Below are 55,653 nucleotides of genomic sequence, written 5' to 3'. Positions count from 1 at the left end.
GCGGGCGAGGGCAAGTACCTCTTCCCGCTGGGACACGCCGGCGAAATCTTTCCCTGGACGCCGCCACAGCCCGTGCCCTACACGGCGCCGTGGTTCCTCGGCGTCGCCAATCTGCGCGGCGGCCTCTACGGCGTGGTCCAGTTGTCGGGCTTCGCCACGGGCGGGCCGGGCACGCAGGCCGCCACCGAGGCGGCGCGCATGCAATCGCGGCTCGTTGCATTCAACGAGCTGCTCGAAGTCAACTGCGCATTGCTGGTCGACCGACTGGCGGGGTTGCGGGGCGCGGAGGCCTTCACGGCCTCCGAACCTCCGGGCGCAGAAGCACCTGCGTGGCATGGGCATCTGTACACCGACGCAGCAGGGGAGCGCTGGCAGGAAGTCAACCTGCAAGCGCTTTCGCAGCAACCCCAGTTTTTGAGTATTGGTGCGTAGTGCCTTGGCACGCAGCACTGGCAACCACCTGAAGGACCGACCGTGAGCTCGATCGCCGACAAGTTCAAGAAATTACTGCCCGTGAGCAACGGGAACGACAAGGCCCGCGTCGACGGCTCCGGTTCGATATCGCTCGACGATGTCGATACGGTTCAGGTTCCGGACGAGAAAACCGTGCGCCTGGTGAGAAGGGGCGAAAGCTCCTCTCCCGTGGCGCCCGCGCCCGCCGGCTTCGCCGATGGCCTTGCCGGCGGCGAGACGCCCGACGCGCTCGACGCTGCGGCCCTCGAAGCCGTTCCGCCCGTCGGACGAACGGGTTCCAACCCCGCGCGGCAACAGCGGATCCTGGCGATCATGCTGGCGGTCGTGGTGCTGCTGCTGCTCCTGGTGGCCGGCTCCGCCATTCTTCGCGCGGAACGCCTCGCCCAGCAGGTGGCGGCCACCGGCCAGTCGCTGATGCAGTCGCAGCGTCTCGCGAAATCGATCTCCCAGGCCCTCGTCGGCAGCGCCTCGGCGTTCGTCGAAGTCAAGGACAGCGCCGACGACCTCTCGCGCCGCGTCTCCGGCCTGACCAACGGCGACGACGCCTTGCGTCTGGAGCGCGTGGGCAACCAGTACGACGAGGAGATGAACAAGATCAATCCTCTCGTCGCACGTGCCGACACCAGCGCCAAGGCCGTGCTGGCCCAGCGCCAGATCCTGACCCAGGTGGGTGCCGCCTTGCGCGACATCAACCAGCAGTCGTCCACGCTGCTCGAAATGACGGAAACCGTCGCGTCGCTGAAGATGCAGCAGAACGCCACGCTGCCCGAAATCTCGGCCGCCGGCCAACTGGTGATGCTGACGCAGCGCATCGGCAAGTCGACCAACGAATTCTTCACGGTCGAGGGCGTGAACCCCGACGCCGTGTTCCTGCTGGGCAAGGACCTGAACACCTTCCAGGAAACCACCCGCGGCCTCCTGGACGGCAATGCGCAACAGCGCTTCCCCGGCTCGAAAGACCCGCAGACGCGCCAGCAGCTCGAAGCCATCCTGAAGACCTACGAGCAGATGCGCACGCAGGCGTCCGCCATTCTGGGCAACCTGCAGGGCCTGGTGGCAGCGCGCGAAGCGCAGGCGTCCATCCTGACCGACAGCGAGCCGCTGCGTAAGTCGCTGGGCGACCTGCAGGACAAGCTCTCGGCCCGCACGGGCCTGGGCGCCGGAACGATCGTGTTGCTGTTCGTGCTGTCGCTGGCCGCCCTGGCGCTGGCCGGTGCCATCGGTTTCGTGCAGGTGCGCGAAGGCCGCGAACGCGCCGCCAACGCCGAACGCGAGCGTCTGGCTGCCGAGCAGACTTCGGAAGAAGCCGGCCGCATCAACAACGCCAACCAGGCCGCCATTCTTCGGCTGATGAACGAACTGCAGACAGTGGCCGAAGGCGACCTGACGCAGGAAGCAACCGTGACCGAGGACATCACCGGCGCCATTGCCGACTCGGTGAACTACACGGTGGAAGAACTGCGACTGCTGGTGGGCAACGTGCAGAACACGGCAACCCGCGTGGCGCAGACGACGTCGCAGGTGGAAAGCACCTCGACCGAACTGCTGGCCGCCTCGACCGAACAGCTGCGCGAGATTCGCGAAACCGGCCAGTCGGTGCTGACCATGGCCGAGCGAATCAACGGCGTGTCCTCGCAAGCGCAAGAGTCCGCCACGGTGGCGCGCCAGTCGCTGCAAGCCGCGTCATCGGGCCTGCAGGCCGTGCAGAACGCCATCGGCGGTATGAACTCCATCCGCGACCAGATCCAGGAAACCTCCAAGCGGATCAAGCGCCTGGGCGAGTCGTCGCAGGAAATTGGCGAAATCACCGAGCTGATCTCGGACATTACCGAACAGACGAACGTGCTGGCGCTGAACGCCGCCATTCAAGCGGCATCGGCCGGTGAAGCCGGCCGCGGCTTCTCGGTGGTGGCGGAAGAAGTTCAGCGACTGGCCGAACGCTCCGCAGATGCCACGCGCCAGATTTCGGCGCTGGTGAAGGCGATTCAGACCGACACCCAGGATGCAGTGGGCGCCATGGAGCGCTCCACGCAGGGTGTGGTCGAAGGGGCCAAGCTGTCCGACAACGCGGGTACCGCGCTGACCGAGATTGACCGCGTGTCCCGCCGCCTCGCCGAGCTGATCGAGCAGATTTCGCAGTCCGCCTCCCGCGAAGCCGATTCGGCCAACGTGGTGGCAGCGAACATCCAGCACATTTTTGCGGTGACCGAGCAGACCGGAGAAGGTACGCGTACCACGGCCCAGCAGGTGCGCGAACTGTCGCAGATGGCGGAAGAACTGCGCCGCTCGGTCGCCCGTTTCAAGATTGCCTGACAACCGATAGATAAGAACGGCGAGCAACCACGTGTCGATTCAAACCCCTGCCACGGCCCCCATCGCCGGCAACCTGCCGGCCACCGAAGACCTCGGGCCGCTGGCCTGGGTGCTGGGAGAAATCCAGAAATCCCTCGATGGTGTGGGCAAGTCGTTGCGGCGCTTCGTGCGCGACGTGGGCGGTGCAACGGAGCCCGAGAGCGGCCCGCTGCAGATGGCCCGCCAGCAACTGCACCAGGCCGTCGGCGCGCTGCAGATGGTGGGGCATTCCTCGCCCGCGCTCGTGCTCGGCGCCATCGAATTCGCGGTGCAGGGCTTCATTGCCGAACCGCAGCGCTGCACCGAAAGCGCCGTCCTGAAGATCGAGCGTGCCGGCTTCGCCGTCACCGATTTCCTGACCGCGCTGCTGGCCGGCAAGCCCGTCTCGTCGGTCGCGCTCTTCCCCCAATACCGCGACGTGCTGGAACTGGGCGGCAACGAACGCGTCCACCCGGCCGATCTCTGGAGCACCGCCTGGCGCTGGGTCGAGATCAAGCCCGCGCTCACGCAGGCCGCCGTCGCCTATGACCCGTCGGTGCGCTCGCGGCTGGACCGTGAAGTGCTGCAGCTGGTCAAGGCCGGCGACATGCAGGCCGCCAAGCGCCTGCAGGGCCTGTGCCTGGGGCTCGGACGCGGCGCGCTGCTGCCCCGCGTCGCCAGCTTCTGGACCCTGGCCGCGGGCTTCTTCGAAGCGCTGTCGCTGGGCCTCATTCCCGCCGATTCGTATGTGAAGCGCGCCGCCACCCGCGTGCTGCTGCAGTACGCCACGCTCGCGCGCGGCGACAGCCTGGTGTCCGACCGTCTGGGCCAGGACCTCCTGTTCTTCTGCGCGCAGGCCGTGCCCACCGCCCGCGACGAGGCCGCCACGCTGCGCACCGTGCGCAGCGCCTGGGGCGTGGCCCACGAGCAGCACATCGACTACACCGTCGAGCAGTTCGGCCGCTTCGATCCGCTGGTGCTCACGCAGGCCCGCAAGCGCATCGAGACCGCCAAGGAAATGTGGTCGGCGCTCTCGGGCGGCGACATCACCCGCACGCGCCAGGTGGCCGACACCTTCGCGCAGCTGGGCGAATCGCTGCAGAAGCTGCACCCGCCGAGCCTGCCGATGGTCGAGGCGCTGACGCATGCGGTCGACGCCTCCGTCAAATCGGGCCAGCCGCCCGACACCGAACTGGCGATGGAAGTCGCCACCTCGGTGCTGTACCTGGAAGCCGCGCTCGAAGACCTCGATCCGAGCGACCCGCAACTCACCTCCCGCACCCTGCAGCTGTCGGGCCGCATCGAGCGCGTGCGCGCCGGTGGCCATTCCGAGCCGCTCGAGCCGTGGATGGAAGACCTGTACCGCCGCGTGAGCGACCGCCAGACCATGGGCACCGTGGTCGACGAGCTGCGCAGCCACCTGAGCGAACTGGAGAAGTCGCTCGACCAGTATTTCCGCCGCCCCGCCGAAAAGGGGCTGCTGCGCACCGTGCCGACGCAACTGATGCAAATGCGCGGCGTGTTCTCGGTGCTCGGCCTGGATCAGGCCGCGCTCACCGTGCAGCGCATGCGCGAAGACGTCGAGGCCATGCTGGTGAGCACCTCGCCCGCCGAGGAAATGGCCGGCTTCGACGCGCTGGGCAACAACCTGGGCGCGCTGGGCTTCCTCATCGACATGCTGGGCTACCAGCCCGCGCTGGCCAAGCGCCTGTTCGTGTTCGACGCCGAGGCCGGCGAACTCAAGCCGCTGATGGGCCGCCAGGCCACCGACAGCACCGAAGGCGAAGCCGCGGCGCCCGTTGCCGAGCCCGTGCTCAGCATCGAGGAAGTCGATGCGCAGATCGCCTCCAAGCTCGCCGCACTCGCCACGCCCGCCCGGAAGACCAAGCCCACGCCGCTCGAGGAATTCAGCCGCAAGGCCGAGAGCTGGACCTCCAAGATCACCGGTCCGGGCGCGCTGCCCGACACCGAGGTCACCGAGCTCGAAGAAGACGACCTGCAGAACATCTTCCTGGACGAAGCGCGCGAGGTGGTGCACAACGGCCTGGCCGCCATCACCGAGCTGGGCAGCCATCCGGACGACACCGAAGAGCTCACCATCCTGCGCCGCGCGTTCCACACGCTCAAGGGCAGCTCGCGCATGGTCGGCCTCACCGACTTCGGCGATGCCGCCTGGTCGCTCGAGCAGGTGCTCAACACCTGGCTGGCCGACCAGCGTCCCGCCACGCCGGAGATGCTGTCGGCCACCGAGCGCACGCTGCGCGATTTCGGCCAGTGGGTCGAAGCCATCGCCTCGGGCGAATCCCATTCCTGGCAGGCCGGCCCGTTCAGCCGCGTGGCCGATGCGCTGATGGCCGGCGAGCCCGTGCCGCCGCCGGTGCGCGTGGCCGATGCCGAGCAGCTGGCCGTGGCCGCCCGCCACATCGCCGCCGAACCCGAGCTGCCGCCGCTGCCCGACTTGTCGTTCCTGCCGGACCCGCCGGCGCGCGCCGCGCCCGAGCCGGTCTTCGAACTGCCCGCGCTGGATGCGCTGGACGAGCCGCAAAAGCCCGCAGGCGCGGACGCCGACGACGACTTCACGTCCACCGACTTCATCGATTTCGACAAGCAGCCCACGTCGCCTGCGCCGCTCTCACCGCTCGCAGCACTGCCCGCGGGCGAGGAGTTCGATTTCCTGGCGCCCGCGAAGACCCAGGCGCCCGCTGTGCCCGCAGCCCCCATTGCCGCGCCCGTCGCTGCGCAACCGGAGCCCGAGGCAGGCATCGAGGCTACCGTGCCGACCGCCACCGCGCTGCCCGATTTCGCCTGGGACCCCGAGCCGCTGCCCGTGCCGGCGAACGAGCCCAAGGCCAACGACATGGCGCTGCCTCCGCTGGAGGCGCTGCCCGAACTGGAACTGACGCCCGAGCCCGAGGCGCAGCCGGCGCCCGAACCCGTGGCTGCGGTCGCTGCGCCGGTCGAAGTGCCCGCCGAACCGCCGGCCGTCGTGGCCGAAGAAGAGACGCCGGAGCCCGTCGCCGCACACGAGACTGTCGAGACGGTGGAAGCCATCGAAGTGACCGAGACCGTGGAAGCGGTGGAAGTCACGGAAGTGGCCGAAGTGGCGGAAGAACAACTCGCCACCGCCGCCAGCGCCGAAGACCAGGTCAAGGTGATCGGTCCGCTGCGCATCGGCATCGCGCTCTACAACGTCTACCTGAACGAAGCCGACGAATGGTCCAGGCAACTGGCCACCGACGTGGGCGAATGGGCGCTCGAATCGCACGAGCGCCTGCCCGACTCGACCGTTGCGCTCGCGCATTCGCTGGCCGGCAGTTCGGCCACCGTGGGCTTCCACAGCCTCTCGGGCATGGCGCGCCTGCTCGAATCGGCGCTGCAGCACCTGCAGATGCAGGGCAGCGGCACGCGTGAACAGGGCGTGGTGCTGGTCGCCGCGGCCGACGAGCTGCGCCGCCTGCTGCACCAGTTCGCCGTGGGGTTCCTGCGCGATCCGGCCGAAGGCACGCTGCAGGCGCTGCGCGACATCGCCGCATCGCCCATGCCGCTGGAAGCCGCCGTGCGCAGCGAAGTGCGGCCGTTCCAGCAGATCGTGTCCGCGAGCGACGGCATGGCCGACGTGGCGCTGGACGATTCCGAAGACGCCATCGACCTGGCCGACGCGGTCGACGTCGACCTGTTCCCGATCTTCGAGGAAGAGGCCGCCGACCTGCTGCCCCAGCTGGGCGAAGCGCTGCGCCAGTGGTCGCACCACCCCGACGACAGCGCGCCGCGCGCCTCGGTGCTGCGCACACTGCACACGCTCAAGGGCAGTGCGCGCCTGGCCGGCGCCATGCGCCTGGGCGAACGCGCGCACCGCATGGAGTCCGAGATCGAAGTCCTGGGCTCCCAGGGCGCCGAGCGGGCCGACATCGAAAAACTGCTGGCCCGCCTGGACGCCCTGCAGGCCACCTTCGACGCGCTGCGCGCGGCCGACGACGCCACGCAGGTCGAAATGGCCCAGCTCGTGGCCGCGGCCACCGCGCCATCGCCGGCCATCCAGCTGGTGCAGGTCGCGCCCGAAGCCGGCGTGCCGGCGAACGACGAAGAAGCCGCACCGGTCGCCGACGGAGAGGAAGAAGCCGTCAGCCCGGCCGTCACGATGCTGCAGCCGCGTCCGGCGCCCGCGTTGCTCGCGCCGCTGCGCGCCGCATCGGGCCAGGCCGTGCGCATCCGCACCCAGCTGCTCGACCGGCTGGTCGCGCAGACCGGCGAGGTCATCATCACGCGTTCGCGCCTGGAGGCCGAGCTCGGCCAGCTGCGCGGCTCGCTCTCCGACCTCACGGGCAACCTGGACCGCCTGCGCCAGCAGCTGCGCGACATCGAAGTGCAGGCCGAAAGCCAGATGCAGTCGCGTCTCGCGCAAGCCAAGGACTCGCAGCAGAGCTTCGACCCGCTCGAGTTCGACCGCTTCACCCGCGTGCAGGAACTCACGCGGATGATGGCCGAGTCGGTGAACGACGTGGCCACCGTGCAGCGCACGCTGCAAAAGACGGTGCAGGCGACGGAAGACGACCTGAGCGTGCAGGCACGCCAGACCCGCGAACTGCAGCGCGGCTTGCTGCGCACGCGCATGGTGGAGTTCGAAGGCATCTCCGACCGCCTCTACCGCGTGGTGCGCCAGGCGTCCAAGGACACCGGCAAGCAGGTGCGCCTGGACATCGTCGGCGGCTCCATCGAAATGGACCGCGGCGTGCTGGACCGCATGACGCCCGCCTTCGAGCACTTGCTGCGCAACTGCGTGGCGCACGGCATCGAGGATGCGGCGTCGCGCGAGAAGGCCGGCAAGGACGCCAGCGGCCTGATCGTCATCGACCTGCACCATGAAGGCAACGACGTTTCGGTGAGCTTCCGCGACGACGGCGCCGGTCTCGACCAGAAGCGCATCGCCGAGCGCGCCCGCGCCCTCGGCCTCCTGGCGGGCGACCAGGACCTCACGCCCGAAGAAGCCACCGAGCTGATCTTCAAGCCCGGCTTCTCGACCGCCGGACAGGTCTCCGAACTGGCAGGCCGCGGCATCGGCATGGACGTGGTGCGCGCGCAGATCGCGGCGCTCGGCGGCCGCATCGAAACGCAGAGCACCGCCGGCCAGGGCACCACCTTCAAGCTGGTGCTGCCGCTGACCACCGCCGTGACGCACGTGGTGATGCTGCGCGCGGGCGAGGTGTCGATCGGCGTGCCGTCGAATCTGGTGGAGCTGGTGCAGCGCGTGGGCGGCACCGACCTGGAAGCGGCCTACCTGCACAACAGCCATCCGTTCGGCAGCGAACAGGTGCCGTTCTACTGGGCCGGTGCGCTGCTGCAGGCCTCGACCCGCAGCGACCACGCCGCCTCCAAGAACAACACCCTCGTGATCGTGCGAAGCGCGGCACAGCGCGTCGCGCTGCACGTGGACGAAGTGCTGGGCAACCAGGAAGTCGTGGTGAAGAACCTCGGCCCGCAACTCGCGCGGCTGCCGGGTCTTGCCGGCATCTCGGTGCTGGCCTCGGGCGCGGTGGCGCTGATCTACAACCCGGTGGCGCTGGCGGCGGTGCACGGCGATCAGGCGCGCCTGCGCCAGGCGGCCGCGCTCGTGGTGCCGGCGCACACCGCCTCGGCCTCGGCCGACCAGGACGCCCCGCAGGTGCCGATGCCGGTGCTGGCCCCCGTGGCGCCGCAGGTGCCGCTGGTGCTGGTGGTGGACGACTCCATCACCGTGCGCCGCGTCACGCAGCGCCTGCTGCAGCGCGAAGGCTATCGCGTGTCGCTCGCGGCCGACGGCCTGCAGGCGCTCGAACGGCTGCAGCAGGAGCGCCCGTCGGTGGTGCTGTCGGACATCGAGATGCCACGCATGGACGGCTTCGACCTGGCCCGCAACATCCGCGCCGACGCCGCGCTGGCGGAGCTCCCGATCATCATGATCACCTCGCGCATCGCCGAGAAGCACCGCGACTACGCGCGCACGCTGGGCGTGAACCACTACCTGGGCAAGCCCTACTCGGAAGAGGAACTGCTGCGCCTGGTGCGTGCGTACACGACCGAGCCGACGCTCGCGGCTGCGGCCTGAACGCCGTTCGCCTGAAGCGCTCCGGCGCCGATAGAAGAAAAGGCCCCTCGGGGCCTTTTCTTATTTCTGCAGCGCCTTGGCCCGCGCCACGCCGTAGCGCTGCAGCGTCTTCTCGCGCGCCTCGGCATGGTCCACCACGGGCGCGGGATAGGTCTCGCCCAGCTGGATGCCCGCGGCCTCCAGCTCCACCGGCGAGGCCATCCACGGCGCGTGGATCGCCGCGTTCGACAGGCCCGCGAGCTGCGGCAGGTAGCGGCGGATGAACTTGCCCTCGGGATCGAACCGCTCGCTCTGCGTCACCGGGTTGAAGATGCGAAAGTAGGGCTGCGCATCGCAGCCGCTGGAGCTCGCCCACTGCCAGCCGCCGTTGTTGGAGGCCAGCTCGAAGTCGTTCAGGTGCAGCGCGAAGTAGCGCTCGCCCCGGCGCCAGTCCAGCCCCAGGTCCTTGCACAGAAAGCTCGCCACCACCATGCGCAGGCGGTTGTGCATGTAGCCGCTCTGGTTGATCTGCAGCATCGCGGCATCCACCAGCGGGTAGCCGGTGCGGCCCTCGCACCAGGCATCGAAGAGCTGGTCGGCGTGCTTGCCGTGGTGCCACTGGATCTTGTCGTACTCGGGGCGAAAGCTCTTCGATTCGCCGTTCTCGTACACATGCGGGAAGTGCGCGAGGATCTGGAAGTAGAAGTCGCGCCAGATCAGCTCGCTCAGCCACGTCGCGGCGCCCGCGTTGCCCTGCAGCGAGAGCTGGTGCGCCACGCTCGCCACCTGCCGGATCGATACCGTGCCGAAGCGCAGGTGCACGCCCATGTAGCTGGGGCCGCGCACGGCGGGGAAGTTGCGCGCTTCGTCGTAGCGGTCGATGCGCTCGAAGAAATCCTCGAACAGCACGCCGGCGCCGAGCGAGCCGGTCGGGATCTCCAGCGTCGACAGGTTGGTTTTCTCGAAGCCCAGCTCGCCCAGCGACAGCATCGGCTCGCGGTAGGCCTGCGGCGGCGGCACCAGCGCTTCGGCATGGCTGCGCACCGGGTACGACTTGAGGAAGAACGAATCCACCTTCGCGAGCCACGCGCGCTTGTAGGGCGTGAACACCGTGTAGGGCTGGCCGGTCTTGGTCATGACCTCGTCGCGGTCGAAGACGTTCGAGTCCTTGTAGGTGTGGAAGGCGATGCCCGCATTGGCCAGCGCGCCCAGCACCTTGGCATCGCGCTCCAGCGCATCGGGCTCGTCGTCGCGGTTGGCGAACACGGCCTGCACGTCCAGGTCGCTCGCGAGCGCGGGGATTTCCTGCACCGCGGTGGAGTGCCGCACGATCAGCCCGCCGCCCAGGGCGCCCAGCTCGGCCTGCAGCTCCAGCAGCGATTCGCGGATGAATTCGACCCGCCGGTCGGCACTGGGCAGCGCCTCCAGGATCGCCTTGTCGAACACGAAAACGCAGACCACCTGGCGGCAGGCACGCAGCGCGCGATAGAGGGCCGCGTTGTCGTCCACGCGAAGGTCTCGGCGGAACCACATGAGCCCCTTGGGGTAGGTCTTGTCGACGGCCAGTAAAATGGGTGGCATATGGCTGCCGATTCTGCCCCGATGAACCTCACGCATCACTTTTTGATAGCGATGCCCGGGATGGAAGACAAAACTTTCAACCGCAGCGTCGTGTACCTCTGCGAACACAGCGAGCGCGGCGCGCTCGGCCTGGTGATCAACAAACCCAGCGACATCAACCTGAAGGTGCTGTTCGAGAAGATCGAGCTGCACCTGACCCGCCCCGAGCTGGGCGACGCCCCCGTCTTCCAGGGCGGCCCGGTGCAGACCGAGCGCGGCTTCGTGCTACACGAGCCGGTCTTCACCCAGGCCGAGAAGCCCGAGGAATCGGTCTACGCCTCGACCATGACCATCCCCGGCGGGCTGGAGATGACCACCTCCAAGGACGTGCTGGAGGCCCTGGCCACCGGCGCGGGGCCCCGCAAGGTGCTGGTCTCGCTGGGCTATTCGGCCTGGGGCGAGGGCCAGCTGGAGTCCGAGCTGGCCGAGAACAGCTGGCTCACCGTGCTGGCCGATCCGGCCGTGATCTTCGATACGCCGATCGAGCAGCGCTACGACAAGGCGCTGATGCTGCTGGGCCTGGAAGCCTGGAAGCTCTCGCCGGACGCCGGACACGCATGAGCGCCGTCATGCCAGACGCTCCAGCCCCTGTTCCCGCCGCTCCTGTTTCCGTTCCCGTTCCCGTCCCGTCCCATTTCCAGACCTTCCTGGCCTTCGATTTCGGCCTGAAGCGCACGGGCGTGGCCAGCGGCAACCGCCTGCTCCAGACGGCCACGCCGCAGGCCACCATCAAGGCCGAGGGCGATGCCCGCTTCGCGCAGGTCGAGGCGCGCATCAAGGAATGGCAGCCCGACGCGCTGGTGATCGGCGTGCCCTATCACCCCGACGGCGCCCCGCACGAGAACACCCGCCGCGCGCAGAAGTTCGCGCGCCAGCTGCGCGGCCGTTTCAATCTGCAGGTGTTCGAGGTGGACGAGCGCTACAGCACCACCGAGGCGCTGTCGTCCGGCGCGCGCGATGCCGATGCCGCCTCGGCCTGCATCATCCTGGAGCAATTTTTGAGGAGTCTCCCGTGAGTTCAATACCTGATGCCGAAGGGCTCTACACAGGCCTCCTGGCCGGCGTGAAGGCGCTGCTGCGCCCCGAAACCAAGCTGGTCGGCATCACCTCCGGTGGCGCCTGGCTGGTCGAGCGGCTGCAGAAGGACCTGGGCCTGCCCGGCGCGCCCGGCGTCATCTCCTCGGCCATGCACCGCGACGACTTCGCGCGCCGCGGCCTCTCGGCCAGCGCGCAGACTTCGCTGCCCTTCGACGTGAACGGCACCGACGTGCTGCTGCTGGACGACGTGCTCTACACCGGCCGCACCATCCGCGCGGTGCTCAACGAGCTGTTCGACTTCGGCCGCCCCGCCTGCGTGCGGCTCGCCGTACTGGTCGATCGCGGTGGCCGCGAGCTGCCGGTCGCGGCCGATTTCGCCGCCGCGAAACTCACGCTGCCGGATACGCAACTCCTCGCGCTAGCCCGCGCCGACGACGGCGCCTTCAGCCTCAAGGTGGAGGAAAGCAAGTAATGCTCTACAAGCGAAATCCGCAGCTCAACAAGAACGGCGAGCTCATCCACCTGCTGTCGATCGAGGGGCTGCCCAAGGACATCGTCACGCACATCCTGGACACCGCCGCCAACTTCACGAGCGTGAGCGACCGCGAGGTGAAGAAGGTGCCGCTGCTGCGCGGCAAGAGCGTGTTCAACCTGTTCTTCGAGAACTCGACGCGCACGCGCACCACCTTCGAGATCGCGGCCAAGCGCCTGTCGGCCGACGTCATCAACCTGGACATCGCGCGCTCCTCGGCCACCAAAGGCGAATCGCTGCTGGACACGATTGCCAACCTGAGCGCCATGGCCGCCGATTTGTTCGTGGTGCGCCACAGCGAGTCGGGCGCGCCGTACCTGATCGCGCAGCACGTCGCACCCCACGTGCACGTGGTGAATGCCGGCGACGGCCGCCACGCGCACCCCACGCAGGGGCTGCTCGACATGTACACGATCCGCCACTACAAGAAAGACTTCTCGAACCTCACGGTCGCGATCGTCGGCGACGTGCTGCACTCGCGCGTGGCGCGCTCGGACATCCACGCGCTCACCACGCTCGGCTGTGCCGAAGTGCGCGTGGTCGGCCCCAAGACGCTGGTGCCCGGCGACATGGCCGGCATGGGCGTGCGCGTGTGCCACACGCTCGAAGAAGGCATCAAGGACTGCGACGTGATCATCATGCTGCGCCTGCAGAACGAGCGCATGAGCGGCGCGCTGCTGCCCTCGTCGCAGGAGTTCTTCAAGACCTACGGCCTCACGCCCGAGAAGCTGCAGCTCGCCAAATCGGATGCGATCGTGATGCACCCGGGGCCGATCAACCGAGGCGTGGAGATCGACTCCGCCGTGGTCGACGGCAAGCAAAGCGTGATCCTTCCGCAGGTCACCTTCGGCATCGCGGTACGCATGGCGGTAATGAGCATCGTGGCAGGGAACGAAGCATGAGCAGAACACTGATCACCAACGGCCGCGTCATCGACCCCGCCTCGGGCACCGACAAGAAGACCGACATCGCCATCGCCGACGGCAAGATCGCCGGCATCGGCCACACCCCGGCCGGCTTCAAGGCCGACCGCACCATCGACGCCGCGGGCTGCGTCGTCGCGCCCGGCCTCGTGGACCTCGCCGCGCGCTTGCGGGAACCCGGCTACGAACACGAAGGCATGCTGGAGAGCGAAATGGCCGCGGCCATCGCGGGCGGCGTGACCAGCCTCGTGTGCCCGCCCGACACCGACCCCGTGCTCGACGAGCCGGGCCTGGTCGAAATGCTCAAGTTCCGCGCCGAGAAGCTGCAGTGCGCGCGCCTCTTTCCGCTCGGCGCGCTCACGCGCAGCCTCGCCGGCGGCGTGCTCACCGAAATGGCCGAACTCACCGAGGCCGGCTGCATCGGCTTCAGCCAGGCCGACGTGCCGCTGGCCGACACCCAGGTGCTGCAGCGCGCGCTGCTCTACGCAAGCACCTTCGGCTACACCGTGTGGCTGCGCCCGCAGGACCGCGACCTCGGCAAGGGCGTGGCCGCCAGCGGCCCGCTCGCCACGCGGCTGGGCCTCTCGGGCGTGCCCGTGTCGGCCGAGACGATCGCCATCTTCACCATCGTGGAGCTCATGAAGAGCACCGGCGCGCGCGTGCACCTGTGCCGCATTTCCAGCGCCGCGGGCGTGGCGCTGGTGCGCGCGGCCAAGGCGCAAGGGCTGCCGCTGACCTGCGACGTGAGCATCAACTCGCTGCATCTTGCGGACGCCGACATCGGCTACTTCGACAGCCGCGCGCGCCTGAACCCGCCGCTGCGCCAGCAGGGCGACCGCGACGCGCTCTCGGCGGGCCTGGCCGACGGCACCATCGATGCGCTGGTGTCCGACCACACGCCCGTCGAGGCCGATGCCAAGACGCTGCCCTTCGCCGAAGCCGAGCCCGGCGCCACCGGCCTCGAACTGCTGCTGCCGCTCGCGCTGCAGTGGGGCGAGCGCAGCGGCGCGGGCATCGCGCGGGCGATCGAGGTCATCACCTCCGCGCCGGCGCGGCTGCTGGCCACGGCCGATGCGGGCAGCGGCATCGGGCGCCTGGTCGAAGGCGGCGTGGCCGACCTCTGCATCTTCGATCCGGCGCTCGAATGGCAGGTCGAGCCCGATGCGCTCAAGAGCCAGGGCAAGCACACGCCGTTCGCCGGCTACCCGGTGCAGGGCCGCGCGCGCCACACGCTGGTCGCTGGCCGCGTCGTTCACGGTTGAAATAAAAGAAAGAGAACCCGCGCGCCATGGTTCATTCGCTGAAGGCCTGCTGGCGCCTGCTGCATGCGGTGGGGCATGCGCTGGCCGGGTGGTGGACGATCCGCTTCACCTTTCCCGGCCTCACGCAGGCCGAGCGCAATGCGCGCGTGCAGGAATGGTCGCGCCGCATGCTCGAGATCATGGGCGTCACGCTCAAGGTGCAGGGCACGCCGCCCGCTGCGGGGCCGGTGTTGATCATCAGCAACCACCTCTCGTGGCTGGACATCACCGCCATCCATGCGGCGCGCCATGTGCGCTTCGTGTCGAAGTCGGGCGTCAAGCACTGGCCGCTGATCGGCACGCTCTCCACCGGCGCGGGCTCGCTCTACATCGAGCGCGAACGCCGCCGCGACGCGCTGCGCGTGGTGCACCACATGACCGAGGCGCTGCGCGAGGGCGACATGATCGGGGTGTTTCCCGAAGGCACCACCAGCGACGGCCGCGGCCTCTTGCCCTTCCACGCCAACCTGCTGCAGGCGGCGATTTCTTCAGGCGCGCCGGTGCTCCCCGCCGCGCTGCGCTTCGCCGATGCCGCCACCGGCGAGACCAGCCAGGCCCCGCGCTACATCGACGACGACAACCTGCTCACGTCGCTGTGGAACACGCTGCGCGCGCCGCCCCTGCTGGCCATCGTGCGCTTCGGCGAGCCGCAGGATTCGCACGGCCGCGAGCGCCGCGGCTGGGCGCAGTCGCTGCATGAAGACGTGCAGCAGCTGCGCCGCGAGACCCTGTGAGGCATGGAGCCGCCCCCAAAAAAAAGCGCCCCCGAAAGGGCGCTTGAACGGCGCACGGATGCGCCGTGAAGAGGAAGCGGTACGCCCTGGTGGTCAGAGAATGCCGAAGACCTTCAGTCCGATGATCACGATGATCGGCACACCGCAGAGCCAAAGGATGATGCTTTTCATGATCGAGGTCTCCGTGAGGTAAGTAGGCCTCTACATTGGCCGCGCATTCGGCCGGTGCTTGCGGGAGAAGGCAATCCGTGCGCGTGGGTGTGTGCCTACAAGGCCGCTCAGCCGCGGCTTTGCACGAAGAAGAATCCGAGCGCGACGAGCCAGGAGAGCGCCAGTGCCACCCAGAGCCACAGGCCCCATTCGATGAGCCTTTGCAGCCGTGGCGGTGCGTCGTCGTGCGGGCCGCGCTGCAGCAACGCAAGAAGCGCCTGGCCGCCGTTCATCGCGGGCAATGGCAGCAGGTTCAACGCCGTCAGCTTGGCGGCCACCATGCCCACGAGCGGCACGAAACCCTGCTGCGCGGCGAAGGCGCGGCCCCCGTCGATCAACCCCTGTGCAGTGCCCAGCGGCGAGAGCCCGCCGGCAACGATCTGCACGAAGCCATGACCGATGCTGGCCAGCGCCGAGCCGGGGTGCAGCAGCAGCGCGACCAGCGCAAGCGAGGCGGCGCCCGCGAGCGGCAAGAGCACCTGGATGGCACGCGGCTTGTGGTCGAACGCGTCGTCGAAGTCGTCGGCCGAAACGTCGTCGGGCAGGTCCTCGGTCCGCGTGTCCTTGAAAGCGACCGAGCCTGCGATGGGCAGCAGGCGCAACTGAAAGACGCCCAAGGAAAACAGTGGCGGCCCGAAGCCCATTGAAATCCGCCGGACCTTGATGCCGAGCCCATGGCCCAGCGCGGCCATCGTGCCGATGTGGATGCAGGCGAGCAGCGCGATGGCCGCGATGAACTTCAAGAGGACGAGCAAGTGACTCCGCGCAGCGCAACCAGGGGCTCACTCTCCAAACCAGAAGACGAGCCACGAACCGAGTGAAGCCAGCACAGCCAGCAACGCAACGGCGTTGCGTTTGCTGAAGAAGAAGGCACGGGTGCTCCGAAGGGCGGGACTGATCGACATTTCGAGCTCCTCTCTCCGCGGATGCGAGTGCCGCGGAGAGTGCCCGGTCGATCAACCCTCGTCAATCCGAAGATAGTTCTCTCGGTGCCTTTAAGTATCAATCGCGGTCTTCGTAATAGCGGCGATGCTGCTCGCGCTCCCACTGCCGGCGACGCCATTCCTGCCGCTCCGCGCGGCGTTCTTCCCAACGCTGCGCGCGGCGCTCTTCCCAGCGCGAGCCCGGCTCGTAGTACACGGGCGCGGGCGTGGAATACACAGGTGCCGGAGGCTGGTAGTACGTCGGCGCCGGCCGCGAATAAACGGGCGCGGGCTCGTAATAGACCGGTGCCGGCTGGCCGATGACCACGCCCGGCAGGTTGACGCCAACGGACCAGTGGGTCTCCGCGTTGGCCGATACGCCGGCGAACAAGGCACCTGCGGCGACGAGGCCTGCGGCGGCCAGCTTGAGAACGGTTCGGGGATTCAACATTTCATCTCCTGAAGCGGGCCGGAAACAGCCCTGATGCACCGTTCAACGCCCCCTCGCACGCGCTCGCTCACATCGCGAAGGTGAAGTACCGTTCCCAAATGTGACGCGGCGCGGCGGGTGAATGAAGCGCGCCAGTAAAAAGCCGCTGACTGGCAGCGGCTTCATTCATTCATCCGTCGATTCTTTTCACATCGCGCCGCCCTGGCCGAGGCGCCGGCGCAGCGATGCGGTTTCATCGCTCGGGTCATCGATGGCCGAGAGCACGATGCCGTTCAATTCCTCCAGCCACTTGAGGATGCCGGGGAGCCGGCGGGTCAGCGTCGGCGGATCGAAGGTGTCGGACTCGGAAAGCGACTGGAGGATGGTGAGCCAGTCGAGCGCTTCGCACGAGGCGATGCGGATCACGTCGCGCCGCTCGGCGTCGAGAAAGTCCTTTTCTGCTGGAGGCTGCGGTGTCGTGTGAACTGATTCGGCGGTGCCGGAGGTCTTCGTTGGGGTCTTGCTAGACTTCTTGGTAGCCATGATGTGTGGTTTCTTTCAGAGTGGTTGCACGTTGTGGTCAGGCTGGTTCGATGTTTTTCCCATCGTTCCAGCCGCCTGAATTGCCTCAGAAGATCGCGGTCTTGATATCGACCACGACACGCCCTGAGACGCGGCGTTCATTTCCTTGGCGCCGGCTCCTTTGCCCGATCGACCACCTTGCCGAGCCACGCCGCGCCAAGGCGCCTCAGCTTGGCCCAGCGGTCGCGCGTCAGGCGGATCGAACCGTGCATCGCGCGCATGTCGTCCGGCAGCGTCGGCCGGCCCCTTCGCCGGCGCTCTTCGGTTTCCTTTTTCTTCTTCGTCATTCGTTGTGGTCCTCCCGTCTTTCCTAGCCTAGGCGAGGCGGTGAGGGGCGGGGGAATTTGAAGTGAGACGTTTTGCCGCAAAGTGCTGTCTCAATTGCAAGAACATATTTAGTTGCGTAAACACGCGCTGTGCGACGCGTGAGGCGCGTGCGAGGCGAGCGTTTTGCGTTGCCGCGCGCAGGCGTTAACCTGCCTCGGTTTTTTCACTTCCAGGGATGGACCCGCTTGCCATGACTCCTGTCGTCATCTACCCCAGCCGCCTGCGCGTGAGCCTGCTCTTCGCGGGCGCGGCGCTCTTCGTTGCGGGCGGCATCTGGCTGCTCCAGCACCCCATCCAGGGCGACGAGGCCATGGGGTGGCTGACCGGCTGGGCGAGCATCGTCTTCTTCGGCGCGGTCGCGCTGTTCGCGCTGAGCCGGCTCGTCTCGCGCAAGCCCGCGATCACGATCGACCGCAACGGCATCACCGACAACGCATCCGGCCTGTCCGCGGGCTTCATCCCGTGGTCCGATGTGGTCGATGCGCAGCTGGTCAAATTCCAGCGGCAGAAGTTTCTCGGGGTGTCGCTGCGCAACCCGCAGGACTACCTGGCCAAGGCCTCGCCGCTCAAGCGCGCGCTGATGAAGGCCAACTCGTCGCTGGTGGGTTTCGTCATCAACATTCCGCAGATCTCGCTGCCCGTGACGCTCGAAGAATTGCTCGGTCACATCGAGCGCTTCAGGCAGGCGCATCTGGAAACGACGCATGCCGATGCCAGCAGGTAAACCTTAGTTTGGGTATCCCTCGCAAGGACATGTCCCGCATTTGCCCTGCGGCGCGCGTTGCTCAATGATGGGTGCCATGAAAGAGATCCGCCTGGGCTGGTCGCTCGACGTCAGCCATCTCAAGCACCAGATTCAAGCGGCCGCGAGCTGGAGGCCCGAGACCGCGTTGCTGCGCCGCGACCTGGAGATCATGGTCCAGGTGGGCAACGAGGTGTTCGGCGAAGGCACGCACTGGATCGAAGAGCGGACGTTGCCCGAGCCTCGATGAATGAACGGCGCTGAAAGCGCCCAGGCTGAGGCAGTTCGCACTTGAACGGCGTGCAATATGGAACTGCAAAACCATCAGTTCCATTCATCGCACGCCTGGCCGATCATCGCCCCCTGTCATTCAGCAGCAGGAGACGAAACCATGACGGCCGATGCCCTCATCGCAGAACCGGAAGTGGTGCAGCCCACCGCCGAATGGCCTCAGGAGGCGATCGCGCAATGCGTGGCCACCGTCGTGCGCTCGCGCCGCGCAACGCGTGCCTTCAAGGCGCAGCCGCTGGGCCGCGACATCGTGGAAGAAATCCTGGCCGATGCGTCGTGCGCGCCGAGCGGCGCCAACATCCAGCCCTGGCGCGTGTACGTGGTCAGCGGCGCGGTCAAGAGCGAACTGACCGACGTGCTGGTCGCCGCATCGCGCGCCGGCACCGCGCCGGCGCCTGAGCATTTCCCCGAGCCGCTGCCCGACACGTACCGCGCAAGGCTCATGGACTTCGGCGCGCGCTATTACGCATCGCTGGGCATCGCGCGCGATGACACGCACGGGCGCACGCGCCAGACCGAGCGCAACTACGCCTTCTTCGGCGCGCCGGTGGGCCTCATCTTCAGCATCGACCGCCGGTTGAAGGCGCACAGCTGGATCGACCTGGGCCTGTTCGCGCAGAGCGTGATGATCGCCGCGAAGGCGCGCGGCATCGACACCTGCCCGCAGGTCGCGTTCGCGCAGTTCCATGCGCCGATCGCATCGCACCTGCACATGTCGCCCAACGAGGTGACGGCCTTCGGCATGTCGATGGGATACGGCGACCCGGAGGCCGAGGTCAACCAGACAAGGATGCCGCGCGAGCCCGTGCAGGACTTCGCGCGGCTCCTCGGATTTCCGGGCTGACCTTCGCGCCGATTTTTCCTTTCAGCGACGCATTCGCTCGCTGATTCACCGTCATTTCTTTTTCAAGGAGAACGCCCATGAACACGTCATGGCTCGCTGTCGCCGCCACTGTCGCAGTTGTCGCGGCCGGCACCCTCGGCGCATTCGCGCCCGTTCCTGCCGCCGCGCACGCGTCCACCGAAAGCGTCACACCGGCACTGCGGCAGGCGATTCCCAACATCCCCGGCAAGTCGCTGGTCGCCGTGGTGGTCGACTATCCGCCGGGCGGCGCCTCGCCGGCGCATGTGCATGCGAAGTCGGCGTTCATCTATGGCTACGTGGTCTCGGGCGCCATCGAATCGCAGGTGAACGATGGCCCGCGGCAAGTGCTTCGCGCAGGGGAGAGCTTCTACGAGCCACCCGGCGCGAAGCATTCCGTCAGCCGCAACGCGAGCAAGACCCGGCCCGCGAAGCTGCTCGCCGTGTTCGTGGTGGACACCGACGACACCGCGCTCACGACGCCAACGCAGTGACCCATCCCCCATCTTCAGGAGTCCGACCATGAGCCAGCGCCTCGACTACAACCAGATCGCCCCGGCCGGCGTCAAGGCCATCGGCACCGTGTACGGCTACGTCACGCAGAGCGGCCTCTCGCCCGTGCTGGTCGACCTGGTGTATTTGCGTGTCTCGCAAATCAACAACTGCGCGTACTGCCTGGACATGCATACGCGCGACCTGTTGAAGAAGGGGCAGGCCGTTGAAAAGCTCGCCCTGCTGCAGGCGTGGAGAGAGGCCGGCGCGCTCTTCGATGCGCGGGAGCGTGCCGCGTTGGCGTGGGCGGAATCGGTGACGCGTGTGGCCGAGACGGGCGTGCCCGACAGCGACTACGAAGCCGCGCGTTCTGTTTTCGACGAGCGTGAGTTGGTGGACCTCACCATCGCGATCGGGTTGATGAACGTCTACAACCGGATGGCGATCAGCTTCCGCAATACGCCCGGGGCGCTCGCGGCAAGGTAGCGCGCCGCGGCGTTCGATTCGCAACGTTCGCAGATTCGCAATTCCTCCTTCGCAGGAATACGCCCTTTCAGCCCTTACGCGCCGGGCTCGTGTTGCGTAGATTGCGAAGCATGACGACTCCCGTTGGAACCACCGAGATCCGCGAACTGGTGCTGCCGGTGCATGCGAACCACCGCGGCACGCTGTTCGCAGGGCAAGGCCTGCAGCTGATGACCAAGGCCGCCTTCCTGGCCGCGCGCGGCCTGGCGCAGCGCGAGGTGGTGATGGCCGGCGTGACCAGTGTGTCTTTTCTCTCCCCGGTGCCGGTGGGCTACCAGCTCGTGCTGCGCGGATGGGCGAGCCGCATCGGCCGCTGCTCGATGACCGTGTGCGTGACCGGCATCGCCGACATGCCGGGCGTTCCCGCGGAAGAAGTCCTCAAGGGTGTGTTCGAGATGGTGGCGGTCAATGCCGCCGGCCGGCCGACGGGCATCGATCGCTCTTATCTGAACAAGGAAACCGCATGACCACCACCACGACCGAAACCATGGCTCCCGCAGGCTTCAAGCCCAAGAAATCCGTCGCGCTCTCGGGCGTGACCGCGGGCAACACGGCGCTGTGCACCGTGGGCCGCACGGGCAACGACCTGCACTACCGCGGCTACGACATCCTGGACATCGCCGAGGTCTGCGAGTTCGAGGAAATCGCCCACCTGCTGGTGCATGGCAAGCTGCCCACGCGCGCCGAGCTCAAGGCCTACAAGGCGCGGCTGAAGGCCATGCGGGGCCTGCCGGCCAACGTGAAGGCCGCGCTGGAGAGCTTGCCTGCCGGCGCGCACCCGATGGACGTGATGCGCACCGGCGTCTCGGCGCTGGGCTGCGTGCTGCCCGAGAAGGACGACCACAACCTGCCCGGCGCGCGCGACATCGCCGACCGCCTGATGGCTTCGCTCGGCTCGATGCTGCTGTACTGGTACCACTGGTCCACGCAGGGCAAGCGCATCGACGTGGAGACCGACGACGATTCGATCGGCGGCCACTTCCTGCACCTGCTGCATGGCGAGAAGCCCAGCGAGGCCTGGGTGCGCGCGATGCACACGTCGCTCAACCTCTACGCCGAGCACGAGTTCAACGCCTCGACCTTCACCGCGCGCGTGATCGCCGGCACCGGCAGCGACATGCACTCGGCCATCGCCGGCGCCATCGGCGCGCTGCGCGGCCCCAAGCACGGCGGCGCGAACGAGGTGGCCTTCGAGATCCAGAAGCGCTACGACTCGCCCCACGAGGCCGAGGCCGACATCCGCCGCCGCGTGGAGGCTAAAGAGGTGGTCATCGGCTTCGGCCACCCGGTGTACACGGTGAGCGATCCGCGCAACGTGGTGATCAAGGGCGTGGCGAAATCGCTGTCCGAAGAAGCCGGCTCCACCAAGATGTTCGACATCGCCGAGCGCCTGGAAGCCGTGATGTGGGAGGTCAAGAAGATGTTCCCCAACCTGGACTGGTTCAGCGCGGTGAGCTATCACATGATGGGCGTGCCCACGGCGATGTTCACGCCGCTCTTCGTGATCGCGCGCACCAGCGGCTGGGCCGCGCACGTGATCGAGCAGCGCGTGGACAACAAGATCATCCGGCCGAGCGCGAACTACACCGGTCCGGAAGACCTGGCGTTCGTGCCGATCGCGGCGCGCGTCTGACGTCTGACAGAAGCAGACAGGCGCACGGCGCTCCAGTGTTTCGACCGTCTCGAGTCTCCGAGCGTTTTCGCGGGTCGGGCCTGCAGGCGCAAACTGGCGTCCGCTACCGCGATGGCACGCTGTCGCGGGGCGCATGCACAACAACACTGGAGACAACCGCATGACTTTGAACCGCCGCACCTTTTCCTCGGCCGCCCTGGCCGGGCTCGCGCTCCCCGTCGTTCGCACGGGCTGGGCCCAGGAGGCCTTTCCTAGCAAGCCGCTCAAGATCGTCTGCCCCTTCGCGCCCGGGGGCGGCTCCGACTTCATCGCGCGCGTCGCCTCCAACGTGCTCGGCCAGCGGCTGGGCCAGCCGGTGGTGGTGGACAACCGACCGGGCGCCGGCGGCACGCTGGGCACCGAGTACGCGCTGCACACGGCCGGCGACGGCTACACGCTGCTGCTGGTGGCGGGGAGCTACACCGTCAACCCCTCGCTCTACAAGCTGCGCTTCGACCCCATCGCCGACATGACGCCGGTGATCCAGCTGTCCAGGGGCGCCTACGTGCTGTGCGTCAATCCGGCCAAGGTGCAGGCGAAAAACCTGCGCGAGCTGCTGGCCTTCGCGCGACAGAACCCGGGCAAGCTGACCTTCGCCTCGGCGGGCAACGGCAGCCACCTGCACATCACGAGCGAGTACCTGTTCGGCATGGCCAAGGTCAAGGCGACGCACGTGCCGTACCGCGGCACGGGCCCGGCGGTCACCGACCTGGTGGCCGGCAACGTGGACATGCTGATCGCGGGCACCGAGGCGCTGATGCCGCACGTGCAGTCGGGCCGGCTGCGTGCGTTCGCGGTCACCACCGCGCAGCGCCTGCAGGCCTACCCCGACATTCCCTCCATCGCCGAGGCCGGCGGGCTGCCCGACTACGACGTGGTCGCATGGCACGGGCTGATCGCGCCCAAGGGCGTGCCGCCCGCCGTGCTCGCCAAGTTGAACGGCGCGCTCGACGCCGGCCTGAAGGCCCCTGAACTCAACGCCAAGCTGGAGCCCACGGGCGTGTCCGCGGCCGGTGGCACGCCCGAGCAGTTCGGCGCGCTGATCCGCGCCGAGATTCCCCGCTACGCCAAGGTCGTGAAAGACAACGACGTGCGCTCCGAGTAAGCATCCTTTCGATTCGCTCCCCTGATTCGCCACGACTCGCCCCGATGAACCCACGACACAGAAAACCACTCCCCGGCACCGCGCTGGACTACATCGACGCGCGCGCCGCGGTCGATGCGCTGCGCCCGGGCGCCTGGCGCGCGCTGCCCTACACCGCGCGCGTGCACGCCGAGAACCTGGTGCGGCGCTGCGACCTGGCGATCCTCGACGAGTGCCTGCTGCAGCTCATCGAGCGGCGGCGCGATCGCGACTTTCCGTGGTTTCCCGTGCGCGTGGTGTGCCACGACATCCTGGGCCAGACCGCGCTGGTGGACCTGGCGGGTTTGCGCGACGCCATCGCGGCCGAGGGCGGCGATCCGTCGCAGGTGAACCCGGTGGTGCCGGTGCAGCTGATCGTGGACCACTCGCTGGCGGTGGAGTGCGGCGGGTTCGATCCGAATGCGTTCGAGAAGAACCGCCGGATCGAGGACCGCCGCAACGAAGACCGCTTCCATTTCATCGACTGGACCAAGCGCGCCTTCGCCAACATGGAGGTGATCCCGGCGGGGAACGGGATCATGCATCAGATCAACCTGGAGAAGATGTCGCCGGTGGTCTACGTGCAGGACGGCCTGGCCTTCCCCGACACCTGCGTGGGCACCGACAGCCACACGCCGCACGTCGATGCGCTGGGCGTGATCGCGGTGGGCGTGGGTGGCCTGGAAGCCGAGAACGTGATGCTGGGCCGCGCCTCGTGGATGCGCCTGCCCGACATCGTGGGCGTCGAGCTGACCGGCCGGCGCCCGCCGGGCATCACCGCCACCGACATCGTGCTGGCGCTCACCGAGTTCCTGCGCAAGGAAAAAGTGGTGGGCGCCTACCTGGAGTTCTTCGGCGAGGGCACGCGCGGCCTCACGATCGGCGACCGCGCCACCATCTCGAACATGTGCCCCGAGTACGGTGCCACCGCCGCGCTCTTCTACATCGACGAGCAGACGCTCGCGTACCTGCGGCTCACCGGCCGCGAGGACGCGCAGATCGCACTGGTCGAGACCTATGCGAAGACCGCCGGCTTCTGGGGCGATGCGCTCGCCACCGCGAGCTACGAACGCGTGCTGACGTTCGACCTCTCGAGCGTGGTGCGCAACATGGCTGGGCCTTCCAACCCGCACCGGCGCCTGCCGACCTCGCAGCTGGCCGAGCGCGATATCGCCGTGGGCCTGGCCGAAGCGCGGCTGCAGGAGGCTGCGGGCCTCATGCCCGATGGCGCGGTGATCATCGCGGCCATCACCTCGTGCACGAACACCTCGAACCCGCGCAACGTGATTGCCGCCGGCCTGGTCGCGCGCAACGCCAACCGGCTGGGTCTGAAGCGCAAGCCGTGGGTGAAGTCGTCGCTCGCGCCGGGCTCGAAAACGGTGGAGCTGTACTTGCGCGATGCCGGCCTGCTGCACGACCTGGAGCAGCTGGGCTTCGGCATCGTTGCCTTCGCCTGCACCACCTGCAACGGCATGTCGGGCGCGCTGGACCCTGCGATCCAGCAGGAGATCATCGCGCGCGACCTGTACGCGACCGCGGTGCTCTCGGGCAACCGCAATTTCGACGGGCGCATCCACCCGTATGCCAAGCAGGCCTTCCTGGCTTCGCCGCCGCTGGTGGTGGCCTATGCGATCGCGGGCACGATGCGCTTCGACATCGAGCGCGACGTGCTCGGCGTGGTCGATGGCAAGGAAATCCGCCTGGCCGACCTGTGGCCGGGCGACGAAGAGATCGACGCGATCGTCGCGGCCTCGGTGCGGCCCGAGATGTTCCGCAAGGTCTACGAGCCGATGTTCGCGATCCACGCGGACAGCGGCGAGAAGGTGAGCCCGCAGTACGACTGGCGGCCGCAGTCCACCTACATCCGCCGCCCGCCCTACTGGGACAGCGAGGGCGTGGGCGCGCTCGCGGCCGTGCCGCGCACGCTGCGCGGCATGCGGCCGCTGGCGCTCTTGCCGGACAACATCACGACCGATCACCTCTCGCCCTCGAACGCGATCCTGCTGGACAGCGCCGCCGGCGAATACCTCGCGAAGATGGGCCTGCCGGAAGAAGACTTCAACTCGTACGCCACGCACCGCGGCGACCACCTGACGGCCATGCGCGCCACCTTCGCGAACCCGCAGCTGGTCAATGAAATGGCGGTGGTCGGCGGCGTGCAGAAGAAGGGATCGCTCGCGCGCATCGAGCCCGAGGGCCAGGTCGTGCGCATGTGGGAGGCCATCGAGACCTACCTGAACCGGAGGCAACCGCTGATCATCGTGGCCGGCGCCGACTACGGCCAGGGGTCGTCGCGCGACTGGGCCGCCAAGGGCGTGCGGCTCGCGGGCGTGGAGGCCGTCGTGGCCGAGGGCTTCGAGCGCATCCACCGCACCAACCTGCTGGGCATGGGCGTGATGCCGCTGGAATTCAAGCCCGGCACCACGCGGCTCACGCTGGGCCTGGACGGCACCGAGACCTTCGACGTGATCGGCGCGCCCCGTCCGCGCGCGGACCTCGCGCTGGTCGTGTACCGCAAGGACGGCGACATGCTGCAGGTGCCCGTGACCTGCCGGCTCGACACTGCCGAGGAAGTGTCCATTTACGAAGCGGGCGGCGTGCTGCAGCGTTTTGCGCAAGACTTCCTGGCGGAGACCAAGCGCTCCGCCTGAGACCCTCACCATCACTTTCACCATCGCCATGGCATCCGTTCCCCAGATCAAGATTCCCGCCGTCTACATGCGCGGCGGCACCAGCAAGGGCGTGTTCTTTCGCCTGCAGGATTTGCCCAAGGAGGCGCAGCAGCCGGGCGCGGCGCGCGATGCGCTCCTCTTGCGCGTGATCGGCAGCCCCGACCCCTACGCCAAGCAGATCGACGGCATGGGCGCGGCCACCTCGTCCACCTCCAAGGCCGTGATCCTGTCGCGCTCTTCGCGGCCGGACCACGACGTGGACTACCTCTTCGGCCAGGTCGCCATCGACAGCGCCTTCGTCGACTGGTCGGGCAACTGCGGCAACCTGTCGGCGGCGGTCGGGCCGTTCGCCATTGCGCAGGGCCTGATCGACCGCGCCCGTGTGCCACGGAACGGCGCGTGCACCGTGCGCATCTGGCAGGCCAACATCGGCAAGACCATCGTGGCCCACGTGCCGATCGTCGAGGGCGAGGTGCAGGAGACGGGCGACTTCGAACTCGACGGCGTGACCTTTCCCGCGGCCGAGGTGCCGCTCGAATTCATCGACCCGGCCGATGAAGGCGATGGCAATGGTGACGAAGGCGGCGGCGCGATGTTTCCCACCGGCAAGGTCGCCGAGGACCTCGAGGTGCCCGGTGTGGGCACCTTGCGCGCCACGCTGATCAACGCGGGCATTCCCACCATCTTCTTCAACGCGGCCGATATCGGCTACACGGGCACCGAGCTGCAGGACGCGATCAACGGCGACGCGAAGGCGCTGGCCATGTTCGAGACGATCCGCGCGCACGGCGCGGTGAAGATGGGCCTCATCAAGCACATCGATGAAGCGGCCAGGCGCCAGCACACGCCCAAGGTGGCCTTCGTCGCGCCGCCGAAGGACTACACGGCCTCCAGCGGCAAGGCCGTGAAGGCGGCGGATGTCGACCTGCTCGTGCGCGCGCTCTCGATGGGCAAGCTGCACCACGCCATGATGGGCACGGCCGCCGTCGCCATCGGCACGGCCGCAGCGATTCCCGGCACGCTGGTGAACCTCGCGGCCGGCGGCGGCGAGCGCGAGGCGGTGCGCTTCGGCCATCCTTCGGGCACGCTGCGCGTCGGCGCGGAAGCCCGCAGGGTCGATGGCGAATGGGTGGTGACCAAGGCCCTGATGAGCCGCAGCGCCCGCGTGCTGATGGAAGGCTGGGTGCGCGTGCCCGGCGACAGTTTCTGATTGATTGATCTGGAGTTTTTCGAATGTCCACCCGCAAGCAACTCAAGTCCCTCGCCGAGGCCCGCCGCGGCCTGCTCGTTCCGGGCGCCTTCAATGCGCTGTCGGCCAAGGTCGTCGAAGACCTGGGCTTCGAGGCGATCTACGTCACCGGCGCCGGCGTCACCAACATGTGGTTCGGCATGCCCGACCAGGGCTTCATGGGCCTGGCGGAAATCGCCGACCACACGGCGCGCATCCGCGACGCGGTGTCGGTGCCGCTGATCGTGGATGCCGACACGGGCTTCGGCAACGCATTGAACGTGCGCCACACGGTGCGCACGCTGGAGCGCGCCGGCGCCGACTGCATCCAGTTCGAAGACCAGGTGGCGCCCAAGCGCTGCGGCCATTTCTCGGGCAAGGAGGTGATCTCCACCGAAGAGGCCGTGAGCAAGATCAAGGCGGCCGTCGATGCGCGCCAGGACGCCGACCTCATGATCATGGCCCGCACCGACGCGGCGGCCGTGCACGGCTTCGAGGCCGCGGTCGAGCGCGCGCAGAAATTCGCCGAGGCCGGCGCCGACATCCTCTTCGTGGAGGCCGTCACCACCGCCGATCAAATCCGCGCGCTGCCGCAGCGCCTGGCCAAGCCGCAGCTCATGAACATGGTGATCGGCGGCAAGACGCCGATCTTCAACGCGACCGACCTGGGCGCGCTGGGCTACGGCATCGTGCTGTACGCCAACGCCGCGCTGCAGGGCGCCGTGGCCGGCATGCAGAAGGCGCTCACGGTGCTGCGCGACGAAAAGCAGGTGCTGGAGGCGAGCGGCCTGGTCGCCACCTTCGCCGAGCGGCAGCGCCTGGTGGGCAAGCCCGAGTGGGACGCGCTGGAGAAGCGCTACACCTGAGGCAGTGCGTGCGCGGGCGCATCACCGCGTCACGCGGCCGAGCGACGGGCGCGCCGAGCGGGCTTCTTCCTGTCGGCCAGCGCGCCCGATTGCCGCGCCAGGTCGACGAAGGCCTTCAGGTAATCCACATCGGTGTCCGCCTCGCGTGCCCCGAGAAAGATCTGCTTGGCGATGCCGCGCGCGCCCAGCCGCACCGGCACGATGTCCATCTTGTCCGCGTATTCCTGCACCAGCCAGCGCGGCAGCGCCGCCACGCCGCGGCCGCTCGCGACCATCTGCAACATGATGTCGGTCGTCTCGATCGCCTTGTGGCGCCGGGGCGTCACGCCCGCGGGCATGAGGAACATGTTGTAGATGTCCAGCCGGTCTGTTGCCACGGGGTAGGTGACCAGGACCTCTTCGGTCAGCTGCGCGGGCTTCACGTAGGCCACGTTCGCCAGCCGGTGGCCCCGCGCGACCGCGAGCACCTGCTCGTAGTCGAACACGGGCTCGTAGTGCAGGCCCGGCTTGTAGAGCGGATCGGGCGTGACCAGCAGGTCGATCTCGTAGCCGAAGAGCGCGCCGATGCCGCCGAACTGGAATTTCTGCTTCACGTCCACGTCCACGTCGGGCCATGACGCGAGGTACGGCGACACCACCTTCAGCAGCCACTGGTAGCAGGGGTGGCATTCCATGCCGATGCGCAGCGAGCCGCGCTCGCCCTCTGCGAACTGGCGCAGGCGCTCCTCGGCCAGCGAGAGTTGCGGCAGCACGCGGTTGGCGACCGCCAGGAGGTACTGGCCGGCCTGGGTGAGCCGCAGGCTGCGGCCTTCGCGCTGCCAGACCTCCGTGCCCAGCTGGCCCTCGAGCTTGCGGATCGAATGGCTCAGGGCCGATTGCGTCAGGTGCAGCACCTCGGCGGCGGCCGTGAGCGAGCCCTGCTTGTCCACTTCCTGGACGATGGAAAGGTGCATGCGCTCCAACATGATCAATGAGCCGATTTCATGGATACGTGAAATAAGACCATTTTACTTCACGGGTCCGCAAACCTACGATTCCTCCTTTCCCTGACTGCCGGACGCTCCGCTACCCCATGACCACTACCCACAACCTCGGCTTTCCCCGCATCGGCGCCAAGCGCGAACTGAAGTTCGCGCTCGAGTCGTACTGGAAGGGCGAGTCCTCGCGCGATGCGCTCAAGGCCCTGGGCGCGCAGTTGCGCCAGCGCCACTGGAACGACCAGGCTGGCCTGGACCTCGTCCCCGTGGGCGACTTCGCGTTCTACGACCAGGTGCTGGACATGAGCTTCACGCTCGGCAACCTGCCCGCGCGCGTGCAGGGCTTTCATGGCGATGCGCTGGACAACTACTTCCGCGTGGCGCGCGGCCGCTCGGCCCAGGGCGCCGAAGACCACGCCGGTTGCTGCGGCGGCGTGGCGGCCGGCGAGATGACCAAGTGGTTCGACACCAACTACCACTACATCGTCCCCGAGTTCACCGCGGACACGCAGTTCAAGCTCGACGCCTCGCGCCTCCTGGAGCAGCTGGCCGAAGCCAGGGCCCAGGGCGTGAAGGCCAAGCCGGTGCTCGTGGGCCCGGTGACGTACCTGTCCATCGGCAAGGCCAAGGACGATTCCGACAAGCTCGCGCTGCTGCCGCGCCTGCTGCCGGTGTATGCGGAGCTGCTCGAGACGCTCGCCGCGCAAGGCGTGGAATGGGTGCAGATCGACGAGCCCGTGCTGGTCACCGAACTGGATGCCGACTGGCAGCACGCGTTCAATGCGGCCTATCACCAGCTCAAGGCGGCGCGCGTCAAGATCCTGGTGGCCACCTATTTCGGCCAGCTGCAGGAGAACAAGTACCTGGCCGCCAACCTGCCGGTGGCGGGCCTGCATGTGGACGCCATCAACGGCCGCGACGACGTGGTGCCGCTGCTGAGCATGCTGCCCGCGCACAAGGTGCTGTCGCTGGGCGTGATCAACGGCCGCAACATCTGGAAGAGCGATCTGTCAGCAACGCTCGACTGGCTCGAGCCGCTGGCCGAGCGCCTGGGCGAGCGCCTGTGGATCGCGCCGTCGTGCTCGCTGCTGCATGTGCCCGTGGACCTGGCCAGCGAGCAGAAGCTGGATGCCGAGGTCAAATCGTGGCTGGCCTACGCGCTCCAGAAGCTCGATGAACTGCGGGTGCTGGCCGCTGCCTTGCGCCATGGCCGCGATGCCGTAAAGGACCAGCTGGCAGCCAACCGCGCAGCCCTTGCCGCGCGCCGCGCATCGCCGCGCGTGAAGAACCCCGCGGTGCAGGCCGCGGTGGCCAGGCTCGACAGCCAACTGGGCCGGCGCGAGAGCATCTACGCCCAGCGCGCGCCCAAGCAGGCCGCGCTGCTGAAGCTGCCGCCGTTCCCCACCACCACCATCGGCTCGTTCCCGCAGACCGCGCAGATCCGCCATGCGCGCAGCGAATACAAGGCCGGGCGCCTCGACGCGGTGGGCTACAAGGCGGCGATGCAGGCGGAGATCCAGCGCAGCGTGCGCGAGCAGGAGGCGCTCGATCTGGACGTGCTGGTGCACGGCGAGGCCGAGCGCAACGACATGGTCGAGTACTTCGGCGAGCAACTCGAGGGCTATGCCTTCAGCCAGTTCGGCTGGGTGCAGTCCTACGGTTCGCGCTGCGTGAAGCCGCCGATTCTCTTTGGCGACATCAGCCGCCCGAAGGCGATGACCGTCGAGTGGACCCAGTACGCGCAGTCGCTCACGCAGCGGCCGATGAAGGGCATGCTGACCGGCCCGGTCACGATTCTGAACTGGTCCTTCGTTCGCGACGACCAGCCGCGCTCCGCGTCCTGCAAGCAGCTCGCGCTGGCCATCCGCGAAGAAGTGCTGGACCTGGAAAAGGCCGGCGTGCGCGTGATCCAGATCGACGAGGCCGCGCTGCGCGAAGGCCTGCCGCTTCGCAAGGCGCAGTGGCAGGACTACCTGGACTGGGCGGTCGAATCGTTCCGCATCACGGCCAACGGCGTGCGCGACGAGACGCAGATCCACACCCACATGTGCTATTCGGAGTTCAACGACATCATCGCGTCGATCGCCGACATGGACGCCGACGTCATCACCATCGAGACCTCGCGCTCGGACATGGAACTGCTCGATGCGTTCGACAACTTCAGGTACCCCAACGAGATCGGCCCGGGCGTGTACGACATCCACTCGCCCAACATCCCGAGCCAGGAACACATGGTGCAGCTGATGAGGAAGGCGGCGGAGCGCGTGCCCGCCGAGCGCCTGTGGGTCAACCCCGACTGCGGCCTGAAGACGCGCCAGTGGGCCGAAGTGCTGCCCGCGCTGACCAACATGGTGGCGGCCGCCAAGACGCTGCGCGCTGCGGCCTGAGCCTTTCTTCGCCATGGCCGCGCGCCGCTCCGGTGGCGCGGCGTTCTCTTCCTTCGACATCCCGGGCTGGTCCCGGGATTTTTTCTGGGGGCTTCGGCATGGCATGCACCAACGCAGGCGCGTGGCAACTGCGCGGCTGAAGCCGTGGAGGGTATCGGTGGGGATGGTGCCTTCGACAGGAATCGAACCTGTATCTGAGTCTTAGGAGGACCCCGTTCTATCCATTGAACTACGAAGACGACTGGCGCGAGGGGCTCGGTGCCCGGCCGGCGAGGGGTTGCCGGTGCGCGCCGCGATTTTATAGGGTTCCCGGCGGCGCTTCGCTGCACCGCAAAAAACCGGCCAGCGCGGGCTAACCCCGATACGAAATCTCCAAGAAGTTGACCTCGGTCAAGTTGGCGCTTCCCGCCTGCGCGCAACATCCGCCCTGTTCGTATCTCCGCTCAGATCCAACAATAACAAAGGGCGCACCCTACACCGACTGGAGACAAACATGACGATGAAGAACATCGCTTCGCGCGCCCGCGGCTGGCCTGCGAAAGCCATTGGCGCGGCCGTGCTGGCACTGGCCGCAGCCACTCCTGCGTTCGCCTGGGAACCCACCAAGCCGGTGGAGTTCGTGATCCCCGCCGGCACCGGCGGCGGCGCCGACCAGATGGGGCGGCTGCTGCAGGGCATCGTCATCAAGTACAAGCTCATGAAAGAGCCGCTCATCGTGGTCAACAAGTCGGGCGGCGCGGGCGCCGAGGGCTTCCTGGCGGTGAAGGAGGCCAAGGGCGATCCGCACAAGATCATCATCTCGCTGTCCAACCTGTTCACCACGCCCATGGCCACCGGCGTGCCCTTCAACTGGAAGGACATGACGCCCGTCGCGATGCTCGCGCTCGACCAGTTCGTGCTGTGGACCAACGTCGATGCGCCCTACAAGACCGCCGGCGAATACATCGCGGCCACCAAGGCCGCGGGCCCCAACAAGTTCAAGATGGCCGGCACCGGCTCCAAGCAGGAAGACCAGATCATCACCGTCGCGCTCGAGAAAGCCACGGGCACCAAGTTCATCTACGTGCCCTTCAAGGGCGGCGGCGAGGTGGCGGTGCAGCTGGTGGGCGGCCACGTGCACTCCACGGTCAACAACCCGATCGAGGCGGTCGCGCAATGGCGCGCCGGCAAGCTGCGCGCGCTGTGCGTGTTCGACGACGAGCGCATGCCCTTCAAGGCCAAGGTGACCGACACGCAATCGTGGAACGACGTGCCCACCTGCAAGGAAGCGGGCGTGCCCACCAAGTACACGATGTTGCGCGGCATCTTCATGCCCGCGGGCGTCACGCCCGAGCAGCTGAAGTTCTACACGGACCTCCTGACCAAGGTGGCCGCCACGCCGGAGTGGAAGGAATACATGGAGAAGGGTGCCTTCAACCCGACCTTCATGACCGGCAAGCCCTTCGCCGACTGGCTCACCACGGCCGAGGCGACGCACCGCACGCTGATGTCCGACGCGGGCTTCCTGGCCAGCAACAAGTAGGCCGGATCTGCGGCCGATCGGTTGACGACCGTTCGGGCCGAGCTCGTCGAAGCCTCGCGCGGCGCTTCGACAGGCTCAGCGTGAACGGGTTGAGACCATCGGCGCAAACGGGCTCTGGCCTGCCAGCGTGCGTCGATCAACGCGCTGTCTGTCCTTCTTTCTCTCACACACAAATACGACGGGGGCTCCATGGAGCACGAAGAAATTTCCGATGGGGCGGCGCGTACGGGCGTCGCCACCTACGTGGTCGAGGCGGTGGTGGCGGCGCTGCTGCTGATCATCGGACTGGTGGTGGTGTTCGAGGCCCGCAAGCTCGGCGCGGGCTGGACGAGCGACGGGCCGGGGTCGGGCTACTTCCCGTTCTTCATCGGCGTGATCATCACGATCTCGGGCGCGGGCATCCTGTACCAGGCACTGCTCGGCAAGAACCGCAACACCGAGGTGTTCGTCGATTCGGTGCAGCTCAAACGCGTGCTCTCGGTGCTGGTGCCGGCCACCGTGTACGTGCTGGCGATCACCTTCGTGGGGCTGTATGTCGCATCGGCGATCTACATCGCTCTTTTCATGATCGTGCTGGGCAAGTACTCGTGGGGCAAGAGCGTGATCGCCGCGCTGGCCGTGAACACGGTCTTCTTCTGCATGTTCGAGGTGTGGTTCAAGGTGCCGCTTTTCAAAGGCGCGCTCGACCCCCTCCGGTTCCTCGGCTACTGAACTCACGGAGCACAGCGAAATGGACGAAATCAGCGCCCTGATGCAGGGCTTTGCAGTGATCCTGACCCCGATGAACATCGCGTTGATGTTCGTGGGGATCATTCTTGGCGTGCTCATCGGCGTGCTGCCGGGGCTGGGCGGCGCCAACGGGGTGGCGATTTTGCTGCCCCTCACGTTCACGATGTCGCCGACCTCGGCCATCATCATGTTGTCGTGCATCTACTGGGGTGCGTTGTTCGGCGGGGCCATCACCTCGATCCTGTTCAACATTCCCGGCGAACCATGGTCGGTTGCGACAACCTTCGACGGCTACCCGATGGCCCAGCAGGGCAACGCGGGCGCCGCGCTCACCACGGCCTTCACCTCGTCGTTCGTGGGCGCCTTCATCGCGGTGGTGATGATCACTTTCCTCGCGCCGCTGGTGGCCAAGTTCGCGCTCAAGTTCGGCTCGCCCGAATTCTTCGCGGTGTACCTGCTCACCTTCTGCAGCTTCGTGGGCATGGGCAAGGGGTCGCCGTTCAAGATCCTCGCCTCGATGGCGCTGGGCTTCGCGCTCGCCTCGGTCGGCATGGACACGGTCACGGGCCAGCTGCGCCTGACCTTCGGCCAGCCCGAGCTGATGCGCGGCTTCGACTTCCTGATCGCGGTGATCGGCCTCTTCGGCATCGGCGAGATCCTGCTGTCGATGGAAGAGGGCCTGAAGTTCTCCGGCAAGAGCGCCAAGATCGATCCGAAGGTGGTGCTGCAAACGTGGAAGCAGCTGCCGCAGTACTGGGTCACGTCGCTGCGCAGCTCGCTCATCGGCATCTGGATGGGCATCACGCCCGGCGGCGCCACGCCGGCTTCGTTCATGGCCTACGGCCTTGCGAAGAAGATGTCCAAGAAGGGCTCCAAGTTCGGCACCGGCCAGATGGAAGGCGTCGTCGCCCCCGAGACCGCGGCGCACGCCGCGGGCACCAGCGCGCTGCTGCCGATGCTGGCGCTGGGCATCCCCGGTTCGCCGACCGCCGCGGTGCTGCTGGGCGGCCTCCTGATCTGGGGCCTGCAGCCCGGGCCGCTGCTGTTCACCGAGCAGAAGGACTTCGTCTGGGGCCTCATCGCCAGCATGTACCTGGGCAACATCGTGGGCCTGATCGTGGTGCTGAGCACAGTGCCTCTGTTCGCCTCGATCCTGCGCATTCCGTTCTCGATCATCGCGCCGGTGATCATCGTGATCTGCGCGATCGGTGCCTACACCGTGCACAACGCGATGCTCGACATCTGGTTCATGCTCGGCTTCGGCGTCATCGGCTACCTGTTCAAGAAGCTGGACTTCCCGCTCGCGCCGCTGGTGCTCGCACTGGTGCTCGGGGACAAGGCCGAAGACTCGTTCCGCCAGGCCATGCTGGTCTCGCAAGGCGACGTGATGATCATGTTCTCCAACCCGCTGGTGGGCGGCATCACGACGCTGGCCCTGGTGCTCCTGTTCTGGCCGCTGATCTCCAAGGGCATCGCCCTCATCAAGCCGCCCAAGAAGCCCGACGAGTTCGCCGTCGAGCGTCCGGTGGATTGAGCGGAAAAAAAGGAGCACACACATGCCAGTCATCGCACTGACCCAGGAGATGGGTTCCCTCGCCAAGGACGTGTCGGTCAAGCTCGCGGAGACGCTCTCGCTCGCCGTGATGCGCCACGAGGTCATCGACCACGTGGCCGAGAAGATGCAGGTCTCCAAGAGCCTCATCGGGCGCCTGCGCGGCGGCAAGGCCGGCTTGCTGGAGCGCCTGAAGACCGACCAGCGCAGCGTCGCGCTCTACACGGCCGACGAGCTCTTCGCGCTCGCCGACCGCGGCAACGTGGTGCTGCGCGGATGGGGCGCAACGTGCCTCTTGCGGCCCGTGCCGCACGTGGTGTGCGTGCGCATCACGCGCTCGCTCGACAAGCGCGTCGAGTGGCTCATGGGCGACCTGGAAACCGACGACGCCGCGTTCGCCGAAGCCGAGATCCGCCGCAGCGACCAGGCCCACGCGGCGCGCATGCACGCGCAATTCGGTGTGACCTGGGGCGACCCGGTGCTCTACGACCTGGTGCTCAACACCGACCGCGTGACCGTCGACAGCTGCGTCGAGCAGATCCGCCAGCTGGTCGCGCGCCCCGAGTTCGCGGAAACGCCCGCCTCGCGCGCGCTGCTCAAGAACATGGCGCTGCAGGCGCGCGTGAAAGCGGCGTTGAAGGAGCAGGTGGAGACGAGCGACATCCGCGTGACGGTCGATGCGAACCAGGGCGAAGTGATCCTGCGCGGGATCGTCTTGAACTCGGAAGAACGGGCGCAGACCGAAGCGGTGGCGGCCGCCGTGACCGGCGTCACCGGCGTGCACAACCAGTTGCGCCTGATGGCCACGTCGCGCCGTTTCGCATCAGCCAAGCAGACCTGACTTCAGGCAGCCGCAACAAACCAGCGGCGTGCCCGAGTGCGCAGGGCACCGGGTGCTCCCCGCAGCGAAATCAAGGAGGAGGGGCGAAGCCCCGGGGGACATTCGCGGAGGGGAGCACCCAGTGGCCTGTGCACCCGCCCCGAACGACCCCGCAAAAAACCTAGATCTTCCCGCGCTTGCGCAGCCGACTAAGGGTTTCTGCGGAGAGGTTCAGATACGAAGCCAGCTCCTTGCTAGGAATCCGGTCTTCCAGCTCCGGGTGCTTGCGCATGAACCGGTGCACGCGCCCCGGCGCATCCAAGAGATGCAGCGTGATCGTGTGCGCCATGATCTCGCTCATCCCCTTCATCACCAGGTACTCGAACAGCTCCTTCGTCTCGGGGTGCCGGTTCAAAAAGGTGATCCATTCCTTCAGCGGCAGGCTCGCCACGCGGGCCTTGGTGACGCACACGATGCCGTAGGGCGTCGGCGTGCCCAGCCGCAGCGCCGCGTAGCTCGTTTCCATGTCGTGCTCGTCGGCGAAGCGAAGGATCATTTCCTTGCCTTCGGGGTTGCTCACCACGCGTTTGAGGATGCCGTCGAGGATGAAGTATTGCTCCATCTCGCGCACCCCCTGGTGCAACAGGAAATCGCCCTTGTTGCCGTCCACGATCACGAGGTGGGCTTCCAGTTCGGCGCGGTCGCTCTCGCTCAGGTCCTTGAGCAGGACGTTCTGCCGGAGCTGCGCGCGAATGATGTTTTTTTCCGGGTGGTTTTCCAACAACGTCATGGGTCCCGTCTTGCTCGAATTCGCAACAACTTCTGGTTCATCTGGCCGGTGCCGTTTTCCGGAAAGTTGACCGAGGTCAACGCCCGAAAGCATGCCCCCGAATCATAGTCCCGGCTCGGGCCTCGGCCATTCACCCAAGCAGAAGGAGAGACATGTCTTCAGTAAGAACGGACAAAGAGGCATCCACGACCCTGGACGACGCCCTCAAGCCCACGAGCCGGGCCGTTGACGGCGATGCGGTCGTGCGAGCCCTCAAACCGGTCACGGACGGCGCACCGGAGGCCGAAACCACCGATGGCTTCCACCTGGTCATCGATGCGCTGAAGCTGAACGACATCGACACGATCTTCGGCCTGCCCGGCATCCCGATCACCGACTTGACGCGCATGGCGCAGGCCGAAGGCATGCGGGTCATTTCGTTCCGCCACGAGCAGCACGCCGGCAACGCCGCAGCGGCCGCGGGCTTCCTCACGCAAAAGCCCGGCATCTGCCTCACGGTATCGGCCCCCGGTTTCCTCAACGGCCTCACGGCGCTGGCCAACGCGACCACCAACTGCTTCCCGATGATCCTCATCAGCGGATCGAGCGAGCGCGAAATCGTCGACCTGCAGCAGGGCGACTACGAAGAGATGGACCAGCTGGCCATCGCCAAGCCGCTGTGCAAGGCCGCCTTCCGCGTGCTGCACGCCCAGGACATCGGCGTGGGCATCGCCCGCGCCATCCGCTCGGCGCTCTCGGGCCGCCCCGGCGGCGTGTACCTGGACCTGCCGGCCAAGCTCTTCGCGCAGACCATGGACGCGGCCAAGGGCAAGGCATCGCTCATCAAGGTCGTCGATCCGGCACCGCGCCAGATCCCTGCACCCGATGCCGTCAAGCGCGCGCTCGATTTGCTCAAGGGCGCGAAGAAGCCGCTCATCCTGCTGGGCAAGGGCGCCGCCTACGCACAGGCCGATGCCGACATCCGCGCACTGGTCGAGAAGACGGGTATTCCCTACCTCCCGATGTCGATGGCCAAGGGCCTCCTGCCCGACACGCACGCGCAATCGGCCGCGGCCGCGCGCTCCTATGTGCTGCAAGAGGCCGACGTCGTGCTGCTCATCGGCGCGCGCCTGAACTGGCTGCTCTCGCACGGCAAGGGCAAGACCTGGGCCGAGGACAAGGGCGCCAAGCAGTTCATCCAGATCGACATCGCACCCACCGAGATCGACAGCAACGTGGCCATCGCCGCGCCTGTGATCGGCGACATCGGCTCCTGCGTCGCGGCGCTCCTGGGCGGCATCGATGCCAAGTGGGCCAAGCCGCCCGCCGAGTGGACCGGCGCCATCGCCGAGCGCAAGGACAAGAACCTCTCCAAGATGGCCGTGACGCTCGCCGCGCGCCCGTCGCCGATGAACTTCCACAGCGCGCTCAGCGTGATCCGCGACCAGGTGAAGGCGCGGCCCGACGCCATCGTGGTGAACGAAGGCGCCAACACGCTGGACTTCGCGCGCAGCATCGTGGACATGTACGAGCCGCGCAAGCGCCTCGATGTGGGCACCTGGGGGATCATGGGCATCGGCATGGGCTTTGCCGTCGCGGCCGCCGTGGTCACCGACAAGCCGGTGATCGCCATCGAGGGCGACAGCGCCTTCGGCTTCAGCGGCATGGAGGTGGAAACCATCTGCCGCTACAACCTGCCGATCTGCATCATCGTCTTCAACAACAACGGCGTGTACCGCGGCACCGACGTGAACGCGAGCGGCACGGCCGACGTGGCGCCCACCGTGTTCGTGAAGAACGCGCGCTACGACAAGCTGATGGAAGCCTTCGGCGGCGTGGGCGTCAACGCCACCACCGCCGACGAGCTGCAGAAGGCACTCACCGAGGCCGTCGCCTCGCGCCGCCCGACGCTGATCAACGCCGTCATCGACGAGACCGCGGGCACGGAAAGCGGGCGCATCACGAGCCTGAATCCCGCCACGGCGAAGAAGAAGTAATTCCAACTTTCAGCATCCCAGGAGATATCACATGAGCGACAACAAACCCCTCAACGGCATCAAGATCATCGACTTCACCCACGTGCAGGCGGGCCCGGCCTGCACGCAGATGCTGGCCTGGTTCGGCGCCGACGTCATCAAGGTCGAGCGCCCCGGCGCCGGCGACGTCACGCGCTCGCAGCTGCGCGACATTCCCGATGTGGACGCGCTCTACTTCACCATGCTCAACAGCAACAAGCGCTCGCTCACGCTGGACACCAAGCAGCCCGAGGGCAAGCGGGTACTGGAGAAGCTGATCAAGGAATCGGATGTGCTGGTGGAGAACTTCGGCCCCGGCGCGCTCGACCGCATGGGCTTCACCTGGGAGCGCATCCAGGAACTGAACCCCAAGATGATCGTCGCCTCGGTCAAGGGCTTCAGCGACGGCCACCACTACGAAGACCTGAAGGTCTACGAGAACGTTGCGCAGTGCGCCGGCGGCGCCGCCTCGACCACCGGCTTCTGGGACGGCCCGCCGACCGTGAGCGCCGCGGCCCTGGGCGACAGCAACACCGGCATGCACCTGGCCATCGGGATTCTCACGGCCATCATCGGCCGCGAGCAGACCGGCAAGGGCCAGCGCGTGGCCTGCTCGATGCAGGACGCGGTGCTCAACCTCTGCCGCGTGAAGATGCGCGACCAGCAGCGCCTGGACCGCCTCGGTTATCTGGAGGAATACCCGCAGTACCCGCACGGCACGTTCAGCGACGTGGTGCCGCGCGGCGGCAATGCCGGCGGCGGCGGCCAGCCGGGCTGGGTGCTCAAGTGCAAGGGCTGGGAGACCGACCCGAACGCCTACATCTACTTCACCGTGCAGGGCCACGCCTGGGCGCCGATCTGCGACGCCATCGGCAAGCCCGAGTGGAAGACCGACCCCGACTACATGACCGCCAAGGCGCGCCAGCCGCACATCACCGACATCTTTGCGACCATCGAGGGCTGGCTGGCCGAGAAGACCAAGTTCGAGGCGGTCGACATCCTGCGCAAGTTCGACATCCCGTGCGCGCCGGTGCTGACGATGAAGGAACTCTTGAACGACGAGTCGCTGCGCGCCAGCGGCTCGATCGTGGAAGTGCAGCACAAGGAGCGCGGCAGCTACTTCACCGTGGGCAGCCCGATCAAGTTCTCGGACCTCAAGCCCGAGATCACCGGATCGCCGCTCCTGGGCGAGCACACCGAGGAAGTGCTGGCCGAGCTGGGCTACTCGAAAGAGCAGATCAGCAACCTGCGCGAAGCCAAGGCCGTCTGAGGCCGTCGCGAAAAGACGGACTGAAAGAAAGAAGCGGGAGCACACCTTGTCGTCATCGACCGTCGATCTGAACCAACTCGTTGCCGGTGCCGGCGACGCCATCATGGTCTGCGATGCCAAGGGTGCGATCACGCTGTGGAACAAGGCTGCCGAGCGCATCTTCGGCTTTACCGAAGCCGAAGCGCTCGGGCAGTCGCTGGACATCATCATCTCCATGCGGCAACGCCAGCGGCATTGGGATGGCTACAACAAGACGATGGAAACGGCGGTCACCAAATACGGTGCCGACGTGCTGCGCGTGCCCGCTCTGCACAAAGACGGGCATACCCTTTCCATCGCCTTCACGGTCTCCATGCTGTTCGCCCCCGATCAAACGGTTTCGGGCATCGTCGCCATCGTGCGCGACGAAACCGCCCGCTTCGCCGAGGAGCGCAAATTGCGCGCCCGTCTGGTAGAAGTCGAAGCCGCGACGAACAAATAAGACAAGGAGACACACGATGAGCAAGGCACTCGAAGGCGTCCGCATCCTGGACTTCACGCATGTGCAGTCCGGCCCCACCTGCACGCAGCTCCTGGCATGGTTCGGTGCCGACGTGATCAAGGTCGAACGCGCCGGCGAAGGCGACGCGACGCGCGCCCAGCTGCGCGACATTCCCGGTGTGGACAGCCTCTATTTCACGATGCTGAACCACAACAAGCGCTCGATCACGCTGGACACCAAGAACCCCAAGGGCAAGCAGGTTCTCGATACGCTCATCAAGACCTGCGACGTGCTGGTGGAGAACTTCGCGCCCGGCGCGCTGGACCGCATGGGCATCACCTGGGCGCACATCCAGAAGCTCAACCCGCGGATGATCGTCGCCTCGGTCAAGGGCTTCGGCCCCGGCAAGTACGAGCACTGCAAGGTCTACGAGAACGTGGCGCAATGCGCCGGCGGCGCCGCATCGACCACCGGCTTCGAGGACGGACCACCGGTGGTCACCGGCGCGCAGATCGGCGACAGCGGCACCGGGCTGCACCTGGCGCTGGGCATCGTCGCGGCGCTCTACCAGCGCAACAACACCGGGCGCGGCCAGCAGGTGCTCGCGCCGATGCAGGACGCCGTGCTCAACCTGTGCCGCGTGAAGATGCGCGACCAGCAGCGCCTGGAGCGCACCGGCACCATGCACGAGTACCCGCAGTACCCGGACGGCAAGTTCGGCGACGCGGTGCCGCGCGCGGGCAACGCATCGGGCGGCGGGCAGCCGGGTTCCATCCTGAAGTGCAAGGGCTGGGAGACCGACCCGAACGCCTACATCTACTTCATCACGCAGGGCGCGGTGTGGCCGGCGGTGTGCAAGGTGATCGGCGAGGAGGGCTGGATCACCGACGAGGCCTACGCCACGCCGGCCGCGCGCTTGCTGCACCTCAAACCCATCTTCGCGCGCATCGAGCAATGGACCATGACCAAGACGAAGTTCGAGGCCATGGACATCCTCAACGAGTTCGACATTCCGTGCGGCCCGATTCTCTCGATGAAGGAAATCGCCGCCGACGAATCGCTGCGCGAGACCGGCACCATCGTCGAGGTGGACCACCCGACGCGCGGCAAGTACCTGACCGTGGGCAACCCCATCAAGATGTCCGACAGCCGGACCGAGGTGACACGGGCGCCGTTGCTGGGCGAGCACACCGAAGAGGTGCTCCGGCAATTGGGCTATGGCGTGGACGAAATTGCCATGCTGCGCACCGAGCGCGTGATTTGAATTAACAGCACGCCGGCCGATCGATAAATAAAGCGTTTTCTTTGCAAATGGCGAAAGCCATTTGCAATGGACAGCTGCGCTCTTTTTTGCCAATTCACATATAACGCATGGCAAATGCATTCAATAAAATAGTTTAACTATTATTTATCGATCATCGAAGCTACATTTTGATCATGCCGACCCGCCATCCATTTGTCGCCCGGCATCAATTTCCAGGAGAAATTTCATGATGATCGATGATGCGCCCATTCAATACTGGAGCTCCGAGACGGAGCGCAACGCCTACAACGCCGCCTTCCACGAGCTGGGCCTGCGCTGGCACTGGGACCGCGAAACCTATTGCCAATTGCTGCGCCTCACCCAGGACGGCCCGGAACGCGTGTGCCATTACCTCAGCACGCACCAGCCGCATCTATTGCGCGCCTACGACGCCAAGTCGCTGGCCGAGGTGATCGAGCAGAAGAAGGAAATCCACCAGCAGCGCGAATTGAGCGAAGGCCTCGGAAGCCGGCGTTATTTCAATTGGGCCGAAAGCCACGGCGCGGAAATCGGCGCGTAAATCGGCGTAATTCCCATGAATATCCACGAATACCAGGGCAAGGACGTATTGCGCAAATACGGCGTCACCACGCCCCGTGGATTCGCCTGCGCATCGGCCGACGAAGCCGCCGACGCCGCCACCCGCCTGGGCGGCCGCGCCTGGGTGGTGAAGGCGCAGATCCACGCCGGCGGCCGCGGCAAGGGCGGCGGCGTGAAGCTCGCGTGGTCGGTGGACGAAGTGCGCCGGCACGCGAGCCAGATGCTCGGCATGACCCTCACGACCCACCAGACCGGCCCCGAGGGCCGGGTGGTCAAGCGCCTGCTGGTGGAAGAGGGCATCGAGGTCGACAAGGAACTGTATCTGGCCATGGTGGTCGACCGCGAATCGGGCCGCGTGGCGCTGATGGCGTCGAGCGAAGGCGGCATGGACATCGAGGAGGTGGCCGCGCGCACGCCCGGCAAGATCCACAAGGTGCTCATCGATCCGGCCACGGGCCTGAAGGGCAGCGAGGCCGACATCGTGGCGCGCAGCATCGGCCTCTCGGGCAAGTCGGTGATGCAGGCGCGCACGCTGATGCAGAACCTCTACCAGGCGTTCGATGCGAGCGATGCGTCGCTCGCCGAGATCAACCCGCTGGTGGTGACGCGCGACGGCCGCGTGATCGCGCTCGATGCCAAGTTCAACTTCGATGCGAACGCGCTCTTTCGCCAGCCCGAGATCGTGGCGATGCGCGACTTCGACGAGGAAGACCCGGCCGAGCTCGAAGCCTCGCGTTTCGATCTCTCGTACATCGCGCTGGATGGCGACATCGGGTGCCTCGTGAACGGCGCGGGCCTCGCGATGGCGACGATGGACGTGATCAAGCTCTACGGCGGCTCGCCCGCCAACTTCCTCGATGTGGGCGGCGGCGCGACGGCCGAGAAGGTGACGCAGGCCTTCAAGCTGATGCTGCGCAACCCGAACCTGCGCGCGATCCTGGTCAACATCTTCGGCGGCATCATGAAGTGCGACGTGATCGCGCGGGGCGTGATCGCGGCGGCGCGCGAGGTCGAGCTGTCGGTGCCGCTGGTGGTGCGCATGAAGGGCACCAACGAGAGCCTGGGCCGCACGATCCTGGCGCAATCGGGCCTGCCGATCATCACGGCCGACGACATGGCCGATGCCGCCCGAGAGGCCGTGGCTGCGGCGCGCCGGAGGAACCACTGAGATGTCGATCCTCGTCAACAAGCACACCCGCGTCATCACGCAGGGCATCACCGGCAAGACCGGCCAGTTCCACACCGCGATGTGCCGCGACTACGGCAACGGCCAGAAGTGCTTCGTCGCGGGCGTGAACCCGAACAAGGCGGGCAAGTCGTTCGACGGCATTCCGGTCTTCGGCACGGTGAAGGACGCGAAGGCCGAGACCGGTGCGACCGTCTCGGTGATCTACGTGCCGCCGCCGTTCGCGGCTGCCGCGATCGACGAGGCGGTCGATGCCGGGCTCGACCTGGTCATCTGCATCACCGAAGGCATTCCGGTGCGCGACATGATCCGCACGCGCCACCGCATGGAGGGCAGCAAGACGCTCCTGCTCGGGCCGAATTGCCCGGGGCTCATCACGCCCGACGAAATCAAGATCGGGATCATGCCGGGGCACATCCACCAGCGCGGGCGCATCGGCGTGGTGTCGCGCTCGGGCACGCTGACCTACGAGGCGGCGAGCCAGCTCGCGCGCTTCGGCATCGGGCAGTCGACGGTGGTGGGCATCGGCGGCGATCCGGTCGGCGGGCTCAAGCACATCGACGTGCTGAAGATGTTCAACGACGACCCGCGCACCGACGCCGTGATCATGGTCGGCGAGATCGGCGGCAACGAGGAAGAGATCTGCGCGCGCTGGATCAAGGACCACATGCGCAAGCCCGTGGTCGGCTTCATCGCAGGCGCCACCGCGCCGCCCGGCAAGCGCATGGGCCATGCGGGCGCCATCGTCTCGGGCGGGCGCGGCACCGCGCAGGAAAAGCTCGCGGTGATGAAGGAATGCGGCATCCACGTGACCAGCAATCCGGCGGAGATGGGAAAGCTGCTCGCCTCGCTCGTCATTCCCGACTACCTCCCGTTCGACTGATCGCCCCGATCCGTCGAATGGCCTCGCAGATTTCAAGAAAGCACACAACAAATGAAACAGCAGACGCAGCAGTGGGTCCGTTTTGAAGACGCCGGCAAGGCCGCGTTCGGCACCGTCGTTGGCGATGCCGTGCACGAGCACCAGGGCGACATGTACGGAAGCTGCGAGCCCACGGGCCGCGTGTTCGTGCTCGCGGGCCTGAAGCTGCTCACGCCCAGCGAGCCCACGAAGGTCATCGCGCTGTGGAACAACTTCCACGCGCTCGGCGCCAAGCTGAGCCTGCCGGTCCCCGCGGAGCCGCTGTATCTCTTGAAGGCGCCCAACTCCTTCGCGGCGCACGGCGATGCGATCCGGAAGCCCCTGTGCGAGGGCAAGGTGGTGTTCGAGGGCGAGCTGGGCATCGTCATCGGCAAGACCGCCACCGCCGTGGCCGAGGCCGACGCGCTCGATCACGTGTTCGGCTACACCTGCGCCAACGACGTGACGGTGGCCGACATCCTGAACCGCGACGCCTCGTTCGCCCAGTGGGTGCGCGCCAAGGGCTTCGACACCTTTTGCCCCATGGGTCCCGTGGTGGCCACCGGCCTCGATCCCGCGACGCTTGTCGTGACCACCGTGCTCAACGGCGAGGAGCGCCAAAAATATCCGATCAGCGACATGCGCTTTTCGGTGCAGCAACTGGTCAGCCTGATCTCGCAGGACATGACGCTCAACCCGGGCGACGTGATCCTGTGCGGCACCTCGGTGGGCGTCGGCTCGATGAAGCCGGGCAGCCAGGTGGAGATCGGCATCGAAGGCATCGGCAAGCTCTCCAACCGCTTCGGTTGAGACGACGAACAAGCAGCCCTGCCGGCCTCGCACAACGCATTCAAAACTACTGGGGATCGACATGAAGATTGCAGTCATCGGCGCAGGCGCCATCGGCGGCCTGGTCGGCGCGAAGCTCGCGCTGGCCGGGGAGGACGTCACGTTCATCGTGCGCGGCGCGAACCTCTCGGCCATCAGGGCCAACGGCTTCAAGCTGGTCTCGGCCGAGGGCGAGGAGCAGGTCGCGCGCAACGTGAAGGCCACCGACAGCTACGACGAAGCCGGCCCGCAGGACATCGTCATCCTCGCGATGAAGGCGCACCAGGTCGAGGCCGTGGCCAACGACGTGCCCAAGCTCTTCGGCCCCGAGACCATGGTCGTGACGATGCAGAACGGCATTCCGTACTGGTACTTCCACAACCACGGCGGCGCGCTCGCGGGCACGCCGGTGCGCAGCGTCGACCCCACAGGGCTGGTGAGCGCGAAGGTGCCGGCCGAGCGGGTGATCGGGTGCGTGGTGTATCCCGCGTCCGAGCTCATCGCGCCCGGTGTGGTGAAGCACATCGAAGGCGATCGCTTCCCGGTCGGCGAGCTCGATGGCTCATCGAGCGAGCGCGTGAACCGCGTCTCGGCTTGCTTCACCGGCGCAGGCTTCAAGGCGCCGGTGCTGGACAACATCCGCGCCGAGATCTGGCTCAAGCTCTGGGGCAACCTCACCTTCAACCCGATCAGCAGCCTCTCGCATTCGACGCTGGTGGACATCTGCCAGTACCCGCCTTCGCGCGACCTCGCGACCGCGATGATGCGCGAGGCCCAGGCCGTCGCGCACAAGCTGGGCATCGAATTCCGTGTGACGCTGGAAAAGCGCATCGCCGGCGCCGAGAAGGTCGGCAAGCACAAGACCTCGATGCTGCAGGACGTCGAAGCCGGCCGTGCGCCGGAGATCGATGCGTTGGTGGGCGCGGTGGTCGAACTGGCGCGGCTCACCGACACCTCGACGCCGCACATCGACACCGTGTACACGCTGGTGAAACTGTTGGCGCGCACGATGGAAGACCAACGGGGCCAAGTCCGGCTTCGCGAGATGGCATGACAAGAAAGAACAACACACCATGAGACGCACACGCAGCGCAAAGATCGTCGCCACGCTCGGCCCGGCCACCCCCGACGAGCAAGCCATTCGCGCGCTGTTCGAGCGTGGCGTGGATGTGTTCCGGCTGAACTTCAGCCACGGCTCGCAGCACGACCATGCACGCCGGCTGGAGGCCATCCGCCGGCTCGAGAAAGAGTTCGGCCGGCCTATCGGCGTGCTGCTCGACCTGCAGGGCCCGAAGCTCCGGCTGGGCACCTTCGAGGGCGGGCGCGCGCAACTCGAAGCAGGCCGGCGTTTTCGCCTCGACATGGACACGAAGACGAGCGGCGACTTCCGCCGCGCGCCGTTGCCGCACCCCGAGATCTTCGCGGCGCTGCAGGCCGGCACGGATTTGCTTCTGGACGACGGCAAGCTGCGCCTGCGCGTGGAGAGCCACGGCGCCGATTTCGCGGAGACCACCGTCATCGTCGGCGGGCCGATCTCCGACCGCAAGGGCGTGAACGTGCCGAGCGTGCTGCTGCCGATTTCGCCGCTCACGCCGAAGGACCGCGACGACCTCGATTTCGGTCTTTCGATGGGCGTGGACTGGGTGGCGCTCTCGTTCGTGCAGCGGCCCGAGGACATCACGGAGGCGCGCGAGATCATCGGCAAGCGCGCATGGATCATGGCCAAGCTGGAGAAGCCCGCGGCCATCGAGCACCTGGACGGCATCGTCGCGCTGGCCGACGGCATCATGGTCGCGCGCGGCGACCTCGGCGTGGAGCTGCCGCCCGAGCAGGTGCCCGAATTGCAGCGCCGCATCGTGCGCGCATGCCGTCAGCACGGCAAGCCCGTGGTGGTGGCCACGCAGATGCTCGAATCGATGATCGCGGCGCCCGTGCCCACGCGCGCCGAAGTGTCCGATGTGGCCACGGCCATCTACGACGGCGTCGATGCGGTGATGCTCTCGGCCGAGTCGGCCTCGGGCAAGTACCCGCTCGAAGCGGTCGGCATGATGGACCGCATCGTCGCGCGCGTGGAGGCCGATCCGTCGTACCGCACCGGCATCGACGCGACGCACGATGCGGCGCTCTCGACCACGGCCGATGCCGTGTGCGCCTCGATGCGCCAGGTGGCCGCGCTGCTCGCGCCGGCCGCCACTGTCACCTACACCTCCTCGGGCTTCACGAGCCTGCGCGCCGCGCGCGAGCGGCCCGCGGTGCCGATCCTGAGCCTCACGCCCGACGTGGCCGCCGCGCGCCGCATGGCGATGGTCTGGGGCGTGCACGCGGCGCTCGTGGACGATGTGCACGACGTGGCCGAGATGATCGACTGCGCTTGTCGCACCGCGCGGGCCGAAGGCTTCGCGAAAGCGGGCGACGACGTGGTGGTGGTGGCGGGGCTGCCCTTCGGCTTGTCGGGCACGACGAACCTGTTGCACGTCGCGCGGATACCGAACTGATGTCGATCGCCTGGGAGGAATGTTGCCCCACCCACCGTTCACGCTGAGCCTGTCGAAGCGCCGCGCGAGGTTTCGACAAGCTCAACCCGAACGGTTGGGGGTTCTCAACCTCACCGGATTTTTCGACCCTGCCCGATGAAGCACGCGACCCTGCGCCAATTGAAGGTCTTCGAGGCGGTTGCGCGGCTCCTGAGTTTTTCGCGCGCGGCGGAGGAACTTCACCTCACGCAACCCGCCGTCTCCACACAGGTCGCCAAGCTCGAGGAGCACGCGGGCAACGTGCTGTTCGAGCAGTTCGGCAAGAAGATTTTCCTGACCCCCGCAGGCGCCGAGCTGCTGCAGATCAGCCGCGCGATCATCCAGCAGTTCGAGGCGGCCGAGAACGCGATGATGCAGTTCAAGGGCGTCTCGGGCGGCAAGCTCAACGTGGGTGTCATCAGCGCGGGCGACTACTTCTTTCCGCGCCTGCTGGTGGAGTTCGCGAGCCGACACCGCGGCGTGACGCTGAACTTCACCGTGCACAACCGCGAGGGGCTCCTGACCCACATCGCGGAGAACCTCACCGACCTCGCGATCATGGTGCGGCCGCCCACCGATCTGGACACCGCGAACCAGGCCTTTGCACCGCACCCTTACGTGATCGTCGCGCCGCCAACGCATCCGCTGGTGGGCGTGCCGGGCATTCCATTGAAGCGCTTGATGCGCGAGCCGTTCGTGGTGCGGGAGAAAGCCTCGGACACCTGGCACTCGATGGAAGACGGCTTCGGGCGCGAGCTGGAGCACATCAACATCGCGATGGAAATCCGCAGCACTGAGACGATCAAGCAGGCGGTGATCGCGGGCATGGGCGTGAGCTTCGTCTCGGCGCACACCATCAGCCAGGAGCTGAAGGCCGGCAGTCTCTGCGTGCTCGATGTGGAAGGTTTTCCGCTGATGCTCAACTGGTACGTGGTGCATCGCCGCACCAAGCGCCTGCCGCCGGTGGCGCAGGCCTTCAAGGACTTTCTGCTGAGCGATGGCGCATCGCTGATCTCGCAGATCGTGCCGTTCAAACCGCTCAAGCCACTCGAATCAGAGGCCTGAAAAAACAAAAGAGCGCATGAAGCGCTCTTTGTCTTTGGGGCGGTGCACGATCAGTTGGTCAGTGCGCTGCGGATGCTCTTGCGGTGTTGCACGAGTGCGGCGCGAGCGGCCTTGTACATGATCACGATGGGCATCGCGGCGACCAGGTCGCGCAGCGCCTCGTCGTTGGCGGTGGACTGCGGGGCGGTGCGGATCGCGCGGGAATCGAGGGTGGTGTTGCTCATGGAAATGCTCCTGAAAAGTTGAATCAAAAAGACTGAAGGGATTACCCGCAATTTTAGGGTTTACCCTAGACGGACGCAAACATTGATTTCGCGTTTCTTGACCTAGGTCAATTTTTCTCCTTGCAAATGGGCGTGCGAGTGCGGGTGCAAGTGCAGGTCTGTGGGGTGTGCACAGGCCACCGGGTACTTCCCTCCGCGAATGTCCCCCGGGGCTTCGCCCCTCCTCCTTGATTTCGCTGCGGGAAGCACCCGATGCCCTGCGCACCTGGGCACGCTCTTAGTGAACGGCCGATCAACGACTGCTCTGAGGCACTCGCGCTGATGGTGGGCTCTGTTTCGCGAAATCAAGGAGGAGGCGAAGCCGGGGGACACTCGCGAAACAGAGCCCACCGTCGGCGCGAGTGCAGCCCCGAACACCCGCGCAAACATCCCGAAAAAATTCAACGCAACACGTGTTCCGCATAGGGATATCACGGGGGTCTCAACACAGCGCGATTCGTGTGAACTTGACTGCGGTCAAGAGTTTTTGAGTCGTGCAGTCCGACAGTCATCCACGCGCAAAAACAAGTGATTCATTTCTCTTTTTTTCACTCTGATTGCGTCGTCTTTCCCGAGACCGTCGGACTCATCAAAACATTAAGGACAACTCCATGACTCGGCCAACCACCACGATTGCGGGTTCCAACCCCGCGATGTATCCACCTTCGGATTCCACCTACGGTGTCACCGCCAAACGCTCCGAGGCGTACCGATGGGGACAGTTGCTGATCGGCATCGTCTGCATGGCGATGATCGCGAACCTGCAGTACGGCTGGACCCTCTTCGTCAACCCCATCGCTGAAAAGCACGGCTGGAGCCGCGCCGCCATCCAGGTGGCCTTCACCATCTTCGTGCTTACCGAGACCTGGCTCGTGCCCATCGAGGGTTATCTGGTCGACCGCTTCGGCCCGCGCCCCGTGGTGCTCGTGGGCGGCGTGCTCTGCGGCCTGGGCTGGGTGCTGAATTCGTTCGCTGCCTCGCTCCCGATGCTCTACATCGCGGCGGCCGTCGGCGGCATCGGCGCAGGCGCTGTGTACGGCACCTGCGTGGGCAATGCGCTCAAGTGGTTCCCCGATCGCCGCGGGCTCGCAGCGGGCATGACCGCCGCGGGCTTCGGCGCCGGCTCGGCCCTCACGATCATCCCCATCTCCGTGATGATCAAGACCAGCGGCTACGAGTCTGCGTTTCTGTATTTTGGGATCGGTCAGGGCGTGATCGTCTTCGCCCTGGCCTGGTTGCTCACCCGCGCACCCGATCACGTGAAGGCGGCGTCGAGCAGCCGCAACGTTCAGCAGTCGCAGCGCGACTATTCGCCTTCCGAAGTGCTGCGCTCGCCCATCTTCTGGGTGATGTACGCGATGTTCGTGATGGTGGCGGCCGGCGGCTTGATGGCCACCGCGCAGCTCGGACCGATTGCGCAAGACTTCAAGATCATGGATGTACCGGTCAACATCATGGGACTGGTGTTGCCTGCGCTGACGTTCGCCCTGGCGATCGACCGCGTGCTCAACGGCCTGACGCGACCCTTCTTCGGCTGGGTCTCCGACAAGATCGGCCGTGAGCAGACGATGTTCATCGCCTTCGCGCTCGAATCGGTGGGCATCCTGGCGCTGTACTACTACGGCCAGAACCCGATCCTCTTCGTGCTGCTGACCGGCATGGTGTTCTTCGCCTGGGGCGAGATCTACAGCCTGTTCCCCTCGACCTGCGCCGACACCTTCGGCTCCAAGTTCGCCGCATCCAACGCCGGCATGCTCTACACCGCCAAGGGCACGGCCTCGCTGCTGGTGCCGCTGTCCAGCGTGCTGGCCGCATCCACCGGCAGCTGGCATGCGGTGTTCATCGTCGCGAGCGCGGTCAATGCCGCGGCCGCGCTGATGGCGTGGTTCGTGTTGCGCCCGATGCGCCGCAAGCACATCGAGGCCAGCCGCCAGGCGTCGGCGTCCTGATTCCATTGTTTTCGGTCAGCGAAGGCCGATGCGCGAGGCGCGCGAGCGCAGCACATCGGCCCGCCACGGGTCGGTGGCTTCGAAGGTGTCCGCCGCGACCTGCAAGGCGCGCATCTGCTCCACGTCCTCGATGAGCTTGCGGGGGCTGAGCAAGGCCTCCGCGAGCATGAAGGCCTCGTCGGCGAGGCCCCTGAGCGCATCGGCGAGGCGCTCGGCGCCCTTCGCTTGCATGGAGTGACCAAAGGTCGGCATGAGAGGCTCCCGGGTTGTGTTGAAGTGGCCTTCATCTTCTGTCCGGCCACTGCATAAGTAAAACGAGATTAATTGCCAGTTGAATGCAAAAATAATGCATTCAAAGAGGGCGCTCGATGGACATCAACCTGGCCCGGACCTTTCTCGCGATCGTCGAGACGCGCAGCTTCCAGCGCGCCGCCGAACGCCTGCATGTGACGCAGACCTCGGTGAGCGCACGCGTGCGAACGCTCGAAGAACTGCTGCGCCGCAAGCTCTTCGTGCGCAACAAGTCGGGTGCGGCCCTCACGCGCGCAGGTGAGCAATTCCTGCCGCATGCGACCACGCTGGTGCAGGTGTGGGAGCGGGCGCGCCACCAGGTGGCGGTGCCCGACGGCAGCCAGGCGGTGCTCGCGGCTGGTTGCGAGATCAGCCTGTGGGACCCGCTGCTGTTGCGCTGGCTGCTGTGGCTGCGGCAGACCGCGCCGCAGCTGGCCATCCGCACGGAGGTCGGCTTTCCGCACGACCTGCTCGACAAGGTGGCGGGCGGCGTGCTCGATGTCGCGATCGTCTATGCGCCGCAGCAGCGGCCGGGGCTGCGCGTGGAATTGCTCATCGAGGAAAAGCTCGTGATGGTCACCACCGCCAAGCGCCCGCGCGTGCCGCGGCCGGCGGACTATGTGTATGTCGACTGGGGTCCGGAGTTCGCGGCGCAGCACGGCCTCGCGTTTCCCGAGCTCTCCAACGCGGCGGTGAAGGCCGGCCTCGGGCCGTTGGGCCGCGAGTACCTGCTGGCCGCGGGCGGCACGGGCTACTTCCGGCTCGACGTGGTGCGCGCGCACCTCGAATCGGGGCACCTGCGGCGCGTGCCCAACACGCCGGAGTTTCTCTATCCCGCCTATGCCGTCTACGCGGTGGGCGCAGACCCGGCCATCGTCGAGCCGGCGCTCGCGGGGCTGCGCGAGGTCTCGGCCGGCGGCGCCCGCCCCCTTGTTTCCGGGAAATTGACCTGAGTCAAGGTCTTTGCCTTCGTATTCCCTGACAGTGCCTCCAGAGCGGGAAACCGCAATTTTTCCTAGGGCAATCGGCAGTGTCTGCGAGCGTATTTCGGTCGTAGGATGAAAAAGCCGGGACAGCAAAAAACCCACGATGAATGACAACCCGGTAAGGAGCGCCGCATGAACGAAGTGGGCCGACACGCCACGATGAGCGAATCCGATGAACTGGCCGCGGTGCGCCAGGTGCTGCAGGAGCGCGCCGAAGAGCCGGGGGCGCTGCTCCCGATCCTTCACGACGTGCAGGACGCGCTGGGCTACATCCCGCCGCACACCGTGACCACGATCGCCGAGGGCGTGAACCTCTCGCGCGCCGAAGTGCATGGCGTCATCACGTACTACCACCACTTTCGCTCCGCGCCCGCGGCGCGCCACGTGATCCAGATCTGCCGGGCCGAGGCCTGCCAGTCGATGGGCGCCGATGCGCTGCTGGCCCACGCGGAGCTGCGCCTGGGGTGCAGCGCGCACGGCCATTCGAAGGACGGCAACTTCACGCTGGAGCCGGCCTTCTGCCTGGGCCTGTGCGCCTCGTCGCCCGCGATGACGATCAACGAAGAACCGCACGCGCGCATGACGACGCGTTCGTTCGATGCGCTGGTGGCGCAATACGGAAGCTGCGCATGAGCCTCACCATTTATGTCCCGCGCGATTCGGCTGCACTGGCGGTCGGTGCCGAGCGCGTGGCCGAGCGCATCGCGCAGGAAGCGGCGATTCGCGGCATCTCGTTCGGCATGGTGCGCAACGGTTCGCGCGGCCTCTTCTGGCTGGAGCCGATGGTCGAGGTGACCACGCCCGCCGGCCGCGTGGCCTACGGGCCCGTGACCATCGACGACGTGGCCGACCTGTTCGATGCGGGCTTCGCCGAAGGCGCGCAGACGCACGCGCTGTCGCTCGGCCTGACCGACGAGATCCCCTACCTGAAGAAGCAGGAGCGCCTGACCTTCGCGCGCATGGGCATCACCGATCCGGTGTCCGTTGCCGATTACGAAGCGCACGAAGGCTATGCGGGCCTGCGCCGCGCGCTGGGCTTGAAGCCCGAAGAAGTGGTGCAGCAGGTGCTCGACTCGGGCCTGCGCGGCCGCGGCGGCGCGGCGTTCCCGGCGGGCATCAAGTGGAAGACCGTGATGGCCACGCCGGCCGCGCAGAAGTACATCGTCTGCAATGCCGACGAAGGCGACTCGGGCACCTTCTCCGACCGCATGACGATGGAGGGCGATCCGCTCATGCTGATCGAAGGCATGACCATCGCGGGCATCGCCACCGGCGCGACCAAGGGCTACGTCTACATCCGCTCGGAATACCCGCACGCCATCGCGACGATGAACGAGGCGATCCGTGCGGCGGAAGCCGCCGGGTTCCTGGGCGAGAACATCCTCGGCTCGGGCCAGACCTTCTGGCTCGAAGTGCGCAAGGGCGCGGGCTCGTATGTGTGCGGCGAAGAAACGGCGCTCCTCGAAAGCCTGGAGGGCAAGCGCGGCATCGTGCGCGCCAAGCCGCCGCTGCCGGCCATCACCGGCCTCTTCGGGCAGCCGACGCTCATCAACAATGTGATCACGCTCGCGAGCGTGCCGCTCATCCTCGCGCGCGGCGCCGAGTACTACCGCGACTTCGGAGTGGGCCGTTCGCGCGGCACGCTGCCGATGCAGCTGGCCGGCAACATCAAGCACGGCGGGCTGGTGGAGAAGGCCTTCGGCGTCACGCTGCGCGAACTGCTGTACGACTACGGCGGCGGCTCTGCCTCCGGCCGGCCGATCAAGGCGGTGCAGGTGGGTGGACCGCTGGGTGCGTACCTGCCCGAATCGCAATGGGACCTGCCGCTGGACTACGAGGCCTATGCGGCCGTGGGCGGCACGGTGGGCCACGGCGGCATCGTGGTGCACGACGACACGGCCGACCTCTCCAAGCTCGCGCGCTATGCGATGGAGTTCTGCGCCATCGAGTCATGCGGCAAGTGCACGCCGTGCCGCATCGGCTCCACGCGCGGCGTGGAGGTGATCGACAAGATCCGCGCGGACAACAAGCGCGTGGAGCACGTCATCCTCTTGCGCGACCTGTGCAACACCATGGTCCACGGTTCGCTGTGCGCCATGGGCGGCATGACGCCGTTCCCGGTGCTGTCCGCACTCGACCATTTCCCACAAGACTTCGGTCTCGTGGTCCCCGATCGCAAGGCTGCTTGAAGGCAACGCATCGCGCGTCGCACAGCACACAGCAGCAGGAGACAAGAACACATGCTCGACCATCTGAAAGAAATCGACTACGGCACCCCCAAGCGCGAATCGACGCGCGAAGTGACGCTGGAGATCGACGGCAACGAAGTCACCGTGCCCGCGGGCACCTCGCTCATGCGGGCGGCCGTGGATGCCGGCATCAACGTGCCCAAGCTGTGCGCCACCGACAGCCTGGAGCCCTTCGGCTCGTGTCGCCTGTGCCTGGTCGAGATCGAGGGCCGCAGGGGCTTTCCGGCCTCGTGCACCACGCCGGCCGAAGCCGGCATGAAGGTGCGCACGCAGACGCCCAAGCTGCAGGACCTGCGCAAGGGCGTGATGGAGCTGTACATCTCCGACCATCCGCTGGATTGCCTCACCTGCTCGGCCAATGGCAACTGCGAGCTGCAGGACATGGCGGGCGTCACGGGCCTTCGCAACGTGCGCTACGGCTTCGACGGCGCGAACCACCTGAAGGACCAGAAGGACGAGTCGAACCCGTACTTCACCTACGACCCCTCCAAGTGCATCGTGTGCAACCGGTGCGTGCGCGCCTGCGAGGAAACGCAGGGCACCTTCGCGCTGACCATCAGCGGCCGCGGCTTCGAGTCGCGCGTATCGCCGGGGCAGGACGAAGCGTTCATGGAATCGGAATGCGTGAGCTGCGGCGCCTGCGTCGACGCGTGCCCGACGGCCACCTTGCAAGAGAAGTCGGTGATCTGGCTCGGCCAGCCCGAGCACAGCATCATCACCACCTGCGCCTATTGCGGCGTGGGCTGCGCCTTCAAGGCCGAGATGAAGGGCAACGAGGTCGTGCGCATGACGCCGTGGAAAGACGGCAAGGCAAACGAAGGCCACTCCTGCGTGAAGGGCCGCTTCGCCTGGGGCTACGCCACGCACCAGGACCGCATGCTCAAGCCGATGATCAGAAAGAACATCAGCGATCCGTGGCAGGAGGTGAGCTGGGACACCGCGCTCAACTACGCCGCGGGCGAATTCAAGCGCCTGCAGGCCAAGTACGGCAAGGACTCCATCGGCGGCATCACGTCGTCGCGCTGCACGAACGAAGAAACCTACCTCGTGCAGAAGCTCGTGCGCGCGGCCTTCGGCAACAACAACGTGGACACCTGC

The 55,653-nt window shown here is 66.9% G+C and carries 51 protein-coding genes and 1 tRNA gene (2 of these 52 running past the window's edge); 41 read left to right on the top strand and 11 right to left on the bottom strand.

What is annotated here, in order from left to right; all coding sequences use genetic code 11:
* The 3 genes in view from JC881_RS15345 to JC881_RS15335 are tightly spaced (at most 42 nt apart) and all read left to right on the top strand, a layout consistent with a single transcriptional unit that may run on beyond the window.
* A protein-coding gene (locus tag JC881_RS15345) for a chemotaxis protein CheW (RefSeq protein ID WP_198786570.1) crosses the window boundary here: on the top strand, positions 1–432 show its 3' portion. It extends 102 nt beyond the left edge of the window; the window shows 432 of its 534 coding nt (coding positions 103–534); its start codon lies beyond the left edge, outside the window; the stop codon is at positions 430–432.
* 42 nt (positions 433–474) lie between these two features.
* Complete coding sequence (locus JC881_RS15340; RefSeq protein WP_198786569.1) at positions 475–2,787, top strand: methyl-accepting chemotaxis protein; 2,313 nt, start codon at positions 475–477, stop codon at positions 2,785–2,787.
* Positions 2,788–2,818: 31 nt separating this feature from the next.
* Positions 2,819–8,887, top strand: a complete 6,069-nt coding sequence (locus tag JC881_RS15335) for an Hpt domain-containing protein (RefSeq protein WP_198786568.1) — start codon at positions 2,819–2,821, stop codon at positions 8,885–8,887.
* Positions 8,888–8,947: 60 nt separating this feature from the next.
* Here the strand turns inward: JC881_RS15335 and JC881_RS15330 are convergent, their stop codons facing one another.
* Positions 8,948–10,447 (bottom strand): cryptochrome/photolyase family protein, encoded by a 1,500-nt coding sequence (locus JC881_RS15330; protein ID WP_198786567.1) that lies wholly within the window; start codon positions 10,445–10,447, stop codon positions 8,948–8,950.
* Between JC881_RS15330 and JC881_RS15325 the strand changes: the two genes are divergently transcribed.
* The 6 genes from JC881_RS15325 to JC881_RS15300 are packed head-to-tail and all read left to right on the top strand — an operon-like array spanning position 10,448 to position 15,014.
* Positions 10,448–11,047 carry a YqgE/AlgH family protein gene (locus JC881_RS15325; RefSeq protein WP_198786566.1) on the top strand — a complete coding sequence of 200 codons (600 nt, stop codon included), beginning with the start codon at positions 10,448–10,450 and terminating at the stop codon, positions 11,045–11,047.
* Positions 11,044–11,502, top strand: a complete 459-nt coding sequence (ruvX, locus tag JC881_RS15320) for a Holliday junction resolvase RuvX (protein WP_443083350.1) — start codon at positions 11,044–11,046, stop codon at positions 11,500–11,502. The genes JC881_RS15325 and ruvX overlap by 4 nt, the downstream gene beginning before the upstream one ends.
* The gene (gene pyrR, locus JC881_RS15315) at positions 11,499–11,996 is read left to right on the top strand and encodes a bifunctional pyr operon transcriptional regulator/uracil phosphoribosyltransferase PyrR (RefSeq protein WP_198786564.1); all 498 of its coding nucleotides are present in this window, start codon (positions 11,499–11,501) and stop codon (positions 11,994–11,996) included. The genes ruvX and pyrR overlap by 4 nt, the downstream gene beginning before the upstream one ends.
* On the top strand, positions 11,996–12,958 hold the full coding sequence (locus tag JC881_RS15310; RefSeq protein ID WP_176659080.1) for an aspartate carbamoyltransferase catalytic subunit: 963 nt from the start codon (positions 11,996–11,998) through the stop codon (positions 12,956–12,958). Before pyrR ends, JC881_RS15310 begins: the two co-directional genes overlap by 1 nt.
* On the top strand, positions 12,955–14,241 hold the full coding sequence (locus JC881_RS15305) for a dihydroorotase (RefSeq protein ID WP_198786563.1): 1,287 nt from the start codon (positions 12,955–12,957) through the stop codon (positions 14,239–14,241). The genes JC881_RS15310 and JC881_RS15305 overlap by 4 nt, the downstream gene beginning before the upstream one ends.
* Before the next feature lie 26 nt (positions 14,242–14,267).
* A complete protein-coding gene (locus JC881_RS15300) occupies positions 14,268–15,014 on the top strand; it encodes a lysophospholipid acyltransferase family protein (RefSeq protein WP_198786562.1) in 747 nt (248 codons plus the stop codon).
* A gap of 278 nt (positions 15,015–15,292) precedes the next feature.
* Here JC881_RS15300 and JC881_RS15295 read toward each other — a convergent pair whose 3' ends face one another.
* From JC881_RS15295 to JC881_RS15280, 5 genes are all read right to left on the bottom strand, one after another.
* The gene (locus JC881_RS15295) at positions 15,293–15,979 is read right to left on the bottom strand and encodes a site-2 protease family protein (protein ID WP_198786561.1); all 687 of its coding nucleotides are present in this window, start codon (positions 15,977–15,979) and stop codon (positions 15,293–15,295) included.
* A gap of 27 nt (positions 15,980–16,006) precedes the next feature.
* Positions 16,007–16,129 carry a hypothetical protein gene (locus tag JC881_RS32590; RefSeq protein ID WP_269823174.1) on the bottom strand — a complete coding sequence of 41 codons (123 nt, stop codon included), beginning with the start codon at positions 16,127–16,129 and terminating at the stop codon, positions 16,007–16,009.
* Between the two features lie 97 nt (positions 16,130–16,226).
* Positions 16,227–16,598 carry a hypothetical protein gene (locus tag JC881_RS15290; RefSeq protein WP_198786560.1) on the bottom strand — a complete coding sequence of 124 codons (372 nt, stop codon included), beginning with the start codon at positions 16,596–16,598 and terminating at the stop codon, positions 16,227–16,229.
* 186 nt (positions 16,599–16,784) lie between these two features.
* On the bottom strand, positions 16,785–17,120 hold the full coding sequence (locus JC881_RS15285) for a hypothetical protein (protein ID WP_198786559.1): 336 nt from the start codon (positions 17,118–17,120) through the stop codon (positions 16,785–16,787).
* 137 nt (positions 17,121–17,257) lie between these two features.
* Entirely contained in the window at positions 17,258–17,446 is a 189-nt protein-coding gene (locus JC881_RS15280) for a hypothetical protein (RefSeq protein WP_198786558.1), read from the bottom strand.
* Positions 17,447–17,676: 230 nt separating this feature from the next.
* On the opposite strand from JC881_RS15280, the gene JC881_RS15275 reads away from it, so the two are divergent.
* The 11 genes from JC881_RS15275 to JC881_RS15225 all read left to right on the top strand — a co-directional run bounded on the left by JC881_RS15275 (position 17,677) and on the right by JC881_RS15225 (position 27,959).
* Positions 17,677–18,210 carry an STM3941 family protein gene (locus JC881_RS15275; RefSeq protein WP_198786557.1) on the top strand — a complete coding sequence of 178 codons (534 nt, stop codon included), beginning with the start codon at positions 17,677–17,679 and terminating at the stop codon, positions 18,208–18,210.
* A 76-nt stretch (positions 18,211–18,286) separates the two neighbouring features.
* Positions 18,287–18,478, top strand: coding sequence for a hypothetical protein (locus JC881_RS15270; protein ID WP_198786556.1), 192 nt, complete (start codon positions 18,287–18,289; stop codon positions 18,476–18,478).
* Between the two features lie 141 nt (positions 18,479–18,619).
* The gene (locus JC881_RS15265) at positions 18,620–19,363 is read left to right on the top strand and encodes a nitroreductase (protein ID WP_198786555.1); all 744 of its coding nucleotides are present in this window, start codon (positions 18,620–18,622) and stop codon (positions 19,361–19,363) included.
* 77 nt (positions 19,364–19,440) lie between these two features.
* Positions 19,441–19,875, top strand: coding sequence for a cupin domain-containing protein (locus JC881_RS15260; RefSeq protein ID WP_198786554.1), 435 nt, complete (start codon positions 19,441–19,443; stop codon positions 19,873–19,875).
* A gap of 28 nt (positions 19,876–19,903) precedes the next feature.
* Positions 19,904–20,359 carry a carboxymuconolactone decarboxylase family protein gene (locus JC881_RS15255; protein ID WP_198786553.1) on the top strand — a complete coding sequence of 152 codons (456 nt, stop codon included), beginning with the start codon at positions 19,904–19,906 and terminating at the stop codon, positions 20,357–20,359.
* 110 nt (positions 20,360–20,469) lie between these two features.
* A complete protein-coding gene (locus JC881_RS15250; RefSeq protein WP_198786552.1) occupies positions 20,470–20,865 on the top strand; it encodes an acyl-CoA thioesterase in 396 nt (131 codons plus the stop codon).
* Complete coding sequence (gene prpC, locus JC881_RS15245) at positions 20,862–22,031, top strand: bifunctional 2-methylcitrate synthase/citrate synthase (protein ID WP_198786551.1); 1,170 nt, start codon at positions 20,862–20,864, stop codon at positions 22,029–22,031. The genes JC881_RS15250 and prpC overlap by 4 nt, the downstream gene beginning before the upstream one ends.
* 160 nt (positions 22,032–22,191) lie before the next feature.
* Positions 22,192–23,175 carry a tripartite tricarboxylate transporter substrate binding protein gene (locus JC881_RS15240; RefSeq protein ID WP_198786550.1) on the top strand — a complete coding sequence of 328 codons (984 nt, stop codon included), beginning with the start codon at positions 22,192–22,194 and terminating at the stop codon, positions 23,173–23,175.
* Positions 23,176–23,219: 44 nt separating this feature from the next.
* Positions 23,220–25,844 (top strand): Fe/S-dependent 2-methylisocitrate dehydratase AcnD, encoded by a 2,625-nt coding sequence (acnD, locus tag JC881_RS15235; protein ID WP_198786549.1) that lies wholly within the window; start codon positions 23,220–23,222, stop codon positions 25,842–25,844.
* A 28-nt stretch (positions 25,845–25,872) separates the two neighbouring features.
* Positions 25,873–27,075, top strand: coding sequence for a 2-methylaconitate cis-trans isomerase PrpF (prpF, locus tag JC881_RS15230; RefSeq protein ID WP_198786548.1), 1,203 nt, complete (start codon positions 25,873–25,875; stop codon positions 27,073–27,075).
* 23 nt (positions 27,076–27,098) lie between these two features.
* Entirely contained in the window at positions 27,099–27,959 is an 861-nt protein-coding gene (locus JC881_RS15225) for an isocitrate lyase/PEP mutase family protein (RefSeq protein ID WP_198786547.1), read from the top strand.
* A 29-nt stretch (positions 27,960–27,988) separates the two neighbouring features.
* Here JC881_RS15225 and JC881_RS15220 read toward each other — a convergent pair whose 3' ends face one another.
* Positions 27,989–28,924, bottom strand: a complete 936-nt coding sequence (locus tag JC881_RS15220) for a LysR family transcriptional regulator (protein ID WP_198786693.1) — start codon at positions 28,922–28,924, stop codon at positions 27,989–27,991.
* Positions 28,925–29,031: 107 nt separating this feature from the next.
* Between JC881_RS15220 and metE the strand changes: the two genes are divergently transcribed.
* A complete protein-coding gene (gene metE, locus JC881_RS15215; protein ID WP_198786546.1) occupies positions 29,032–31,323 on the top strand; it encodes a 5-methyltetrahydropteroyltriglutamate--homocysteine S-methyltransferase in 2,292 nt (763 codons plus the stop codon).
* 164 nt (positions 31,324–31,487) lie between these two features.
* On the opposite strand, the gene JC881_RS15210 is transcribed toward metE, so the two are convergent.
* Positions 31,488–31,562, bottom strand: a tRNA-Arg gene (locus JC881_RS15210).
* A gap of 260 nt (positions 31,563–31,822) precedes the next feature.
* Between JC881_RS15210 and JC881_RS15205 the strand changes: the two genes are divergently transcribed.
* The 4 genes from JC881_RS15205 to JC881_RS15190 all read left to right on the top strand — a co-directional run bounded on the left by JC881_RS15205 (position 31,823) and on the right by JC881_RS15190 (position 35,967).
* Entirely contained in the window at positions 31,823–32,845 is a 1,023-nt protein-coding gene (locus JC881_RS15205; RefSeq protein WP_198786692.1) for a Bug family tripartite tricarboxylate transporter substrate binding protein, read from the top strand.
* 189 nt (positions 32,846–33,034) lie between these two features.
* Complete coding sequence (locus JC881_RS15200; RefSeq protein ID WP_198786545.1) at positions 33,035–33,556, top strand: tripartite tricarboxylate transporter TctB family protein; 522 nt, start codon at positions 33,035–33,037, stop codon at positions 33,554–33,556.
* A gap of 19 nt (positions 33,557–33,575) precedes the next feature.
* The gene (locus tag JC881_RS15195; RefSeq protein WP_198786544.1) at positions 33,576–35,108 is read left to right on the top strand and encodes a tripartite tricarboxylate transporter permease; all 1,533 of its coding nucleotides are present in this window, start codon (positions 33,576–33,578) and stop codon (positions 35,106–35,108) included.
* Between the two features lie 22 nt (positions 35,109–35,130).
* Positions 35,131–35,967: a cytidylate kinase family protein gene (locus tag JC881_RS15190; RefSeq protein ID WP_198786543.1), complete on the top strand. Its 837-nt coding sequence runs from the start codon at positions 35,131–35,133 to the stop codon at positions 35,965–35,967.
* A gap of 160 nt (positions 35,968–36,127) precedes the next feature.
* Here the strand turns inward: JC881_RS15190 and JC881_RS15185 are convergent, their stop codons facing one another.
* The gene (locus tag JC881_RS15185; protein ID WP_013543563.1) at positions 36,128–36,736 is read right to left on the bottom strand and encodes a Crp/Fnr family transcriptional regulator; all 609 of its coding nucleotides are present in this window, start codon (positions 36,734–36,736) and stop codon (positions 36,128–36,130) included.
* Positions 36,737–36,888: 152 nt separating this feature from the next.
* On the opposite strand from JC881_RS15185, the gene oxc reads away from it, so the two are divergent.
* From oxc to JC881_RS15130, 11 genes are all read left to right on the top strand, one after another.
* Entirely contained in the window at positions 36,889–38,712 is a 1,824-nt protein-coding gene (gene oxc, locus JC881_RS15180; protein ID WP_198786542.1) for an oxalyl-CoA decarboxylase, read from the top strand.
* 31 nt (positions 38,713–38,743) lie between these two features.
* Positions 38,744–40,000: a formyl-CoA transferase gene (gene frc / locus JC881_RS15175; RefSeq protein WP_198786541.1), complete on the top strand. Its 1,257-nt coding sequence runs from the start codon at positions 38,744–38,746 to the stop codon at positions 39,998–40,000.
* A 46-nt stretch (positions 40,001–40,046) separates the two neighbouring features.
* Entirely contained in the window at positions 40,047–40,481 is a 435-nt protein-coding gene (locus JC881_RS15170) for a PAS domain-containing protein (protein WP_198786540.1), read from the top strand.
* A 16-nt stretch (positions 40,482–40,497) separates the two neighbouring features.
* Positions 40,498–41,745 carry a formyl-CoA transferase gene (frc, locus tag JC881_RS15165; RefSeq protein ID WP_198786539.1) on the top strand — a complete coding sequence of 416 codons (1,248 nt, stop codon included), beginning with the start codon at positions 40,498–40,500 and terminating at the stop codon, positions 41,743–41,745.
* Between the two features lie 226 nt (positions 41,746–41,971).
* Positions 41,972–42,304, top strand: a complete 333-nt coding sequence (locus JC881_RS15160; RefSeq protein WP_332875244.1) for a hypothetical protein — start codon at positions 41,972–41,974, stop codon at positions 42,302–42,304.
* A gap of 15 nt (positions 42,305–42,319) precedes the next feature.
* Entirely contained in the window at positions 42,320–43,492 is a 1,173-nt protein-coding gene (gene sucC, locus JC881_RS15155; RefSeq protein ID WP_198786538.1) for an ADP-forming succinate--CoA ligase subunit beta, read from the top strand.
* A gap of 1 nt (position 43,493) precedes the next feature.
* The gene (sucD, locus tag JC881_RS15150) at positions 43,494–44,393 is read left to right on the top strand and encodes a succinate--CoA ligase subunit alpha (RefSeq protein ID WP_198786537.1); all 900 of its coding nucleotides are present in this window, start codon (positions 43,494–43,496) and stop codon (positions 44,391–44,393) included.
* A gap of 51 nt (positions 44,394–44,444) precedes the next feature.
* Complete coding sequence (locus JC881_RS15145; protein ID WP_198786536.1) at positions 44,445–45,221, top strand: fumarylacetoacetate hydrolase family protein; 777 nt, start codon at positions 44,445–44,447, stop codon at positions 45,219–45,221.
* Between the two features lie 61 nt (positions 45,222–45,282).
* On the top strand, positions 45,283–46,293 hold the full coding sequence (locus tag JC881_RS15140; protein ID WP_198786535.1) for a 2-dehydropantoate 2-reductase: 1,011 nt from the start codon (positions 45,283–45,285) through the stop codon (positions 46,291–46,293).
* A 19-nt stretch (positions 46,294–46,312) separates the two neighbouring features.
* On the top strand, positions 46,313–47,734 hold the full coding sequence (gene pyk, locus JC881_RS15135; protein ID WP_198786534.1) for a pyruvate kinase: 1,422 nt from the start codon (positions 46,313–46,315) through the stop codon (positions 47,732–47,734).
* A gap of 135 nt (positions 47,735–47,869) precedes the next feature.
* Positions 47,870–48,817 (top strand): LysR family transcriptional regulator, encoded by a 948-nt coding sequence (locus JC881_RS15130; RefSeq protein WP_198786533.1) that lies wholly within the window; start codon positions 47,870–47,872, stop codon positions 48,815–48,817.
* Between the two features lie 50 nt (positions 48,818–48,867).
* Here the strand turns inward: JC881_RS15130 and JC881_RS15125 are convergent, their stop codons facing one another.
* Positions 48,868–49,041: a hypothetical protein gene (locus JC881_RS15125; protein WP_198786532.1), complete on the bottom strand. Its 174-nt coding sequence runs from the start codon at positions 49,039–49,041 to the stop codon at positions 48,868–48,870.
* Positions 49,042–49,733: 692 nt separating this feature from the next.
* Here JC881_RS15125 and oxlT point away from each other — a divergent pair.
* Positions 49,734–51,029, top strand: coding sequence for an oxalate/formate MFS antiporter (oxlT, locus tag JC881_RS15120; RefSeq protein ID WP_443083352.1), 1,296 nt, complete (start codon positions 49,734–49,736; stop codon positions 51,027–51,029).
* Positions 51,030–51,044: 15 nt separating this feature from the next.
* On the opposite strand, the gene JC881_RS15115 is transcribed toward oxlT, so the two are convergent.
* Positions 51,045–51,281 carry a hypothetical protein gene (locus JC881_RS15115; protein WP_198786530.1) on the bottom strand — a complete coding sequence of 79 codons (237 nt, stop codon included), beginning with the start codon at positions 51,279–51,281 and terminating at the stop codon, positions 51,045–51,047.
* Between the two features lie 116 nt (positions 51,282–51,397).
* Between JC881_RS15115 and JC881_RS15110 the strand changes: the two genes are divergently transcribed.
* The 4 genes from JC881_RS15110 to fdhF all read left to right on the top strand — a co-directional run.
* Entirely contained in the window at positions 51,398–52,273 is an 876-nt protein-coding gene (locus JC881_RS15110; RefSeq protein ID WP_198786529.1) for a LysR family transcriptional regulator, read from the top strand.
* A 165-nt stretch (positions 52,274–52,438) separates the two neighbouring features.
* Positions 52,439–52,939, top strand: coding sequence for a formate dehydrogenase subunit gamma (locus JC881_RS15105; protein ID WP_013543546.1), 501 nt, complete (start codon positions 52,439–52,441; stop codon positions 52,937–52,939).
* The gene (locus JC881_RS15100) at positions 52,936–54,495 is read left to right on the top strand and encodes a formate dehydrogenase beta subunit (RefSeq protein ID WP_198786528.1); all 1,560 of its coding nucleotides are present in this window, start codon (positions 52,936–52,938) and stop codon (positions 54,493–54,495) included. The genes JC881_RS15105 and JC881_RS15100 overlap by 4 nt, the downstream gene beginning before the upstream one ends.
* Positions 54,496–54,546: 51 nt before the next feature.
* Positions 54,547–55,653, top strand: the 5' end (the start) of a protein-coding gene (fdhF, locus tag JC881_RS15095) for a formate dehydrogenase subunit alpha (protein ID WP_198786527.1). Its footprint extends 1,770 nt past the window's final position; 1,107 of the gene's 2,877 nt are visible here — the first part of the coding sequence; it begins with the start codon at positions 54,547–54,549; its stop codon lies beyond the right edge, outside the window.

This window comes from Variovorax sp. IB41 (genome assembly GCF_016405905.1).
Taxonomy (GTDB): Bacteria; Pseudomonadota; Gammaproteobacteria; order Burkholderiales; family Burkholderiaceae_C; genus Variovorax.
Note: the sequence above shows the minus strand (reverse complement) of the source record. Positions and strands in the feature narration are given on the sequence as shown.

What these genes read in the sequence shown, in the direction of transcription:
- JC881_RS15330 (WP_198786567.1), bottom strand. Translation starts at nt 10,447, where the DNA reads ATGCCACCCATTTTACTGGCCGTCGACAAGACCTACCCCAAGGGGCTC.
- JC881_RS15325 (WP_198786566.1), top strand. Translation starts at nt 10,448, where the DNA reads ATGGCTGCCGATTCTGCCCCGATGAACCTCACGCATCACTTTTTGATA.
- ruvX (WP_443083350.1), top strand. Translation starts at nt 11,044, where the DNA reads ATGAGCGCCGTCATGCCAGACGCTCCAGCCCCTGTTCCCGCCGCTCCT.
- JC881_RS15310 (WP_176659080.1), top strand. Translation starts at nt 11,996, where the DNA reads ATGCTCTACAAGCGAAATCCGCAGCTCAACAAGAACGGCGAGCTCATC.
- JC881_RS15305 (WP_198786563.1), top strand. Translation starts at nt 12,955, where the DNA reads ATGAGCAGAACACTGATCACCAACGGCCGCGTCATCGACCCCGCCTCG.
- JC881_RS15300 (WP_198786562.1), top strand. Translation starts at nt 14,268, where the DNA reads ATGGTTCATTCGCTGAAGGCCTGCTGGCGCCTGCTGCATGCGGTGGGG.
- JC881_RS32590 (WP_269823174.1), bottom strand. Translation starts at nt 16,129, where the DNA reads ATGTCGATCAGTCCCGCCCTTCGGAGCACCCGTGCCTTCTTCTTCAGC.
- JC881_RS15290 (WP_198786560.1), bottom strand. Translation starts at nt 16,598, where the DNA reads ATGTTGAATCCCCGAACCGTTCTCAAGCTGGCCGCCGCAGGCCTCGTC.
- JC881_RS15285 (WP_198786559.1), bottom strand. Translation starts at nt 17,120, where the DNA reads ATGGCTACCAAGAAGTCTAGCAAGACCCCAACGAAGACCTCCGGCACC.
- JC881_RS15280 (WP_198786558.1), bottom strand. Translation starts at nt 17,446, where the DNA reads ATGACGAAGAAGAAAAAGGAAACCGAAGAGCGCCGGCGAAGGGGCCGG.
- JC881_RS15275 (WP_198786557.1), top strand. Translation starts at nt 17,677, where the DNA reads ATGACTCCTGTCGTCATCTACCCCAGCCGCCTGCGCGTGAGCCTGCTC.
- JC881_RS15270 (WP_198786556.1), top strand. Translation starts at nt 18,287, where the DNA reads ATGAAAGAGATCCGCCTGGGCTGGTCGCTCGACGTCAGCCATCTCAAG.
- JC881_RS15265 (WP_198786555.1), top strand. Translation starts at nt 18,620, where the DNA reads ATGACGGCCGATGCCCTCATCGCAGAACCGGAAGTGGTGCAGCCCACC.
- JC881_RS15260 (WP_198786554.1), top strand. Translation starts at nt 19,441, where the DNA reads ATGAACACGTCATGGCTCGCTGTCGCCGCCACTGTCGCAGTTGTCGCG.
- JC881_RS15255 (WP_198786553.1), top strand. Translation starts at nt 19,904, where the DNA reads ATGAGCCAGCGCCTCGACTACAACCAGATCGCCCCGGCCGGCGTCAAG.
- JC881_RS15250 (WP_198786552.1), top strand. Translation starts at nt 20,470, where the DNA reads ATGACGACTCCCGTTGGAACCACCGAGATCCGCGAACTGGTGCTGCCG.
- prpC (WP_198786551.1), top strand. Translation starts at nt 20,862, where the DNA reads ATGACCACCACCACGACCGAAACCATGGCTCCCGCAGGCTTCAAGCCC.
- JC881_RS15240 (WP_198786550.1), top strand. Translation starts at nt 22,192, where the DNA reads ATGACTTTGAACCGCCGCACCTTTTCCTCGGCCGCCCTGGCCGGGCTC.
- acnD (WP_198786549.1), top strand. Translation starts at nt 23,220, where the DNA reads ATGAACCCACGACACAGAAAACCACTCCCCGGCACCGCGCTGGACTAC.
- prpF (WP_198786548.1), top strand. Translation starts at nt 25,873, where the DNA reads ATGGCATCCGTTCCCCAGATCAAGATTCCCGCCGTCTACATGCGCGGC.
- JC881_RS15225 (WP_198786547.1), top strand. Translation starts at nt 27,099, where the DNA reads ATGTCCACCCGCAAGCAACTCAAGTCCCTCGCCGAGGCCCGCCGCGGC.
- JC881_RS15220 (WP_198786693.1), bottom strand. Translation starts at nt 28,924, where the DNA reads ATGTTGGAGCGCATGCACCTTTCCATCGTCCAGGAAGTGGACAAGCAG.
- metE (WP_198786546.1), top strand. Translation starts at nt 29,032, where the DNA reads ATGACCACTACCCACAACCTCGGCTTTCCCCGCATCGGCGCCAAGCGC.
- JC881_RS15205 (WP_198786692.1), top strand. Translation starts at nt 31,823, where the DNA reads ATGAAGAACATCGCTTCGCGCGCCCGCGGCTGGCCTGCGAAAGCCATT.
- JC881_RS15200 (WP_198786545.1), top strand. Translation starts at nt 33,035, where the DNA reads ATGGAGCACGAAGAAATTTCCGATGGGGCGGCGCGTACGGGCGTCGCC.
- JC881_RS15195 (WP_198786544.1), top strand. Translation starts at nt 33,576, where the DNA reads ATGGACGAAATCAGCGCCCTGATGCAGGGCTTTGCAGTGATCCTGACC.
- JC881_RS15190 (WP_198786543.1), top strand. Translation starts at nt 35,131, where the DNA reads ATGCCAGTCATCGCACTGACCCAGGAGATGGGTTCCCTCGCCAAGGAC.
- JC881_RS15185 (WP_013543563.1), bottom strand. Translation starts at nt 36,736, where the DNA reads ATGACGTTGTTGGAAAACCACCCGGAAAAAAACATCATTCGCGCGCAG.
- oxc (WP_198786542.1), top strand. Translation starts at nt 36,889, where the DNA reads ATGTCTTCAGTAAGAACGGACAAAGAGGCATCCACGACCCTGGACGAC.
- frc (WP_198786541.1), top strand. Translation starts at nt 38,744, where the DNA reads ATGAGCGACAACAAACCCCTCAACGGCATCAAGATCATCGACTTCACC.
- frc (WP_198786539.1), top strand. Translation starts at nt 40,498, where the DNA reads ATGAGCAAGGCACTCGAAGGCGTCCGCATCCTGGACTTCACGCATGTG.
- JC881_RS15160 (WP_332875244.1), top strand. Translation starts at nt 41,972, where the DNA reads ATGATGATCGATGATGCGCCCATTCAATACTGGAGCTCCGAGACGGAG.
- sucC (WP_198786538.1), top strand. Translation starts at nt 42,320, where the DNA reads ATGAATATCCACGAATACCAGGGCAAGGACGTATTGCGCAAATACGGC.
- sucD (WP_198786537.1), top strand. Translation starts at nt 43,494, where the DNA reads ATGTCGATCCTCGTCAACAAGCACACCCGCGTCATCACGCAGGGCATC.
- JC881_RS15145 (WP_198786536.1), top strand. Translation starts at nt 44,445, where the DNA reads ATGAAACAGCAGACGCAGCAGTGGGTCCGTTTTGAAGACGCCGGCAAG.
- JC881_RS15140 (WP_198786535.1), top strand. Translation starts at nt 45,283, where the DNA reads ATGAAGATTGCAGTCATCGGCGCAGGCGCCATCGGCGGCCTGGTCGGC.
- pyk (WP_198786534.1), top strand. Translation starts at nt 46,313, where the DNA reads ATGAGACGCACACGCAGCGCAAAGATCGTCGCCACGCTCGGCCCGGCC.
- JC881_RS15130 (WP_198786533.1), top strand. Translation starts at nt 47,870, where the DNA reads ATGAAGCACGCGACCCTGCGCCAATTGAAGGTCTTCGAGGCGGTTGCG.
- JC881_RS15125 (WP_198786532.1), bottom strand. Translation starts at nt 49,041, where the DNA reads ATGAGCAACACCACCCTCGATTCCCGCGCGATCCGCACCGCCCCGCAG.
- oxlT (WP_443083352.1), top strand. Translation starts at nt 49,734, where the DNA reads ATGTATCCACCTTCGGATTCCACCTACGGTGTCACCGCCAAACGCTCC.
- JC881_RS15115 (WP_198786530.1), bottom strand. Translation starts at nt 51,281, where the DNA reads ATGCCGACCTTTGGTCACTCCATGCAAGCGAAGGGCGCCGAGCGCCTC.
- JC881_RS15110 (WP_198786529.1), top strand. Translation starts at nt 51,398, where the DNA reads ATGGACATCAACCTGGCCCGGACCTTTCTCGCGATCGTCGAGACGCGC.
- JC881_RS15105 (WP_013543546.1), top strand. Translation starts at nt 52,439, where the DNA reads ATGAACGAAGTGGGCCGACACGCCACGATGAGCGAATCCGATGAACTG.
- JC881_RS15100 (WP_198786528.1), top strand. Translation starts at nt 52,936, where the DNA reads ATGAGCCTCACCATTTATGTCCCGCGCGATTCGGCTGCACTGGCGGTC.